52 protein-coding genes, 9 tRNA genes, 1 pseudogene and 1 riboswitch (1 of these 63 only partly in view) are annotated in these 55,547 nt (G+C 72.5%); of the genes and pseudogenes, 37 read left to right on the forward strand and 25 right to left on the reverse strand.

Going from position 1 to position 55,547, the window contains the following annotated elements; genetic code table 11:
- The 4 genes from ACVWWH_RS12730 to ACVWWH_RS12745 all read left to right on the forward strand — a co-directional run.
- A protein-coding gene (locus ACVWWH_RS12730; protein WP_457316824.1) for an ECF transporter S component crosses the window boundary here: on the forward strand, positions 1-708 show its 3' portion. It extends 111 nt beyond the left edge of the window; 708 of the gene's 819 nt are visible here — the last part of the coding sequence; its start codon lies off the left edge, out of view; its stop codon occupies positions 706-708.
- Positions 709-811: 103 nt separating this feature from the next.
- A complete protein-coding gene (locus ACVWWH_RS12735) occupies positions 812-1,501 on the forward strand; it encodes an energy-coupling factor transporter transmembrane component T (protein WP_457316825.1) in 690 nt (229 codons plus the stop codon).
- Positions 1,498-3,054, forward strand: coding sequence for an ATP-binding cassette domain-containing protein (locus ACVWWH_RS12740; RefSeq protein ID WP_457316826.1), 1,557 nt, complete (start codon positions 1,498-1,500; stop codon positions 3,052-3,054). Before ACVWWH_RS12735 ends, ACVWWH_RS12740 begins: the two co-directional genes overlap by 4 nt.
- Positions 3,055-3,141: 87 nt before the next feature.
- Entirely contained in the window at positions 3,142-3,756 is a 615-nt protein-coding gene (locus ACVWWH_RS12745) for a hypothetical protein (RefSeq protein WP_457316827.1), read from the forward strand.
- A 90-nt stretch (positions 3,757-3,846) separates the two neighbouring features.
- Here ACVWWH_RS12745 and ACVWWH_RS12750 read toward each other — a convergent pair whose 3' ends face one another.
- The 9 genes from ACVWWH_RS12750 to ACVWWH_RS12790 form a co-directional block, all read right to left on the reverse strand.
- The gene (locus ACVWWH_RS12750; RefSeq protein ID WP_457316828.1) at positions 3,847-5,994 is read right to left on the reverse strand and encodes a 3-hydroxyacyl-CoA dehydrogenase NAD-binding domain-containing protein; all 2,148 of its coding nucleotides are present in this window, start codon (positions 5,992-5,994) and stop codon (positions 3,847-3,849) included.
- A gap of 8 nt (positions 5,995-6,002) precedes the next feature.
- On the reverse strand, positions 6,003-7,217 hold the full coding sequence (locus ACVWWH_RS12755; protein WP_457316829.1) for a thiolase family protein: 1,215 nt from the start codon (positions 7,215-7,217) through the stop codon (positions 6,003-6,005).
- Between the two features lie 109 nt (positions 7,218-7,326).
- Positions 7,327-8,712: a ribonuclease D gene (locus ACVWWH_RS12760; RefSeq protein ID WP_457316830.1), complete on the reverse strand. Its 1,386-nt coding sequence runs from the start codon at positions 8,710-8,712 to the stop codon at positions 7,327-7,329.
- 85 nt (positions 8,713-8,797) lie between these two features.
- Positions 8,798-9,388, reverse strand: coding sequence for a DUF3000 domain-containing protein (locus ACVWWH_RS12765; RefSeq protein ID WP_457316831.1), 591 nt, complete (start codon positions 9,386-9,388; stop codon positions 8,798-8,800).
- Between the two features lie 369 nt (positions 9,389-9,757).
- Entirely contained in the window at positions 9,758-10,858 is a 1,101-nt protein-coding gene (locus ACVWWH_RS12770) for a threonine aldolase family protein (RefSeq protein WP_371829526.1), read from the reverse strand.
- Between the two features lie 99 nt (positions 10,859-10,957).
- Positions 10,958-11,716, reverse strand: a complete 759-nt coding sequence (locus ACVWWH_RS12775) for an SDR family NAD(P)-dependent oxidoreductase (RefSeq protein WP_457316832.1) — start codon at positions 11,714-11,716, stop codon at positions 10,958-10,960.
- Positions 11,713-13,119, reverse strand: a complete 1,407-nt coding sequence (locus ACVWWH_RS12780) for a DUF6421 family protein (RefSeq protein WP_066497550.1) — start codon at positions 13,117-13,119, stop codon at positions 11,713-11,715. The genes ACVWWH_RS12775 and ACVWWH_RS12780 overlap by 4 nt, the downstream gene beginning before the upstream one ends.
- A gap of 180 nt (positions 13,120-13,299) precedes the next feature.
- Positions 13,300-13,740, reverse strand: coding sequence for a peptide-methionine (R)-S-oxide reductase MsrB (gene msrB / locus ACVWWH_RS12785; protein WP_066497553.1), 441 nt, complete (start codon positions 13,738-13,740; stop codon positions 13,300-13,302).
- Positions 13,741-13,754: 14 nt separating this feature from the next.
- The gene (locus tag ACVWWH_RS12790; RefSeq protein ID WP_457316833.1) at positions 13,755-14,246 is read right to left on the reverse strand and encodes a hypothetical protein; all 492 of its coding nucleotides are present in this window, start codon (positions 14,244-14,246) and stop codon (positions 13,755-13,757) included.
- A gap of 140 nt (positions 14,247-14,386) precedes the next feature.
- Here ACVWWH_RS12790 and ACVWWH_RS12795 point away from each other — a divergent pair, with 140 nt between their 5' ends.
- On the forward strand, positions 14,387-15,631 hold the full coding sequence (locus tag ACVWWH_RS12795; protein WP_066497556.1) for an alpha/beta hydrolase family protein: 1,245 nt from the start codon (positions 14,387-14,389) through the stop codon (positions 15,629-15,631).
- A gap of 45 nt (positions 15,632-15,676) precedes the next feature.
- Here the strand turns inward: ACVWWH_RS12795 and ybaK are convergent, their stop codons facing one another.
- The 3 genes from ybaK to ACVWWH_RS12810 all read right to left on the reverse strand — a co-directional run bounded on the left by ybaK (position 15,677) and on the right by ACVWWH_RS12810 (position 17,698).
- Positions 15,677-16,186 carry a Cys-tRNA(Pro) deacylase gene (gene ybaK, locus ACVWWH_RS12800; RefSeq protein ID WP_457316834.1) on the reverse strand — a complete coding sequence of 170 codons (510 nt, stop codon included), beginning with the start codon at positions 16,184-16,186 and terminating at the stop codon, positions 15,677-15,679.
- Between the two features lies 1 nt (position 16,187).
- Positions 16,188-16,661 carry a SufE family protein gene (locus tag ACVWWH_RS12805; RefSeq protein WP_457316835.1) on the reverse strand — a complete coding sequence of 158 codons (474 nt, stop codon included), beginning with the start codon at positions 16,659-16,661 and terminating at the stop codon, positions 16,188-16,190.
- A 122-nt stretch (positions 16,662-16,783) separates the two neighbouring features.
- Positions 16,784-17,698, reverse strand: coding sequence for a sulfurtransferase (locus ACVWWH_RS12810; protein ID WP_066497560.1), 915 nt, complete (start codon positions 17,696-17,698; stop codon positions 16,784-16,786).
- A 264-nt stretch (positions 17,699-17,962) separates the two neighbouring features.
- Here ACVWWH_RS12810 and zapE point away from each other — a divergent pair, with 264 nt between their 5' ends.
- Positions 17,963-18,997 (forward strand): cell division protein ZapE, encoded by a 1,035-nt coding sequence (zapE, locus tag ACVWWH_RS12815; RefSeq protein ID WP_066497562.1) that lies wholly within the window; start codon positions 17,963-17,965, stop codon positions 18,995-18,997.
- 171 nt (positions 18,998-19,168) lie between these two features.
- On the opposite strand, the gene ACVWWH_RS12820 is transcribed toward zapE, so the two are convergent.
- From ACVWWH_RS12820 to ACVWWH_RS12855, 8 genes are all read right to left on the reverse strand, one after another.
- Positions 19,169-19,324, reverse strand: a complete 156-nt coding sequence (locus ACVWWH_RS12820) for a hypothetical protein (protein ID WP_457316836.1) — start codon at positions 19,322-19,324, stop codon at positions 19,169-19,171.
- Positions 19,325-19,447: 123 nt separating this feature from the next.
- Positions 19,448-19,519, reverse strand: a tRNA-Val gene (locus ACVWWH_RS12825).
- Positions 19,520-19,558: 39 nt separating this feature from the next.
- Positions 19,559-19,631: transfer RNA gene (locus ACVWWH_RS12830), tRNA-Gly, on the reverse strand.
- A gap of 22 nt (positions 19,632-19,653) precedes the next feature.
- Positions 19,654-19,725: transfer RNA gene (locus tag ACVWWH_RS12835), tRNA-Val, on the reverse strand.
- Between the two features lie 49 nt (positions 19,726-19,774).
- Positions 19,775-19,847: transfer RNA gene (locus ACVWWH_RS12840), tRNA-Gly, on the reverse strand.
- A gap of 23 nt (positions 19,848-19,870) precedes the next feature.
- Positions 19,871-19,942: transfer RNA gene (locus tag ACVWWH_RS12845), tRNA-Val, on the reverse strand.
- Positions 19,943-19,975: 33 nt separating this feature from the next.
- Positions 19,976-20,046, reverse strand: a tRNA-Cys gene (locus ACVWWH_RS12850).
- A gap of 38 nt (positions 20,047-20,084) precedes the next feature.
- Positions 20,085-20,157 (reverse strand) — tRNA-Gly (locus ACVWWH_RS12855).
- 227 nt (positions 20,158-20,384) lie between these two features.
- On the opposite strand from ACVWWH_RS12855, the gene ACVWWH_RS12860 reads away from it, so the two are divergent.
- The 15 genes and pseudogenes from ACVWWH_RS12860 (at position 20,385) to hisF (ending at position 31,717) form a co-directional block, all read left to right on the forward strand.
- Positions 20,385-20,459, forward strand: a tRNA-Val gene (locus tag ACVWWH_RS12860).
- Between the two features lie 102 nt (positions 20,460-20,561).
- Positions 20,562-21,518, forward strand: coding sequence for a cytochrome (locus tag ACVWWH_RS12865; protein WP_457316837.1), 957 nt, complete (start codon positions 20,562-20,564; stop codon positions 21,516-21,518).
- A gap of 72 nt (positions 21,519-21,590) precedes the next feature.
- Complete coding sequence (gene def / locus ACVWWH_RS12870) at positions 21,591-22,187, forward strand: peptide deformylase (RefSeq protein ID WP_066497566.1); 597 nt, start codon at positions 21,591-21,593, stop codon at positions 22,185-22,187.
- Positions 22,184-23,104 (forward strand): methionyl-tRNA formyltransferase, encoded by a 921-nt coding sequence (fmt, locus tag ACVWWH_RS12875; RefSeq protein WP_457316838.1) that lies wholly within the window; start codon positions 22,184-22,186, stop codon positions 23,102-23,104. Before def ends, fmt begins: the two co-directional genes overlap by 4 nt.
- Positions 23,101-24,729, forward strand: coding sequence for an RsmB/NOP family class I SAM-dependent RNA methyltransferase (locus ACVWWH_RS12880; protein ID WP_457316839.1), 1,629 nt, complete (start codon positions 23,101-23,103; stop codon positions 24,727-24,729). The genes fmt and ACVWWH_RS12880 overlap by 4 nt, the downstream gene beginning before the upstream one ends.
- Positions 24,730-25,395 (forward strand): ribulose-phosphate 3-epimerase, encoded by a 666-nt coding sequence (gene rpe, locus ACVWWH_RS12885; protein ID WP_457316840.1) that lies wholly within the window; start codon positions 24,730-24,732, stop codon positions 25,393-25,395. It abuts the gene before it with no gap.
- A 158-nt stretch (positions 25,396-25,553) separates the two neighbouring features.
- A riboswitch (FMN riboswitch) is annotated at positions 25,554-25,696 on the forward strand.
- 75 nt (positions 25,697-25,771) lie between these two features.
- A pseudogene (locus ACVWWH_RS12890) lies at positions 25,772-25,972 on the forward strand (nicotinamide mononucleotide transporter); the annotation flags it as partial.
- Positions 25,973-26,007: 35 nt separating this feature from the next.
- Positions 26,008-27,096 (forward strand): bifunctional diaminohydroxyphosphoribosylaminopyrimidine deaminase/5-amino-6-(5-phosphoribosylamino)uracil reductase RibD, encoded by a 1,089-nt coding sequence (ribD, locus tag ACVWWH_RS12895; protein ID WP_457316841.1) that lies wholly within the window; start codon positions 26,008-26,010, stop codon positions 27,094-27,096.
- Positions 27,096-27,749 (forward strand): riboflavin synthase, encoded by a 654-nt coding sequence (locus tag ACVWWH_RS12900; protein ID WP_457316842.1) that lies wholly within the window; start codon positions 27,096-27,098, stop codon positions 27,747-27,749. The genes ribD and ACVWWH_RS12900 overlap by 1 nt, the downstream gene beginning before the upstream one ends.
- Positions 27,746-28,399 carry a 3,4-dihydroxy-2-butanone-4-phosphate synthase gene (ribB, locus tag ACVWWH_RS12905; protein ID WP_457316843.1) on the forward strand — a complete coding sequence of 218 codons (654 nt, stop codon included), beginning with the start codon at positions 27,746-27,748 and terminating at the stop codon, positions 28,397-28,399. Before ACVWWH_RS12900 ends, ribB begins: the two co-directional genes overlap by 4 nt.
- Positions 28,396-29,082: a GTP cyclohydrolase II gene (gene ribA / locus ACVWWH_RS12910; protein ID WP_457316844.1), complete on the forward strand. Its 687-nt coding sequence runs from the start codon at positions 28,396-28,398 to the stop codon at positions 29,080-29,082. The genes ribB and ribA overlap by 4 nt, the downstream gene beginning before the upstream one ends.
- Positions 29,083-29,165: 83 nt before the next feature.
- Positions 29,166-29,639 (forward strand): 6,7-dimethyl-8-ribityllumazine synthase, encoded by a 474-nt coding sequence (gene ribH, locus ACVWWH_RS12915; RefSeq protein ID WP_066497577.1) that lies wholly within the window; start codon positions 29,166-29,168, stop codon positions 29,637-29,639.
- Between the two features lie 103 nt (positions 29,640-29,742).
- Complete coding sequence (locus ACVWWH_RS12920; RefSeq protein ID WP_066497578.1) at positions 29,743-30,006, forward strand: phosphoribosyl-ATP diphosphatase; 264 nt, start codon at positions 29,743-29,745, stop codon at positions 30,004-30,006.
- A 78-nt stretch (positions 30,007-30,084) separates the two neighbouring features.
- Positions 30,085-30,930: an ATP phosphoribosyltransferase gene (gene hisG / locus ACVWWH_RS12925; RefSeq protein WP_066497585.1), complete on the forward strand. Its 846-nt coding sequence runs from the start codon at positions 30,085-30,087 to the stop codon at positions 30,928-30,930.
- A gap of 13 nt (positions 30,931-30,943) precedes the next feature.
- A complete protein-coding gene (gene hisF / locus ACVWWH_RS12930; RefSeq protein ID WP_457316845.1) occupies positions 30,944-31,717 on the forward strand; it encodes an imidazole glycerol phosphate synthase subunit HisF in 774 nt (257 codons plus the stop codon).
- Here hisF and ACVWWH_RS12935 read toward each other — a convergent pair.
- Together ACVWWH_RS12935 and ACVWWH_RS12940 are read right to left on the reverse strand one after the other, a co-directional pair.
- A complete protein-coding gene (locus ACVWWH_RS12935) occupies positions 31,714-32,175 on the reverse strand; it encodes a hypothetical protein (RefSeq protein WP_457316846.1) in 462 nt (153 codons plus the stop codon). The genes hisF and ACVWWH_RS12935 overlap by 4 nt on opposite strands.
- A gap of 57 nt (positions 32,176-32,232) precedes the next feature.
- Positions 32,233-32,877 (reverse strand): TIGR03085 family metal-binding protein, encoded by a 645-nt coding sequence (locus ACVWWH_RS12940; protein ID WP_457316847.1) that lies wholly within the window; start codon positions 32,875-32,877, stop codon positions 32,233-32,235.
- Positions 32,878-32,978: 101 nt separating this feature from the next.
- On the opposite strand from ACVWWH_RS12940, the gene hisI reads away from it, so the two are divergent.
- The 10 genes from hisI to pyk all read left to right on the forward strand — a co-directional run bounded on the left by hisI (position 32,979) and on the right by pyk (position 47,258).
- On the forward strand, positions 32,979-33,374 hold the full coding sequence (gene hisI, locus ACVWWH_RS12945) for a phosphoribosyl-AMP cyclohydrolase (protein ID WP_066497590.1): 396 nt from the start codon (positions 32,979-32,981) through the stop codon (positions 33,372-33,374).
- 53 nt (positions 33,375-33,427) lie between these two features.
- The gene (locus ACVWWH_RS12950; protein ID WP_066497591.1) at positions 33,428-35,026 is read left to right on the forward strand and encodes an anthranilate synthase component I; all 1,599 of its coding nucleotides are present in this window, start codon (positions 33,428-33,430) and stop codon (positions 35,024-35,026) included.
- 52 nt (positions 35,027-35,078) lie between these two features.
- Complete coding sequence (locus tag ACVWWH_RS12955) at positions 35,079-35,681, forward strand: Trp biosynthesis-associated membrane protein (RefSeq protein WP_244932790.1); 603 nt, start codon at positions 35,079-35,081, stop codon at positions 35,679-35,681.
- Between the two features lie 69 nt (positions 35,682-35,750).
- Positions 35,751-36,014 (forward strand): HGxxPAAW family protein, encoded by a 264-nt coding sequence (locus tag ACVWWH_RS12960; protein WP_066497593.1) that lies wholly within the window; start codon positions 35,751-35,753, stop codon positions 36,012-36,014.
- Positions 36,014-36,856, forward strand: a complete 843-nt coding sequence (gene trpC, locus ACVWWH_RS12965; protein WP_457316848.1) for an indole-3-glycerol phosphate synthase TrpC — start codon at positions 36,014-36,016, stop codon at positions 36,854-36,856. Before ACVWWH_RS12960 ends, trpC begins: the two co-directional genes overlap by 1 nt.
- Before the next feature lie 118 nt (positions 36,857-36,974).
- Entirely contained in the window at positions 36,975-38,330 is a 1,356-nt protein-coding gene (trpB, locus tag ACVWWH_RS12970) for a tryptophan synthase subunit beta (protein ID WP_457316873.1), read from the forward strand.
- Positions 38,327-39,133: a tryptophan synthase subunit alpha gene (gene trpA, locus ACVWWH_RS12975; protein WP_457316849.1), complete on the forward strand. Its 807-nt coding sequence runs from the start codon at positions 38,327-38,329 to the stop codon at positions 39,131-39,133. Before trpB ends, trpA begins: the two co-directional genes overlap by 4 nt.
- A 444-nt stretch (positions 39,134-39,577) precedes the next feature.
- A complete protein-coding gene (gene gltB, locus ACVWWH_RS12980; RefSeq protein ID WP_457316850.1) occupies positions 39,578-44,197 on the forward strand; it encodes a glutamate synthase large subunit in 4,620 nt (1,539 codons plus the stop codon).
- On the forward strand, positions 44,190-45,650 hold the full coding sequence (locus ACVWWH_RS12985) for a glutamate synthase subunit beta (protein WP_457316851.1): 1,461 nt from the start codon (positions 44,190-44,192) through the stop codon (positions 45,648-45,650). Before gltB ends, ACVWWH_RS12985 begins: the two co-directional genes overlap by 8 nt.
- A gap of 99 nt (positions 45,651-45,749) precedes the next feature.
- The gene (gene pyk / locus ACVWWH_RS12990) at positions 45,750-47,258 is read left to right on the forward strand and encodes a pyruvate kinase (RefSeq protein ID WP_066497599.1); all 1,509 of its coding nucleotides are present in this window, start codon (positions 45,750-45,752) and stop codon (positions 47,256-47,258) included.
- Between the two features lie 85 nt (positions 47,259-47,343).
- Here the strand turns inward: pyk and ACVWWH_RS12995 are convergent, their stop codons facing one another.
- Entirely contained in the window at positions 47,344-47,970 is a 627-nt protein-coding gene (locus ACVWWH_RS12995; protein ID WP_457316852.1) for an ANTAR domain-containing response regulator, read from the reverse strand.
- A gap of 83 nt (positions 47,971-48,053) precedes the next feature.
- Here ACVWWH_RS12995 and ACVWWH_RS13000 point away from each other — a divergent pair.
- The 3 genes from ACVWWH_RS13000 to ACVWWH_RS13010 all read left to right on the forward strand — a co-directional run bounded on the left by ACVWWH_RS13000 (position 48,054) and on the right by ACVWWH_RS13010 (position 49,713).
- A tRNA-Leu gene (locus ACVWWH_RS13000) sits at positions 48,054-48,135 on the forward strand.
- Positions 48,136-48,298: 163 nt separating this feature from the next.
- Positions 48,299-49,492, forward strand: a complete 1,194-nt coding sequence (locus ACVWWH_RS13005) for an anion permease (RefSeq protein ID WP_457316853.1) — start codon at positions 48,299-48,301, stop codon at positions 49,490-49,492.
- Positions 49,489-49,713, forward strand: coding sequence for a hypothetical protein (locus ACVWWH_RS13010; protein WP_066497603.1), 225 nt, complete (start codon positions 49,489-49,491; stop codon positions 49,711-49,713). The genes ACVWWH_RS13005 and ACVWWH_RS13010 overlap by 4 nt, the downstream gene beginning before the upstream one ends.
- 46 nt (positions 49,714-49,759) lie before the next feature.
- Here the strand turns inward: ACVWWH_RS13010 and ACVWWH_RS13015 are convergent, their stop codons facing one another.
- Positions 49,760-50,122, reverse strand: coding sequence for a hypothetical protein (locus ACVWWH_RS13015; RefSeq protein WP_457316854.1), 363 nt, complete (start codon positions 50,120-50,122; stop codon positions 49,760-49,762).
- Positions 50,123-50,211: 89 nt separating this feature from the next.
- Here ACVWWH_RS13015 and ACVWWH_RS13020 point away from each other — a divergent pair, with 89 nt between their 5' ends.
- Complete coding sequence (locus tag ACVWWH_RS13020; protein ID WP_066497605.1) at positions 50,212-50,751, forward strand: dihydrofolate reductase family protein; 540 nt, start codon at positions 50,212-50,214, stop codon at positions 50,749-50,751.
- Between the two features lie 34 nt (positions 50,752-50,785).
- Here ACVWWH_RS13020 and ACVWWH_RS13025 read toward each other — a convergent pair whose 3' ends face one another.
- Positions 50,786-51,346: a hotdog fold thioesterase gene (locus ACVWWH_RS13025; protein WP_229710678.1), complete on the reverse strand. Its 561-nt coding sequence runs from the start codon at positions 51,344-51,346 to the stop codon at positions 50,786-50,788.
- Between ACVWWH_RS13025 and polA the strand changes: the two genes are divergently transcribed.
- Positions 51,345-54,128, forward strand: coding sequence for a DNA polymerase I (gene polA, locus ACVWWH_RS13030; RefSeq protein ID WP_457316855.1), 2,784 nt, complete (start codon positions 51,345-51,347; stop codon positions 54,126-54,128). The two genes, ACVWWH_RS13025 and polA, sit on opposite strands and share 2 nt — an antisense overlap.
- 77 nt (positions 54,129-54,205) lie before the next feature.
- Positions 54,206-55,534: a GNAT family N-acetyltransferase gene (locus ACVWWH_RS13035; protein WP_457316856.1), complete on the forward strand. Its 1,329-nt coding sequence runs from the start codon at positions 54,206-54,208 to the stop codon at positions 55,532-55,534.
- The last annotated feature ends 13 nt before the right edge of the window (positions 55,535-55,547 follow it).

Here is a 55,547-nt window from a genome sequence, read left to right on the forward strand (position 1 = left end):
TCTCCCGCAGAGCCGGTGGACACGCCCTCGGCCTCGGCCGCCCTCGTGGCGCTCACGGGCTACGGGATCGCCACGGTCCTCCTCTTCGCCGGCATCCTGCCCACCCTGCCCACCACGACCCTCGCCCTCATCCCGGTGGCCCTCGTGCTGAACATCGTGCTCGGCCAGTTCGTCGGCACCGTCATCGTGCCGATCTACCTCGATTCGATCGGCACCGTGCTCGTGGGCTTCCTCGCCGGGTCCGCGGCCGGCGCCGCGACGGGGCTGCTGAGCACCATCGTGTGGTCCTTCTTCAACCCGACCCTCATCCCGTTCGCCGCCGGGGCCGCCGCGATCGGCGCCCTCGCGGGCCTCGCCGCGCGGATCGGGGCCGTGCGGCGGTTCTGGTGGGTTCCCGTCGCCGGGCTCCTCACCGGCGCGGTCGCGGCGGTGATCGGCTCGACCGTCGCGATCGCGGTGTTCGGCGGGACCTCCACCGGGGCGACCGGGGCTGTCATCGCCGTCTTCCGGGCCGCGGGGGACAGCCTCGCCGAGTCCGTCGTCAAGGGTTCGATCGCGTCCGACCTGACGGACAAGCTCGTCACGTTCGTCGTGGCGGCCGCCCTGGCCTACGCCCTTCCGCAGCGGGCCACGGGCCGCTTCGAGTTCGTCCGGGCGCATCGCGTGCTCGCCCGGCGCCGCCGCGCCGAGGCGGCCCCCGCTGCCTGAGCATCCGCCGGCCCCCGCCGCCGCCCGCGCCCTCAACCCCCTGACGGGGCTCGCGCTGGCCGGGACGGGGGCCGTCGCGTGCCTCGCGGCCTCCCACTGGGCGGTGTGGACGGCGGCGATCCTCGCGGCGGCCGTCCTGTCCGCGCGCGCGGGGACGCTGCGGCGCGTCGCCGCCGCCGCGGCCCTCGTGGTCGCGCCGTTCGCCCTCTGGGCGTTCCTGATCCACGGGCTCTTCTTCCCCGAGGGGACGGCGGTGCTCGTGGCCTGGGGCCCGGCCCGCGTCACGGTTGAGGGACTCGCCTACGCTGCAGGGTTCGTGCTGCGCACCGCCGCGCTCGTCTGCACCATGCTCGCCTTCTCGGTCTGGGCCGACGTCGCCGTGCTGAGGGCAGCCCTCGTGCGGCGCGGCGTCCCTGCGCCGCTCGGCTACGTCCTCGCCTCGGCCCTGGGCCTCGTGGCCACGGTCGCCGACCGGATGCGCCGCATCCGCGAGGCCCAGGAGGCCCGCGGGCTCGTGGTCCGGCCCGGGCCGGGCGGGCGCATCCTCGCGGGCCGGCTCCAGGCCGTGCCGCTCGTGCTCGCCCTCGTGGACGAGGCCGGCGAGCGCGCCCTCGCGCTCGACGCGCGCGGACAGGCCCTTCCCGGCCCCCGCACCGCGTACGTCGACGAGCCCGACTCGGCCGCCCAGCGCGGCGTGCGGTGGGCGCTGGTCGTCGCCTCGGCCGCCATGGCGGCGGCCGCCGTCGTCCCCGGAGTGGCCCACGCTGTGGCCGTGGCGGGCGGCGGGCGATGAGCGCGGCCGCCCCGCCGGTCCTCTCGGCGCACGTGGAGCGCTTCGCGTACGACGCCGGGCCACCGGTCCTCGAGGACGTCCGCCTCGCGCTCGGGCCGGGCTCCCTCACCGCGGTGCTGGGGGCATCCGGCAGCGGGACGTCGACCCTGGCGAAGGTCCTCGCCGGCTGGGCCGTGGCCGGCGGCCAGAACACCCTCATCGGGTCCCTCGAGCTCGGCCGGGGCGCAGGCCCGGAGGGACGGGGCGCCCGGCTGGCGTTCCGCGGGCTGCCCCAGGACCCGCGGCTGCGCCTCGGCGCCTGGGGGCAGCACGTCGCCTACGTCCCGCAGCGGCCGGGGGACCTGCTCACGGGGGCGTCCGCCTCGGTCGGCGAGGAGATCGCGTTCGCCCTCGAGCAGCGCGGGATGCCGCGCGCCGCGATGCACGAGCGCACCGCGCGGGCCGCCCACTCCCTCGGCCTCGGGGACCTGCTCGGGAGGAACCCGTCCCAGCTGTCCGGGGGCGAGCAGCGCCGCCTAGCCCTCGCCTGTGCGATCGTCGGCGAGCCCGCCGTGCTCATCCTCGATGACCCCACCGCCTCGCTCGACGCGGCGGGTGCCGATGCCCTCTGGCGGCTCATCGCAGCGGAGCGGGCCCGGGGCGCCGCCGTCGTGGTCGTCGGCGCGTGCGCCGACCGCATTGCCCGCCGCGCCGACCACTGCATCCTCCTGGACGCCGGGTCGGCCGCGGCGGCCGGGAGGCCGGCCGAGGTGCTCGCCTCCGCCGCCTTCGCCCACTCGGGCGTCCTCGCCCGCGATCCGGGCGAGGAGGGACCGGCCACGCCCGGACCAGCTGGCCGCGGTGCCCATCTCGGCCCCCTCCCGCGCTCTGCAGCGGGAGGGCCGCTCGCGGCCCTCGAACGGGTCTGCTTCGCCTACCCGGGCTCGGGCAGGCGCGTCCTCGACGCGGCGGACCTCGCGGTCGCCCCGGGCGACGTGGTGGCCCTCACCGGGCCCAACGGTGCCGGCAAGTCGACGGCGCTGCGGCACCTCGCGGGGCTGCTGCGCCCGCAGGGGGGCCGCGTCCGGGTCGCCGGGACCGACATCGCGCGGACCCCGGCGGGCCGGGTCGCCGACCACGTGGGCACCCTCTTCCAGGAGCCCCGCGACCAGCTGTTCGAGCGCACCGCCCTGCGCGAGGTGTCCTTCGGGCTGCGCCTGCGGGCGCCCGGCCGCCGCCGTCCCGAGCCCGAGGCAGCGCGCGCCCGCGCCCTCGAGGCCCTCGAGGCGGTGGGCCTCGCCGCCCACGCCGAGGCGCATCCGTACGACCTGCCCGCCGCCGCCCAGCGCCTGCTGGCGCTCGCGACCGTCCTCGTGCGCCGGCCGGCCGTCCTCCTGCTCGACGAGCCGACCGTCGGGCTGGACGGGTCCTCGCTCGCGTGTCTCGAAGCGGTGGTGGCCCGGGCCGCGGAGGCGGGGGCCGGCGTCGTGCTCTCGACCCATGCCCTGCCGTGGGCGAGGCGCCACGCGCACCGCGTGCTGGCCCTCGAAGGAGGGCGCTTCGTGCCCTCCTGAGGAGCCGCACCCGGAAGCCGCCGTCCGGGTTCCGGTAGGGTCGATCCCGGGCCGCGCGGCGGCGGCCCGAGAGCAGGAGGAGGACGCGTGGGCGCAGCGTGGGAGCGCTGGGAGGGCTTCTGGGTGGCGGGCGTGCACCGCGGCGCCGTCTGCCGCACGTTCGACGGCGAGCTGCTCACCACCCGCGTCGCGTTCGAGGACGGTGCCGGAACCCTGTTCGCCTCCGAGTCCCTCCTGCGGCTGGCCCCGTCCGGGGAGACCTGGCACGCCTTCCGGTACCGGCAGGAACCGGGCGGCCTCGAGGAGGGCGCCCGCCGTGACGAGGCCGAGCTCGACGCCGACACGCTCCCCGCGAGCGGGGAGTACCTCCTCGTGTCGCAGCTGGCCGCGTCCGCCCGCGACGGCGCCGCGTACCGGCGGGTGGAGGAGGCGGCGCCGGACGGCCTGCCGGCGCCCGCGGAGATCCGCCGGCATCCGGCCGAGCCCATCGACCTCCCCGACGGCCGCTGCGTGGACGCCGAACGCTTCGAGGTGACGGCGGGCGGGCAGCGCGTCGCGTCCTACTGGACCCACGGCGGCGCCGTGGTCCGCAGCGCGTGGGCGGGCGCGCTCTGCTTCGCGGCCGGCTCGGCCCCGGACGCGCTCGTGGGCACCGACGAGCGCCTGGGGGCCTTCCTGGCCGAGGGCTTCCGCCGCGCCTGACCGGAGACCCCACCCGCAAGGCCAGAGACCCCGCAGCACCACGGTGGGGCTGCGGGGTCTCTGGCGGGCGGGGGCGCGGTACCCGAGTGGTCAGGATTCCGGGTGGAACGGCTTCCCGTTGACGCGCTCGGAGGCGCCCACCCGGTCCAGGTAGGGCGTAATGCCGCCGAGGTGCATCGGCCAGCCCGCGCCGAGGATCATGCACAGGTCCACGTCTTCGGGGCCGGCCACCACGCCTTCGGCGAGCAGGAGCCCGATCTCCTCGGCGAGGGCATCCTGGCAGCGCGCGAGGACCTGCTCGGACGTGGACGGCGCGTCCCCGAAGGACAGCACCGCGAGGGCCTCGGGCCGGATCTCGCGGCGGCCGTCCGGCCCCGTCCCCCAGAGGCCCTTCACCCCGGCGTCGATGAGTGCCTGCTGGTTGGCCGAGACGTGGAACCTGTCGCCGAACGCGGCGTGGAGGGACTCCGCGACGTGCTGGGCCACCGGCAGGCCCACCATCTCGGCGAGCACGAACGGCGTCATCGGCAGGCCCATGGGCGCCAGGGCGTTGTCGGCGACCTCGGCCGGCGTGCCCTCGTCGAACGCCGCCGTGACCTCGCCCATGAGCCGCAGCAGCACGCGGTTCACCACGAACGCCGCGGCGTCCTTGACGAGCACGGCCGTCTTCTTCAGTGCCTTGGCGAGGACGAAGGCGGTGGCGAGCACCGCGTCGTCAGTCGCGGGCGCGCGCACGATCTCGATGAGCGGCATGACCGCGACGGGGTTGAAGAAGTGAAACCCGACCACGCGCTCGGGGTGGGCGAGGTCCTCGGCCATGGCCGTGACGGAGAGCGAGGACGTGTTGGTCGCGAGGATGCACTCGGGCTTGACCACGGCCTCGACCTCGGCGAGGACCTGCTTCTTGACGGAGAGCTCCTCGAACACGGCCTCGATCACGAAGTCCGCGTCCGCGAACTCGGCCTTCGAGACGGAGCCGCTCACGAGGGCCTTGGTGCGGTTCGCGGCGTCGCGGGAGATCCGGCCCTTGGACAGGAGCTTGTCCACCTCGGCATGGACGTGGCCCACGCCCTTGTCCACGCGGGCCTGGTCCACGTCCGTCATGACCACCGGGACCTTGAGCTGGCGCGCGAACAGGAGGGCGAGCTGGCTGGCCATGAGGCCCGCGCCCACCACGCCGACCTTCGTGACCTCTCGCGCGAGCTTGGCGTTGGGGGCGCCGGCGGGCCGCTTGCCGCGCTTCTGGACGAGGTCGAGGAACGCGTACACGGTGTCACGGAACTGCGGGGTCTGCATGAGCGCGGTGAGGGCTGCGACCTCGAGCTCCGCCGACTCCTGCTGGGTCGCGGTGGCGCCCGCCTCGAAGACGTCCAGGACCTTGCCCGGTGCGGGCGCGGCATTGGAAGTCCTGGCGGCGACGAAGTCCCGACCCGCCTTCGCCGCTGCGGCCCAGCGCTCGGCGACGGCCGCATCGGTGCGGGGCTCGACCGCGTTCGGCCGCTCGACCGAGGTCTCCCCGGCGAGGACGGACGCGGCCCAGGCGAGTGAGCGCTCGAGGAAGTCGGCCGGCTCGAAGAGCGCGTCCGCGACACCGAGCCGGTAGGCCTCCGGGCCGCGGATGGTGCGGTTGTTGCTCAGGGGGTTCTCGATCATGACCTTCAGGGCAGCCTCCGGGCCCGTGAGACGGGGGAGGCGCCAGACCCCGCCCCACCCCGGGACGAGTCCGATGAAGGCCTCGGGCAGGCCGATGCCCTGCGCTCCGGTCGAGACGGTGCGGTAGGTGCAGGCGAGCGCGATCTCGAGCCCGCCGCCGAGGGCCACGCCGTTGATGAACGCGAACGTCGGGACGCCGAGGTCGGCGAGCAGATCGTAGGCGGCGTGGCCGAGGCGGGCCATCTGCTCGCCGGCGGCCGGATCGCGCAGCGTCTTGACGGTCGTCAGGTCGGCGCCGGCCACGAGGAAGTAGGGCTTGCCCGTGACGGCGACGGCCTGGATCTCGCCGGCCGCGGCCCGGTCGCGGAGGCCCTCGAGGGTGCGGCCGAGCTCGATCAGCGTCCCCGGCCCGAGGGTGGTCGGCTTGGTGTGGTCCAGGCCGTTGTCGAGGGTGACGAGGGCGATCCGGAAGGACCGGCCGCCCGCAGGGACCTCGACCTCGTTGACGAGCGCGTGCGTGACGATCTCATCGGGCACCTGGGCGGCGAGCGTGGCGAACGCGTCGAAGGTGGACTGGGCAGTCATGGCGGTGTTCACTCGCCCTTTCCGTAGTCGGCATGGTGGGGGTTCTCCCAGATGACCGTGCCCCCCATGCCGAGGCCGATGCACATCGTGGTGATGCCGTAGCGCACGCCGGGATCCTCGGCGAACTGGCGCGCGAGCTGGGTCATGAGGCGAACGCCCGAGGAGGCGAGGGGATGCCCGACGGCGATCGCGCCGCCGTAGCGGTTGACGCGGGGATCGTCGTCGGCGATGCCGAAGTGGTCGAGGAAGCTCAGGACCTGCACGGCGAAGGCCTCGTTGATCTCGAACAGGCCGATGTCCTCGATCGTCAGGCCGGCCTTGGCGAGGGCCTTCTCGGTGGCCGGCACCGGGCCGATGCCCATGACCTCGGGCTCGACCCCGGCGAACGCGTAGGAGACGAGCCGCATCTTCGGGGCGAGGCCGAGTTCCTCGGCCGTCTCGGCAGAGGTGAGGAGGCACGCCGTCGCGCCGTCGTTCAGCCCTGCGGCGTTGCCGGCCGTCACCCGCCCGTGCGGCCGGAACGGGGTGCGCAGCGCTGCGAGGTCCTCGACCGTCGTGCCCGGGCGCGGCGGCTCGTCGGCGGTCGCGAGCCCGAACCCCTCGCCGGGGCGATGGGTTGCGACGGGGACGAGATCGGGCTGGATCCTGCCGTCGGCATAGGCGGCGGCGAGCTTCGCCTGGGAGGCGGCGGCGTAGGCGTCGGCGCGCTCCTTGGTGATGTCCGGGAAGCGGTCATGCAGGTTCTCTGCCGTATTGCCCATGTTCAGGGCCGCCGGGTCGACGAGGCGCTCGGACATGAAGCGCGGGTTGGGGTCGGCGCCCTGTCCCATGGGGTGGTTGCCCATGTGCTCGACGCCGCCGGCGATCACGACGTCGTACGCCCCGACGCCGATTCCGCTCGCCGTCGCGGTGACGGCCGTCATCGCGCCGGCGCACATGCGGTCCACCGCAAAGCCGGGGACCGAGCGGGGCAGGCCCGCAAGGAGCGCGGCGGTGCGGCCGATCGTGAGGCCCTGGTCGCCGGTCTGGGTCGTCGCGGCGATCGAGACCTCGTCCACGCGCTCTGCGGGGAGGGACGGGTTGCGGCGCAGCAGCTCGCGGATCGTCTTCACGACGAGGTCGTCGGCGCGCGTGCCGTGGTAGATCCCCTTCTCTCCGGCCTTGCCGAAGGGGGTGCGGACGCCGTCGACGAAGACGACGTCCCGGATGTGCCTGCTGGACATGGGCAGCTCCTCGGATGTCTGGTGGGCGGTGACCGCCCTCACAGCCATGTTACTGAGCAGTAACTTGGTCCGCAACGGCGGCGGCCCGCCGACCCAGAGGAGAACGCCTTCAGCCCCGCCCGGAGGCCCCTGCCCTGGCCTCGTCCGCCGCCTTGAGGGGGCGCGGGTGCAGGAACGCGTCCAGCAGGAGCGGCACGGTCTCGGTGATCTGCCACGGCCGTGCGCCCAGACCCCGCAGGGCATCGGCGAGCGTGTCCGGGGTGAGCGGCTCCGGCGGCCGCCAGGCGACGCGGCGCAGGTGGTCGGGCGTGAGGAGGTTCTCGGTCGGCATCCCGAGTTCCTCGGCGCGGGCGGCGATACGCGGCCGCGCCGTCTTGAGCCGTGCCGCGGCCTCGGGGTCGCGGTCGTCCCACACCCTGGGCGGGGGCGGGCCGGAGCTCGGCAGGTGCAGGGGAGGCAGCTCACTGGTCTCGAGGTGGCGCGCGGCCGCGACGGCGCGGAGCCAGCGCGGGGCCTCGCGCTGGGCGGCCCGGCCGTGGAAGCCCTTGGTCGCGAGCAGCTGCGGCACGGTGGCGGGCATCGCCCGGGCCACGGCGACGAGGGCCGAGTCCGGGATCAGCTTGCCGGGCGCGATGTCCCGCTTCTCGGCCAGCGAATCGCGCTCGAGCCAGAGTTCGCGCACCGCGGCGAGCTGGCGTCGGTCCCGGATCTGGTGCAGCCCCGAGGTGCGCCGCCACGGATCGGCCTTGGGCTCGGCCACCCCCGCGGCGAGGATCGCGGCGAACTCCTCGGCCGCGTACCCCAGCTTGCCCTGGGATTCGAGCAGGTCGGCGAGCTCGTCCCGCAGCTCGACCAGGACCTCGACGTCGAGGGCCGCGTAGCGCAGCCAGGGCTCGGGGAGGGGCCGCGTCGACCAGTCGGCCGCCGAGTGCTCCTTGGCGAGGCTGAAGCCGAGGAGCTGTTCGACGACGGCGGCGAGCCCCACGCGCGGCAGGCCCGCGAGTCGGGCCGCGAGCTCGGTGTCGAAGAGCCGGTCGGGCCACATGCCGAGCTCGGAGAGGCACGGGAGGTCCTGCGTGGAGGCGTGGATGATCCATTCGACCCCGGCCAGGGCGTCGTTGAGGATGGCGAGGTTGTCGAACGGCTCGGGGTCGATGAGCCAGGTCCCTGATCCCTCGCGCCGGATCTGGACCAGGAAGGCGCGCTGGCCGTAGCGGAATCCGGAGGCGCGCTCGGCATCGACTCCGGCCGGCCCGGTGCCCTGCGCGAGGGAGGCGGCTGCCCGTTCGAGGCCTTCCTGCGTGGAGATCACGAGGGGGACGCCGTCACGGGGCTCGTCAAGCTGGATGACCGCGGGGACCGGGACCCCGAAGCCTTCCACCAGGATGTTCTCCGGCGTCGTCGTGGCGGGCGGGGGGACCTGGGTCGCTTCCGGGCCCTGGTCGGGTCCGCTGCCCGATCCCGTCCCTGTGGCGTCGTGGGGCTGTGCGGTCATGATGGCGCCAGTCTATCGCTGCCGCCCCTTCGGGCCCGTCCCCCTGGGAATCGGCGGCCTGGGAAGCGGCCCCCTGCGAAACGGCTCAGCGGGGGTCCGCCCTGCGCCGGCGCCGCGGCAGCACCGCCACGCCCTCGGGGAGCGGCGGGATTCCGGCGAAGGTGGAGACCATGTCGCACCAGGCCTCGAGGTGGTCCCGCAGGTCCGGGCCGTCGGGGGTCCACGAGGCCCGCAGCTCGATGTCGATCGTGTCATGGCGGTCGGCGAGCGTTCCGTAGCTCTCCGAGAGCACGCGGGTGGCCGTCCCGCCGGCGGCGGTGTAGTGGGCATGGTGCTTCTCGAGGGCCTCGACCAGCCACGTCCACGCGACGGAGCCGAGGAGGGCGTCGTTGCCCATCTCGGGTTCGAGCTGGGCCCTGATATAGGTCACCACGCGGAAGGTTCCGTCCCAGACAGCCGGGGGCTCCGGGTCGTGGAGGAGGATGAAGCGGCCGGTGGCGAGTTCCTCGTCTCCATCGCGGACGTCGGCCTCGAGGGCCACGGCATAGGGCGCAAGCCTCGCGGGTGCCGGGATCTCCTCGAGGCGGAAGTCTCCCTGGCGGAGCATGCCCGTGGCACTCCGCATGGAGCGGAGGGCTGTCAAGAAGTCCGCAGGCAGGTGTGCTAGTGCGGTCACGGTCCCAGAGTACGCTGGCGCCGTTTCCACGGCAGGAACGGCACGCCGGGAGGTCAGCGCGGCGGCAGCCCGAGGGAGGGGCGGACTCACCCCTCCGTCGCGGCCAGCTCGACCTTGATCCAGCCCGGCTCGCGCAGGTCGAAGGCCTCGTGGGCCCCGATAACAGAGTCCAGCGGCCCATGCTCGGTGATGAGGGCGGTCGGATCGAACTGCCCCGCGGCGCGGCGTCGGGGGCAATCTGCCGCACTTCGGCGTCGAACCCCTCCGCCTGCTCCGAGGACGCCGCGGCCGGCCCGCGCTGGGGACGCTCGGCGTCGACCCCGATCAGGCCGGCCCCCATGGATCAGCGCCGGGACGCGGGTGGCCGAGCTAGCGGGCGAGCTCCTCCCGGAGCGCCTCGGCGAAGCGGTCGACGTCCTCTTCGGTGGTGTCGAAGGAGCACATCCAGCGCACCTCGCGCCGTGCCGCGTCCCAGTCGTAGAAGCGGAACCGCTCACGCAGGCGGTCGGCCACTCCTTCGGGAAGGATCGCGAACACCCCGTTCGACTCGGTCGCCTGGGTGAGCTCGACGCCGTCGAGCCCCTCGACCGCCGCACGGAGACGGGCTGCCATAGCGTTCGCGTGCGCGGCCGAGCGCAGCCACAGGCCGTCCTCGAGCAGGGCGAGGAACTGGGCGGACACGAAGCGCATCTTCGAGGCGAGCTGCATGTCCATCTTGCGCAGATAGGTCAGCCCCTGGGCCGCCTCGGGGTCCAGCGCGACGACGCATTCGCCGAAGAGCATGCCGTTCTTCGTCCCGCCGAAGGAGAGGATGTCGATCCCGGCATCGGAGGTGAAGTCCCGCACCGGGACGCCGAGGCTGGCGGCCGCGTTCGCGAGCCGCGCCCCGTCCATGTGGACCTTCATCCCGCGGGAATGGGCGTGCTCGGTGATGGCGCGGAGCTCCTCGACCGAGTACCGCGTGCCCAGCTCGGTCGTCTGGGTGAGCGAGACGGCCAGCGGCTGGGCGCGGTGCTCGTCCCCCCAGCCCCACGCCTCGCGGTCGATCAGCTCGGGGGTGAGCTTGCCGTCCGACGTCGGGACGCCGAGGAGCTTGAGGCCGCCGACCCGTTCTGGGGCGCCGTTCTCATCGACGTTGATGTGGGCCGTGGTCGCGCACACCACGGCGCCCCAGCGGGGCACGAGCGACTGCAGCGAGACGACGTTCGCCCCCGTGCCGTTGAACACCGGGTACGCCTGGACGCCCTCGCCGAACAGCGCCTCCATCTCGGCCTGCAGCCTCGCGGTGTACTCGTCCTGCCCGTACGAGACCTGGTGGCCGCCGTTGGCCGAGGCCAGTGCGGCGAGCACCTCCGGGTGGGCCCCGGAATAGTTGTCGGACGCGAAGCCACGCACGGCGGAGTCATGGAGCGGCCAGCCCGCGGGGGCGGCGGGGGAGTGCAGGGAGGAAGAGGGGGATGTCACGGTCACAGTATTGCGCACTCGTTTCAGGTCTAGGTGGCGTTTCAGGTCTCGGCGGGTTCCGGTCTCGGTGGCGGTTCGGGTCTCGGTGGCGTCCGCTAGGGCTGCTCAGCCGGTCAGGTCGAGGCGGGCACCGTTGATCTCGGCGGCGTCCTCGGAGAAGAGGGCCACCGCCCGGGCGGCCAGGACGTCCACGTGGGTGTAGCCGGGGAACTTCCGGTCCGGCGCGGCGGCGCGCTGCGCGTCGTCGAGGAGGGCCTTCACGGCGAGCACGACGGCGGCGCTCGCCTGGGGGAGCGGATCCTCCTTGCGCACGGACTGCTGCAGCGCGAGTCCCTGCGCCATCGACCGGGTCCACGCCTCCGCGGCGGCCTTGGCGGCCTGGTAGTTGGCGTTGGCAGCGCTCGGGCGGTCGAGGGTCGTGGAGGAGACCATCGCGAACCGGCCCCGCGGGGACGCCGCGATGTCCTCGAAGAAGGCCCGCGAGGTGTTCCGGAGGGTCGTGATCGCTCCCCGGGCCAGGAAGTCCCAGTCGGCGTCGCTCTGCTCGGCGAACGTTCCGCCGCCGCGCCAGCCGCCCACGAGGTGGATCACGCCGTCCACGCTGCCGAACCGGGCCCGCAGGTCCTCCGCGAGCCGCTGGGTGGCCGCGAAGTCGGCGAGGTCGCACGCGTGCTGGGGGACGGCGCCGTCGGCCGCGGCCGGCGGCCCGAAGGCCTCGGCGAGGCGGCCGGCGTCGGACCCCACGGCGATCGCGGTGGCGCCTGCCGCGCGCAGGGCGCGGACCGTGGCCCGTCCGGAGGCCGAGGTGGCCCCCGCGACGACCACGGCCGCGCCCTGCGCGCCGGATGCCGGCGGGAGCGTCACTCGGCGGCCCCCGGGCCGGCCGGCAGGGCGGTCTCGCCCGTGATGCCGGCCGTGGAGGCGATGACGGAGCGCATCTTCTTCTCCAGTGCCTCGTAGAACATGGACAGCGGGAACTCGTCGTCGAGGACCTGGTCGGTGATCTCGCGCGGCGTGCCGGCCAGGGGCAGGGCGTCGGGGCCCTTGGCCCACACCGAGGCCGGGTGAGGGGTCACGGTCCCGGCGACGAGCTCGTACGCTGCGAGCCAGTGTGCCACCTTCGGGCGGTCGATGGAACGCCAGTAGAGCTCGTCGATCGCATCCCCGAGCGCGCTGACCACCTCGGGCACCTGGTCCCAGTCGATGGCGAGCTTCGTGTCCGTCCAGTGCAGGACATGGTGCTGGTGCATCCACGCGAAGAGCAGCTGGCCCCCGAGCCCGTCGTAGTTGCGCACGCGGCCGCCGGTGATCGCGAACCGGAAGATCCGGTCGAAGATCACGGCATACTGGACGAGCTTCGCGTGCCGCCGCGCCTCGGGCGCCGCCTTCTCGTCGCGCTCGATCTTCACCGACTCGCGGAAGGCCGTGAGGTCGCACCGGAGCTCCTCGAGCGAGTAGAGGAAGAACGGCATGCGCTGCTTGATCATGAACGGGTCGAACGGGAGGTCGCCGCGCATGTGGGTGCGGTCGTGGATGAGGTCCCACATCACGAACGTCTCCTGGGCGAGCTTCTGGTCCGCGACGAGCTCGGCGGCGTCCTCGGGCAGCTCGAGGTTGGTCACCTTCGCCGCGGCGTCGAGCACCCGGCGGAAGCGGGCCGCCTCGCGGTCGGCGAAGATCGCGCCCCACGTGAAGGTGGGGACCTCGCGCATGGCGACGGTCTCGGGGAAGAGCACGGCGGAGTTGGTCGCGTAGCCGGGCGTGAAGTCCAGGAAGCGGATCGGCACGAAGAGGCGGTTGCTGTACTGGCCGGCCTCGAGCTCGGCGACGAACTCGGGCCACACGACCTCGACGAGGACGGCCTCGACGTACCGGTTGCGGCTCCCGTTCTGCGTGTACATGGGGAAGACCACGAGGTGCGCCAGCCCGTCCACGCGGTGCTGCTGCGGCTGGAAGGCCTCGAGCGAATCGAGGAAGTCTGGAACGCCGAAGCCGCCCGCGGCCCACGCGCGGAAGTCGGCGCCGAGCAGGCGCAGGTACTCGGCGTCGTGCGGGAAGCGCGGCGCGAGTGCCGCCACGGCGGCCGTGATGGTCTCGACGAGTGCGGCCGCCCGCTCGTGGTGCGCCGCGTCGGGCACCGAGCCGTCCTGCGCCTGCAGCCCCTGGAACTCGATGGCCGCGGCCTTCAGGGCGTGCCACGCGGGGTCGTCCTGGACGGGAAGGTTCGGGGTGGACGCGACGGCGGTCGCGGCGGCGGTGGCGGACATGTCACTCTCGCTCTCTCTGAAGGGGGCCGGGTGTGATCCGAGCGTATCGAGGGACAGCGAAGCTGAGGTCTAAAAGCGGTGATGCATCAGAAACTCTTGGGCTCAGGCTGATCGGTCAGGACATGAGGCGGGCCGGCTGCTGGTCCTCGCCAGCAGCCGGCCCGCCATCGCCGGCCCGCGTCAGTCCCCGTCGGGCACGAGGGTCAGGGAGATGGAGTTGATGCAGAAGCGCTGGTCGGTCGGCGTGCCGTAGCCCTCGCCCTCGAACACGTGGCCGAGGTGGGAGTTGCAGGAGGCGCACCGGACCTCGATGCGGTCCATGCCCAGAGTGCGGTCGTGCAGGTACACGACCGCGTCCTCGGCGAGGGGCGCCCAGAAGGAGGGCCAGCCGCAGTGGGAGTCGAACTTCGTCCTGCTGGTGAAGAGCTCGGCGCCGCAGGCCCGGCACCGGTACGACCCCTGCGTATGGGTGTCCCAGTACTCCCCGGTGTAGGCGCGCTCGGTGCCCGCCTGCCTCAGGACGCGGTACTCCTCGTCAGTGAGGCGGGCGCGCCACTCGTCCTCGGTGAGGGCAGCAGGCGCCCGGCCTGGATCAGGGGTGGGGGTGGAGGTGGTGTCCATATCCACTCCAACGCTCAGGAGTCCCCGATGAATCCCGTCCCGGCATACAGGTGCAGGACGGGGATGCCGAGCTTGCGCTGGGCGAGGTTGGCCCAGTCGGTGTGGAACGTGTCCTCGATCGCGTGCGGGAGGGTCACCACGACGGCCTGCTCGGCACCCGCCGCAGCGGCGCGCTCGGCGAGGGCCTGCACGGGGTCGCCCTCGATGATACTCCCGGTGAGCTCGCCCCCGAGTCCTGCGAGCGCGGCGAGCGAGGCCTCCAGCGAGGCCTCCGCGGCGGACCTCTGCGCAGCAGGGTCGGCGGGCTGCTCGGAGAGCCCCTCGACGGCCTTGCTGAACTCGAGCATGGACAGATGGTCGAGGAAGTCCACCACGAGGCGGCGCTTGCGGCCTGCGGGGACGAGGACATCGATCGCCGCGGCCTCGCCGCTGAGGAGGCCCTCGACGGCCTTGCGCTCGCTCGGGCCCAGGGCGACTTCGGTCAGGATGAGGATCGGCGCGCTCATGGACCCAGAGTAGGGCAGCGGCTGCCGCGAGCGGGAGAGGCTCAGCGCGCGCCTGCGTCCGGGCGGCGGGGCAGGCCGCGGCGGCGTCCGCGCGGGCCTGCCTCACGGGTCCTCCCGGACCCTTTTGCGACAATGGGGACATGCCCGCCCGAGCCGCCCACGCGCCGTCGTCCGAGTCCGAGTCCGAGCCGCTGCCCCGCGCCGTGTGGGCCCTCGCAGGGGCCGGGGCGGCCCTGGGGCTCGCCTCGGCGGCCGCAGCGTCGAGCTCGGCGCTCGCGACGTACTTTGCCCGGCGCATCGTCACCCCGGAACGGACCAAGACCGAGGACCAGGAGGTCCTCGCCGTCCAGGGCGAGGGCTCCTCCCGGCGGGTGATCCTCCGGGCGACCTCCGAGACACGGGCCGAGGGGGAGTACAGCCTCTTCTTCGACGGCGGCGCCGGGCACGTGCGCCTGGGCGCGCCCATCGACTATGCGCCCGAGGAGACGACGGTGACGCGGCCGGTCCTGGCCGAATACTCCGGAGACATCACCAAGGCGGTCCGGGCGCGCTGGAGCGGCTACGTCTACGGCTCGCCCGCGGACCTCGGCCTCGCATACGAGGACGTGATACTGCCGCTCGACGTCGGCCGCGGCCCCGCCTGGTACGTCCCCGCGCCGGGGGCGACGTGGGCGATCCTGGTCCATGGCCGGGGGGCGACCCGCGGCGAAGGGCTGCGTGCGCTCCCCACCGTCCAGGCACTGGGCATGCCGGCGCTGCTGATCTCCTACCGCAACGACGGGGAGGCGCCCGCCGCTCCGGACGGGCGCTACGGGCTCGGCATGACCGAGTGGCGCGACGTCGAGATTGCCATCCAGTACGCCCTCGACGCGGGCGCCCGCGACGTCGTCCTCTTCGGCTGGTCCATGGGCGGGGCGATCAGCCTGCTCGCCGCCGACTCATCCCTGCTGCGTGAGCACGTGCGCGCGCTCGTGCTCGACGCGCCCGTCGTCGACTGGGTGGACGTGCTCGCCTACCAGGCCCGGCTCAACCGCATCCCCTCCCGGGTGGGACGCCTGGGCCAGCTGCTCCTCGGACGCTCCTGGGGACGGCGCCTGACGGGCCTGGCCGCGCCGCTGGACTTCAAGGCGATGGACTGGGTGACCCGTGCCGTTGAGCTGCGCACCCCGACCCTGATCCTGCACAGCGTGGACGACGACTTCGTCCCGGTCGGGCCCTCGCTCGAGCTCGCGAAGCGCAACCCCGAGATGGTCACGCTCGAGACGTTCCGGCACGCCCGCCACACGAAGGAATGGAATGTCGATCCTGAGCGGTGGATGTCCGTGGTGAGCGCCTGGCTCTCCGATGTGCTCGCCCCCCGCCGGGCGCCGGGCGGCGCCGCCTGACGCCGTGCGGGACCGCGATCCCGGTCCGCTCCGGGGCGCCGGGCCTCAGTCTGCTGTGCGGAGGCGGGCGACCACCGCGCCCGTGAGGCGGACCAGGTCCGCGGGGGAGAGCTCGACGTCGAAGCCCCGCCGTCCGCCGGAGACGAGGACGGTGGCGTGGGCGAGGGCGGAATCGTCCACCGCCGTGGGGGAGGACTGCCGCTGGCCGAGGGGGGAGATGCCCCCGCGCACGTAGCCCGTGCGCCGCTCCGCCGCGGCGGGATCGGCCATGGCTGCCTTCTTGGCCCCGAAGGCCGCGGCAGCGGCCTTGAGGTCGAGGCTCCCCGTCACCGGCACGACGGCCACGCAGAGGGTGCTCCCGCCGCCCGCCGTGACCTCCACCATCAGGGTCTTGAACACGCGCCCGGGATCGACGCCAAGGGCCTCCGCCGCCTCCGCCCCGTAGCTCGACACCGCGGGGTCGTGGCTGTAGGCACGCGCCGTGTACGGCACGCCGGCCGCATCGAGGGCCTTCGTGGCGGGGGTGCCGGGGCCGTCCTTCGCCTTCTTCGCCACGTCAGGCGCCCCGGGGGCACTCCCCGCGCACCTTGCGCTTGATCCGACCGAGCATGGCCGCCATGCCCCTCATCCGCAGCGGGCTCACCAGGCGGGTCAGGCCCAGCTCTTCGGGCATGTCGTCCGGCACCGCGAGGATCTCGGCGGCGGTCAGGCCGTCCAGGCCCTCATGGAGCACGGAAGCGAAGCCCCGGGTGGTGGGAGCCTCGGGCGGAGCCGAGAAGAACAGCCGGACCACGGGCCCCGAGGCGGACGGCGTGCCCTCGGGCGCCTGTTCGGTCTCGATCGAGATGAACAGCGGCGACTGGCACTCGACGACCTGCTCCAGCAGCTCGGGGTGGTCGTGGTACCGCTCCGGCAGCTCGGGCAGCGACTGCGAGAACTCGAGCAGCAGCTGGAGCCGCTCGCGCTCCTCGACGGCCTGGAAGTCTTCGACGATCTCCGCCAGCGCGGCGGGCAAGGTGTTGGTGCTCATCTCCTCCAGAGTAAGCCCAAGGCCCCGCCGGACGGCGCGCGTTCGCCGTCGGCGGGGCCCTGTGTGACACCCGGTTGCGTCAGCTCAGCGGCCAGGTGCTGTCCGTCCGCGGGCGCCGCGCCTCAGCTGAGCGGCCAGGTGCCCCGGTCCTCGCCCTTCACGATCGGCACCCGCACCGCGTTGCCCCACTCGGTCCACGAGCCGTCGTAGTTGCGCACGCTGTCGAAGCCGAGCAGGTACTTCAGCGCGAACCAGGTGTGGCTCGAGCGCTCGCCGATCCGGCAGTAGGCCACGACCTCGTCGCCCGCCGTGAGCCCCGCCTCGCCGAGGTACAGCGCCTCGAGCTCCTGCCGGGACCGGTACGTCCCGTCCTCGGCGGCCGCGCGGGCCCACGGGATGGATGCCGCGGTCGGGATGTGGCCGCCGCGCAGCGCGCCCTCCTCCGGGTAGGCCGGCATGTGCGTGCGCTTCCCGGAGTACTCCTCGGGGGAGCGGACGTCGATGAGGGGCTTGCCGAGGTGGGCGAGCACGTCCTCCTTGAAGGCGCGGATCGGCGCGTCGTTGCGCTCGACGACGGGGTACTCGGCCCGCTCCGGGGAGGGGACCTCCGTGGTCAGCTCGCGGCCCTCCGCGATCCACTTGTCCCGACCGCCGTCGAGCAGCCGCACATCCTCGTGTCCGAACAGGGTGAAGACCCAGAGCGCGTACGCGGCCCACCAGTTCGACTTGTCGCCGTAGATGACCACCGTGGTGTCACGGGAGATCCCCTTGGCAGCGAGCAGCTCGGCGAAGCCCGCGCCGTCCACATAGTCGCGCGTGACCTCGTCATTGAGGTCCGTGTGCCAGTCGATCTTGACGGCCCCCGGGATGTGCCCGGTCTCGTAGAGCAGCACGTCCTCGTCCGACTCGACGACGGCGAGCCTGCCGGTCCCCACGGCACCGGCGGCCAGCTGCTCGGCGAGCCACTCGGTGGACACGAGGCGCTCGGGGTGGGCGTATGCGGCGAACTTCTCGCTGCTGTCGGCGGGGTAGCTCATGGTGTGCCTTTCGCTCGGCTGAGCCAGGGCGCGCGGCGGATGGCCGGACGGCGGACGCCGCGCCCCTGAAGTGGTCCCCACCAGCGTAGCCACGCACGCGGGGAAGCGTGTGGGCCCGGGTGGCATGAGTCACGCGGAGCAACATGTCCGCGGCGGGGCCCTCGCAGGCCGTCCTGTGCGGTTGGGCACACTGTGGCCCCCACGCCCGCGCGCGGCGGTAAGCTGGCCGGTGGCCCACCGACCCCATGACCCCGGACGGAACCCTTGGCGACTGTCGAACACCTCACCACCCGCACGCCCAGAGTGTCCGTCGAGGAGCTCCTGACGGGCCTGCGGCCGTCCGCCCGGTTCGGGGAGGTGTCCTTCTCGAGCTACCGCCCTGACCCGGCGCAGCCCACCCAGGCCGCCGCGGTGAAGGAACTCGAGGCGTTCAGCGATGGGATCGGCGCCTCTGCCGGCGGGCTGCTCTCGCGGCTGTTCGGCTCCAAGCCGGCCACTCGCGCCGGGATCTACCTCGACGGCGGCTTCGGTGTCGGCAAGACCCACCTGCTCGCCTCCCTCTGGCACGCGGCCCCCGGTCCGAAGGCCTTCGGCACCTTCGTCGAGTACACGAACCTCGTCGGGGCGCTGTCCTTCCGCAAGACGGTCGATGCCCTGAGCTCGTACAAGCTCGTGTGCATCGACGAGTTCGAGCTCGACGACCCCGGCGACACCGTGCTCATGTCCCGGCTCATGCGCGAGCTGGCCGACGCCGGCGTGAAGCTCGCAGCCACGTCGAACACGCTTCCGGGCTCGCTCGGCGAGGGCAGGTTCGCTGCCGTCGACTTCCAGCGCGAGATCCAGGTGCTGGCCGACCAGTTCGACGTCGTGCGGATCGACGGCGAGGACTACCGCCACCGCGGACTCCCGGCGGCGCCGGCGCCGCTGGAGACCCACGAGCTCGATGCCCGGATGAACGCGGAGTTCGACGGCGGCCTGGTCGCCGTCGACGATTTCGGGGCCCTCCTGAAGCATCTCGCCGGGGTCCATCCCAGCCGGTACCGCCAGCTCATCGACGGGATCGACGGGGTCGTGTGGAAGGACGTCCACACGATCGAGTCGCAGGCGACCGCACTGCGCTTCGTGGTCCTCGCCGACCGGCTCTACGACAGGGACGTGCCCATCCTGGCCTCCGGCGTCCCGTTCGACCAGCTCTTCACCGAGGAGATGATGGCGGGCGGGTACATGAAGAAGTACTTCCGGGCCGTCTCCCGACTGACGGCCCTGGCCCGCGAGGGCCAGACGCACGAGCCGTCCTGACCCCAGAGACGCCAAGTGCCGGTCCCGCCTCGCGGCGGTACCGGCACCCAGTGACGATGATCGGGCTGATGAGGCTCAGGCCCTCAGCCGTAGGCCGATTGCTCGACCGGTGGACCAGCAGTGTTCCGGGACGAGGTCCCGATCCACGCCGTTCACAGGATCGAAAGCGGCCTACTGGACTCCGCAGACGCGGTCGGCGAGCCTGTCGCCGAGCCTGTCATGGGTGGGATCCTCAGCCTTGCCCTTCATCTCGTCGAGAAGAAACACGGCCACCTCCTTTCCTGCGTCCGGGGCCAGTTCGCCCCTGCTGTGCTCGATCGTAGCCACGGAGGAGTGGCTTTCCAACCGGTCGGTGCCGAAAGGGGTTCCGCTATCAGCGGACGGGAAGGCCGCGCCGCCGGCGGCACGGGGGAGAGACGCGAAAGGCGCCCCACGAGGGAGCGCCGAGAGTGGGCGATACTGGGATCGAACCAGTGACCTCTTCCGTGTCAGGGAAGCGCGCTACCGCTGCGCCAATCGCCCCGGGGGCTGTTCACGTCTGGTTCCCCAGGAGGGGAAGAGAGCGGACGACGAGACTCGAACTCGCGACATCCACCTTGGCAAGGTGGTGCTCTACCAACTGAGCTACGTCCGCGTGGGGAGCTGCTGCTCCTCCGTGGGCGATACTGGGATCGAACCAGTGACCTCTTCCGTGTCAGGGAAGCGCGCTACCGCTGCGCCAATCGCCCGGGTCCTTCAGGTGTCCTCCCGAGCCCAGGAGGGGCTTAACGGGAAGAGAGCGGACGACGAGACTCGAACTCGCGACATCCACCTTGGCAAGGTGGTGCTCTACCAACTGAGCTACGTCCGCGTGGGGGAGCTGCTGCTCCTCCGTGGGCGATACTGGGATCGAACCAGTGACCTCTTCCGTGTCAGGGAAGCGCGCTACCGCTGCGCCAATCGCCCTCACTCCCGTGCGGGAGCAGGTTGTGTCCACCGAGGTGGGGACGGGATTCGAACCCGCGTATACGGCTTTGCAGGCCGCTGCCTCGCCTCTCGGCCACCCCACCGTGTAGGCATCGAGATGATGCTTCGACAGTGTCCTGCGAGCGGACGACGAGACTCGAACTCGCGACATCCACCTTGGCAAGGTGGTGCTCTACCAACTGAGCTACGTCCGCGGGGGTTTTCCGCGAAGCCCATGCCCGGTGTGCCTTCCTCGCGGAGTGCAGTTCGCCGGTCTCGGGCCCGCTTCAACGAGTTACGACTCTATCGGACCGTGAGCTCATTGCACAAATCCGCCGGCGCCGTGTCCCGCCGGGCGGCTCGGGGGTGGATTTGGCAGTCGGGTGGCGTCTGGGCTAGAGTCGTAAAGCGCCCGGGCCGGGAAACCGGACGGGCAGGGAACGGGCGATTGGCGCAGTGGTAGCGCGCTTCGTTCACACCGAAGAGGTCACTGGTTCGAACCCAGTATCGCCCACCATGAGGACCCCCGGACTGTGTCCGGGGGTCCTTTGTTCTGTGCAGGCTCACCCGTGGTGATCCGTGCGCCGAGACTGTCGGACCCCCGTGAAAGGCTTTCACCATGACAGCCCCTGAACTCGCAGCAGCGTCTCCTGACGGGTTCGGACGCATGTACCGGCGTTCGTTCCGGGAACCGCCGACCGTCCCCTCGATCACGACCGTCATCTCCCAGCAGCCGGTGGAGCTGGACGGCTGGCGGAGCTACATGGCGGCCAAGCACGTGGCCGACCATCCGGAGCTGGGGCAGGTGGCAGCCGACCCGTCCAAGATGCGCAGGCTCGTCCGCACCGCCGTGGATGCCTCCGAGGCCTACGCGCGCTCGGCGGCCGAGCGCGGCGACCGGGTCCACAGCTATGCAGAGCAGCTGGCGCTCCAGGCCCTCGGCAGGCCCCATCGGGTCCAGGAAACGCTCGAGGCCCTGCGGGAGCGCGGGGAAGAGGGCTTCGCCCGCAGCGTGGACCACTGGTGGCAGGCCTTCGGGGTCGAACCCGTCGCCGCCGAGCTCACCGTCTGGAACCACTCCCTCGGGTACGCCGGCACGCTCGACCTCGTGGCGAGGATCAACGGACGCATCTGCCTCGTCGACTACAAGACGAAGGGCACCTCGCGGGACGGCCGGGTCAAGTCCCTTGATGACAAGGTGGCGATGCAGCTCGTGGCCGGGATGAAGGCCGAGGAGAGCCTCGTCGACGCCGAAGCAGGCACGTGGGAACCCTGGGCCCACGGCGAGGACCCGCTGCTGATCGCCGTCGCGGTGGGAGAGACCGAGCACGCCGCCGTCCGCGTCAATCCTGAGGTGCGTCGGCACCACTGGTCCACGTTCTGCCAGCTGCGCCGTGTCTGGGGTGCCCGGGTGGAGGCCGCCTCAGCCGGCCGTACCCTCCTGCCCCTGGCCCCACCGCCTCCGGCCGCCCTCGCGCCCCAGCCCGCGGTCGGCCAGCCCGCGGTCGGCGAGCCCATGGACCCTCAGCCCGCGGCCGCCCTTCCCGTCCCTGACCACGCCACGCCCGGCCACTAGACTTGAGGCGCCCCGCGCCGCGCCCCTTCCGGGTGTAAGAAACGCACCGGCTCTGACCAGAAAGGCCCGATCATGGCTGTCCTGCCCATCAGGATCATCGGCGACCCAGTGCTCCGCACGGTCGCCGAACCGGTGACGGACTTCGGTCCGGGCCTCAGGCGGCTCGTGGCGGACATGCTCGAGACGATGGAGGACGTCGACGGCGCAGGCCTCGCAGCACCGCAGGTCGGCGTCAGCCAGCGCGTCTTCACGTACCAGATGGACGGCGTACGCGGTCATGTCGTCAACCCCGTCCTGGAGCTCTCGGACGACTTCCAGGAGGACATGGTCGAGGGCTGCCTGAGCATCCCCGGGGTCGCCTTCCCCGTGCGCCGGCGCGCTCGCGCGGTGGTGCGGGGGTACGACGCCGACGGCTCTCCCGTCGAGTTCGCGGCCGAGGGCCTCCTCGCGCGGATCGCCCAGCACGAGACGGACCACCTCGATGGGGTGCTGTTCCCCGACCGGCTCGAGGGCGAGGACCGCAAGGCCGCGCTGCGTGCCATCCGCTCGATCGACTACCGCTCGCAGGTCGACGCGACGGTGGGCAAGCGCGCGGCCCGGATCGGCTCGGCCTTCGGGACCGGCAATGCGGCACCGGGAGCGGCCTTCGGGGTGGGGCCGCGCCGATGAGGGTGCTCTTCGCAGGGACCCCGCAGGTCGCGGTCCCGTCCCTCGACCGGATCATGGGCGCCGGGTTCGACGTCGTCGGCGTCCTGACCCGCCCCGACGCGCCGCTCGGCCGGAAGCGGGTCCTCGCCCCCTCGCCCGTGGCTGCCCGCGCCGAGGAGCTGGGGCTCCCGGTCATCAAGGCCGCCCGGATCACGGACGAGGTCGTCGCCCAGATCGCCGCCTGGTCTCCGGACGTGGCCGCCATCGTGGCCTACGGCGGGATCGTGCCTCCGCCGGCGCTCTGCGTCCCGGTCCACGGCTGGGTCAACCTGCACTTCTCGCTCCTGCCGGCCTGGCGCGGCGCCGCGCCGCTGCAGTACTCGGTCATCCACGGCGACGAGGTGGTCGGCGCCACCACGTTCCAGCTCGAGGAGGGCCTCGACACCGGACCCGTGTACGGGACGCTCGCGCTCACGCCGCCCCCGGAGGCCACGAGCGGAGACCTCTTCGCCGAGCTCGCCGCCAGCGGGGCCGAGCTGCTGTGCCAGACGCTCTCGGGCATCGACGCGGGCCGGCTCGAGCCGCGCCCGCAGGCCGGCGAACCGAGCTTCGCTCCCAAGCTCACCCTCGAGGACGGCCGGCTCGACTGGACCCTGCCCGCGCTCGCCCTGCACCGCAGGGCGCGGGGAGTCACTCCCGAGCCGGGGGCCTGGACGCTCCTCGACGGGCAGCGGCTCAAGCTCGACCCACCCCGCCTGCGTCCGGACGTGGAGGGCCTCGAACCGGGACGGCTGGGCTGGGCAGGCAAGGCCCTCGTGGTCGGCACGGGAACCCATGCGCTCGAACTGACGAGGGTCCAGCCCGCCGGGAAGAAGATGATGGCAGCCGCTGACTGGGCCCGCGGGGCCGGCGACATTGAAGGGACGGTGCTCGGATGAGCGACGGGCGAGGGCCGGGCGGATCCGGCCGCCGCGGAGAACCGGGGCGCCCCGAGCGCGAACCCGGCGGCCGCGGGCGCCCGGAGGGCGGGGGCCCAGGGCCCAGGCGTGACACCCATGGGCGCGAGCGCAATCGCGGCGGACGCGGCCCGCGGCAGTTCAGCGGCCAGGCACCGAGCCAGCGCTCCCGTGCCGCCGATCCTGCCCGGCTTGTGGCGTTCGAGGTCCTGCGCGCCGTCTCGCGCGACGACGCGTACGCGAACCTCGTCATGCCCCAGAGAATCCGCCGGCACCGGCTGGACCGCCGCGACGCGGCCTTCGCCACCGAGCTCGCGTACGGCGCGCTGCGGGGCCAGGGCACGTATGACGCGATCCTGGCCCTGAACGTCGACCGCCCCCTCTCCCAGCTCGATCCGGCGGTGCTCGACGTCCTCCGCCTCGGCGCCCACCAGCTGCTGGCCATGCGTGTCCCGCCGCACGCGGCGCTGAACCAGACTGTTGCCCTCACCCGCGCCGTCGTGGGCGCTGGGCCGTCCTCGCTCGTCAACGCCGTGCTGCGTCGGGTGAGCGCCAGGACCGCGGACGAGTGGCTCGCGGAGCTGACCGCCGCGCAGCCGGACGCCACGGAGCGCGACGCCCTGGCCTACGCCCACCCGTCGTGGATCGTGCGCGCCCTGCGGCAGTCGCTCGCCGCGCACGGGCGCCCGGTCGAGGAGATCACCGAGCTCCTCGACGCCGACAACGCCGCCCCCGTGGTGAACCTGGTCGCGCTGCCGGGCCTCGGCCGTCTGGAGGAGGCACTCGACGCGGGGGCCCAGCCCGGCGATCTCGTCGAGGATTCGGCCCTCTCAGGCGGCGGCGACCTCGGGCGCCTGCCCGCCGTCCGCGAAGGGACCCTCCGCGTCCAGGACGTGGGCTCGCAGCTCGTGGCCCGGGCCGTGGCCGCGGCACCCCTCCACCGCGCCGGGGACGTGCCCGCGGACGCCGCGGGCGCGGACCGGCGGCCCGAGCGATGGCTCGATGTCTGCGCCGGTCCCGGAGGCAAGGCCGCGCTGCTGGGGGCCCTCGCCGCGGAGCAGGGGGCGACCCTCCTCGCCAACGAGGTCGCACCGCACCGCGCCGAGCTCGTCCGCAAGGCCCTGGCGCCGGTTCCCGATTCCGTGTGGGAGGTGCGCACCGGCGACGGACGAGACCTCGGCCGCGAGTACCCGGGCCGCTTCGACCGGGTGGTCGTGGACGCACCCTGCACCGGGCTCGGAGCCCTCCGGCGGCGCCCCGAGTCACGGTGGCGCCGCTCACCCAGTGATCTCGCGGAGCTGGGCCCGCTGCAGCGCGCGCTCCTCGACGCCGCGATCGACGCGGCGGCGCCCGGCGGCGTCGTGGGCTACATCACCTGCTCGCCGCACCCGGCCGAGACCACGGTCGTGGTCGCCGATGCCCTGAAGCGGCGCCATGACATCGAGCTGCTCGACGCCGGTGCCGCGCTCGACGCCGTCGCCCTGCGCCCACTGGGGGCCGGCCACGACGGCACGGCGCAGCTCTGGCCGCACGTCCACTCGACGGACGCCATGTTCCTGGCACTGTTCCGCAAGCTGCCGGCCGCCACGCCATCGAAGGAGACCTGAGTGACCTGCCGCATCCACCCGAGCATCCTGTCCGCCGACTTCGTGAACCTGGAGGCGGAACTGGGCCGGATCGCCACCGCCGATGCCGTCCACGTCGACGTCATGGACAACCACTTCGTGCCGAACCTGACGCTCGGGTTGCCGGTGGTGGAGAGGATCCAGGCCGTGAGCCCGGTCCCGCTCGACGCCCATCTCATGATCTCCGACGCCGACCGCTGGGCGCCCCTCTACGCGGACCTGGGCCTCGCGTCCGTCACCTTCCATGCGGAGGCCGCGATCGCCCCGATCAAGCTCGCCCGCGAGCTGAGGGCCCGAGGTTCGCGTGCCGGCATGGCCCTGCGTCCGGCGACGGCGGTGGAGCCTTACCTTGACATGCTGGCGGAGCTGGACACGCTGCTCATCATGACCGTGGAACCCGGCTTCGGCGGCCAGGCGTTCCTCGACGTCACGCTGCCCAAGATCCGCCGCGCGCGCGAGGCGGTGGACGGGGCGGGGACCAACCTGGCGATCCAGGTCGACGGAGGCATCTCCGTCTCCACCATCGAGCGCGCGGCCGAGGCCGGAGCGGACGTCTTCGTGGCGGGCTCCGCGGTCTACGGCGCGGACGACGCCGCCGCTGCCGTCGAGAAGCTCAGGGCCCTCGCCGACGGCGCGGCGCGCGCCTGATCCACCGGCCGCCAGGGCCGTGTGACGCGCGCCGCGCACCACGGCTGATCCATGTGGCACAATGGGCACTGGCCGTTTGGTTGAACTGTCATCAATGACCGGGTCCCCGTGGACCCGAGACGTCACTGAGGCAGCACCTCCGGCGGCCGAACCAACGAAAACGTGCTCCGGGGTCGGTGAAAGTCCGAACCGGCGGTGATAGTCCGCGACCCGGCGGTCCGCTCGCATCAGAGCGGAGTGCCGGTTGAGCCGGTGGAATTCCGGCACCGACAGTCAAAGTCTGGATGGGAGAAGCACGTACAGTTCCGCGGTGCGCTGCGCGCACCGCTTCTGTCGCAACCCCGGAGCCGCTGCGGTGAAGGGAAGGATGGTTGCGATGGACTTCATGCAGTGGCTCTTGTCGGCGCAGATCCCGGTGGCGGGATCCGCGCTCCTCCTCCGCGAGGTGGTCGGCAATGCGTTCGGCCTCGCGAGCGCCCTCGGCGGCATGGGCCGCCGGGTGTGGGCGTGGCCCGTGGGAATCGCGGGCAATCTCATTCTCCTGACGGTCTTCGCCGGGGCGGCCGTGGGGCTGGCCCCCGGATCCGCCGACGCGCCCGTGGCGGTGGCCGCATGAGCGCCCCCGGCACGGCCCGCGCAGCACGGCCGACCGACCTGGACATCATGGACGAGGCCCTCGCCCTGGCCGCCCGCGGCGTGCGCGGAGCCAACCCGCTCGTGGGCGCCATCGCCATCGGACCGGACGGCGACGTCCTCGCCAGGGGCTGGCACCGCGGTGCGGGAACCGCCCACGCCGAGGGGGATGCCATCGTCCAGGCGGCCCAGCGCGGCGTCGACCTCACGGGCTCGACGATGTACGTCACGCTCGAGCCGTGCAACCACACCGGACGGACCGGGCCCTGCGCCCAGGCGCTCATCGCGGCCGGCGTCGCACGCGTCGTCTACGCGATCGACGACCCCCACGACGTGGCGAGCGGTGGAGCCGCCACCCTCAGGGCGGCGGGCATCGACGTCGTCTCCGGGGTCAGGGCCGCTCAGGCCGCACAGCTCAACCGCAGGTGGCTGACCGCGGTGGCGGCGCGGCGGCCCTTCGTGACGCTCCACATGGCCCAGACGCTCGACTCCCGCATCGCGGCCGAGGACGGAACAAGCCAGTGGATCACGTGCGCCGAGTCCCTCGCTGACAACCACGCCCTCCGGGCGCGGATCGACGCCATCCTCGTCGGGAGCCAGACCGTCGCCGTCGACAATCCGCGCCTCACCGCCCGGGGCGAGGACGGATCGCCCTTGGCGCACCAGCCCCTCCGCGCCGTCATGGGGCTGACCCCGGTCCCCGAGGACGCCGCGGTCCGCGGCACCGACGGGCGGTTCGTCCACCTGCCCACCCAGGACCCCGCCGAGGCGCTCTCCGCCCTGTTCGCCCGCGGAGTCCGCCATCTGATGGTGGAGGGCGGCGCGCGCATCATCGCCGCCTTCCTCGCCGCCGGCCTCGTCGACGAGCTCATCGTCTACCAGGCCCCGACCATCCTCGGCTCGGGGAAGAACGCGGTCGCGGACCTCGGAATCCGCACCCTCGCCGATGCCCAGCACTGGGACTGGGACGAGTCCGACGGCGGGGCTGTCCGGCGCCTCGGCGCCGACCTCAGGCTCCATCTGGTCCCCGCCGCGACCGCCCCCGCACCCGAGAAGGAGATCCACTGATGTTCACAGGAATCATCGCCGAACGCGGCACCGTCGAGGACGTCCGCCGCTCGGGCGACAGCGCGGTCCTGACCCTCACCGCGCCCACCCTGGCCCGGGACCTGCCCCTCGGCGGCTCGATCGCCGTCGACGGATGCTGCCTCACGGCGGTCACGAACGACGGCACCCGCTTCGCGGTCGACGTCATGGGGGAGTCCCTCGCCCGCACCACGATCGGCGCCCTCGCCCCCGGGGACACGGTCAACCTCGAACGCTGCGTCCCCGCCGGCGGACGGCTCGACGGCCACGTCGTGCAGGGCCACGTGGACGGCGTCGGAACACTGCTCGAGCGCGAGCCGCTCGAGAACTGGAACCGGCTGCGGTTCGCCGTCCCCGCCGACCTCGCGCGGTATATCGCCGAGAAGGGCTCCATCGCCGTCGACGGCGTCTCCCTCACCGTGACCGCGGTGAGCGGCGCCGCGGAGCCCGACCCCTGGTTCGAGGTCGGGCTCATCCCGGCGACCCTCGCCGAGACAGGCCTCGGCGACAAGGCGGTCGGGGCGTCCGTGAACCTCGAGGTCGACGTCCTCGCCAAGTACACCGCGCGGCTCCTCGCCTTCGGGCACGCCGCCGCGGAGCAGCCCCGCACTACCGCAGAGGAGGCGCGGCCGTGACCCGCACCGTCAACGAGATCAAGCTCGAGCCCGTCCAGGCCGCCGTCGACGCGCTCCGCGCCGGCCGCCCCGTGCTCGTGGTCGACGACGAGAGCCGGGAGAACGAGGGCGACATCGTCTTCGCCGCCGAGCTTGCCACACCGGCGCTCATGGGCTGGACCATCCGCCATTCCTCCGGGGTCATCTGCGTTCCGCTCCCGGGAGAGACCGCGGACCGGCTGGCCCTGCCGCCCATGGTGGAGGACAACCAGGACGCCAAGGGCACCGCCTACACCGTCTCGTGCGACGTCCGGGCCGGGGTCGCCACGGGGATCAGCGCCACGGACCGGGCCCACACTGCCCTGGCACTTGCCGACCCGGCCGCCGGGCCGGCCGACTTCGCCCGCCCCGGGCATATATTCCCGCTCCGTGCAGTTGACGGTGGTGTACTGGTCCGTCCGGGCCACACGGAGGCGGCCGTCGACCTGTGCCGCCTCGCAGGCCTCGCCCCCGTCGGGGTGATCGCCGAGGTGGTCCACGACGATGGCGAAATGATGCGGCTGCCCGCCCTGCGGGCCTTCGCCGACGAACACGGGTGCCCGCTCATCTCGATCGAGGACCTTGCAGCCCACGTCGCCGCCCTCCGGGGCGCTCGAGGAGGAGACGGATGAGCAAGAACGCGTCGCACCACCCCGCGCAGCACGACGGCACCCCTCCCGTCACCGTGTCCGGGGGGCCCATCGTGAATCTGCCGACCGCGTTCGGCGAGTTCATCGCGCAGGCCTGGATTGACGAGGCGACCGGCGCCGAGCACCTCGCCGTCAGCTCCCCCGAGCCGCCGGCCCTTGGGTCGGCCCCGCTGGTGCGGCTCCACTCCGAGTGCCTCACGGGGGACGTGTTCGGGTCCTACCGCTGCGACTGCGGCGAGCAGCTGGCCTATGCCCTCGGCCTCATCAGGGCCCAGGGCGGCACGCTGCTCTACCTGCGTGGCCACGAGGGGCGTGGGATCGGCCTCGCCAACAAGATCAAGGCCTACGCGCTGCAGGAGGCCGGCTTCGACACTGTCGAGGCCAACGAGCAGCTCGGGCTGCCCGTGGACGCGCGTTCCTACACCGCGGCGGCGATGATCCTGGCCGAGATGGGCCTGACGAGCATCCGCCTGCTCAGCAACAACCCGGACAAGAAGAACCGCCTCGCCAAGGCGGGGGTGCACGTGGTGGAGATGGTGCCCACCGAGGTGCCCTCCCGTGCCGAGAACCTGCGCTACCTCAGGACCAAGAAGGAGCGCATGGACCACCTGCTCAGGCTCGACCTCGAGCACACGGGACTGCGCGTCAGCGGCGAGACCGACTGACCCGCGTCCGACCCCGCGGCCCCACGGGGCCACCACCGAACGCTTCGGCCACCGAAGCACCACCGACGAAGGAAGACCATCGCATGAGCGGCCACGGCGCCCCCACACTGTCCCTCGACAACCCCGACCTCGCCAGCCTCCGGCTCGCGGTCGTCGCTGCCAGCTGGCACACCCAGATCATGGACGGGCTCGTCGACGGCGCCCTGCGCGCCGCGGCCGAGGCGGGCATCACGGATCCCACCCTCGTGCGGGTTCCCGGAAGCTTCGAGCTCCCGGTCGCCGCGGCACGGCTCGCCGAGACGCACGACGCCGTCGTGGCCCTCGGCGTCGTGATCCGGGGCGGCACCCCGCACTTCGAGTACGTGTGCGAGGCGGCCACGGTCGGCCTGACGGACGTGAGCGTCCGCACCGGCGTCCCGGTCGGCTTCGGGGTGCTCACGTGCGACACCGAGGAGCAGGGCATCGCCCGCGCTGGCCTTCCGGGCTCGAGCGAGGACAAGGGCCACGAGGCCACGACCGCGGCGCTGCTGACCGCGGCCACGCTCCGCGCGCTCTAGGCGGATGCGCGGTCCTGCCGGCGTGTCGGATTCGTCACAGGCCGGCAGTCACAGACCCGGTGCCGGTGCGGGCGTCCTCCAGCTCTCCAGTAGGCTTGAGGCCGTGAAGGATTTCGAGACACTGTTCGCCGAGCTCAGCGAGAAGGCCGAGAAGCGCCCGGCCGGATCGCGCACCGTCGCCGAACTGGAGTCCGGAGTGCACGGCATCGGCAAGAAGATCGTCGAAGAGGCCGCCGAGGTGTGGATGGCCGCCGAGTACGAGACGGACGAGGAAGCCGCCGAGGAGATCTCGCAGCTGCTCTACCACCTCCAGGTGCTCATGCTGGCCAAGGGCCTGTCGCTGCAGGACGTCTACCGTCATCTGTAGCCGCGGCGCCTGCCCCCACGGCAGGCCGCCGCGGCTCCGGCCGCCCCGACACAAGCCCCACCTCCAGAAAGCCCTCCCATGCTCCGTGTAGCCGTCCCGAACAAGGGATCACTGTCCGAAGCCGCCTCGTCGATGCTCGCCGAGGCCGGCTACCGCCAGCGCCGCGAAGGCCGCGAACTGGTCATGGTCGACCCCGACAACGACATCGAGTTCTTCTTCCTGCGCCCGCGGGACATCGCGGTGTACGTGGGCCATGGCACCCTCGATGTCGGCATCACCGGGCGCGACCTGCTGCTGGACGCCGAGGTGGAGGCCGAGGAGCTGCTCGCCCTCGGCTTCGCCGCCTCGACGTTCCGGTTCGCCGGCCCCGTGGGCACGTTCTCGAGCCTCGCGGACCTCGAGGGCAAGCGCATCGCCACCAGCTACGACGGCCTCGTCCGCCGCTACCTCGGTGAGCGCGGCATTGCCGCAGCCCACGTGGTCCGCCTCGACGGCGCCGTCGAGTCCTCCGTCCGCCTCGGCGTCGCCGACGCGATCGCGGATGTCGTGGAGACGGGCAACACGCTCAAGGCCGCCGGGATGGAGGTCTTCGGCGAGCCCCTGCTGCAGTCTGAGGCGGTCCTGATCGGCCGCCCGGGGCGCAGCCTGCCGGCGATCGACGTGCTCATCCGCCGCCTCCAGGGGGTCCTCGTGGCGCGCCAGTACGTGCTCATGGACTACGACATCCGCAAGGACCTCGTCGAGAAGGCCGCCGCGCTCACCCCGGGGCTCGAGTCGCCGACCGTCTCACCGCTGCGCGACTCCGAATGGGTGGCCGTCCGCTCGATGGTGCCCAAGCGCGAGACGAACCGGATCATGGACGAGCTGTACGACCTGGGCGCCCGTGCCATCCTGGTCAGCAGCATCCACGCCTGCCGCATCTAGGGGAGGGACCGCCATGAGTGTTGCCGTCCGCGTCATCCCGTGCCTCGACGTCGACGCCGGCCGCGTCGTCAAGGGCGTGAACTTCCTCAACCTGCGCGACGCCGGTGACCCGGTCGAGCTCGCCCACCGCTACGACACCGCCGGCGCCGACGAGCTCACGTTCCTCGACGTCACGGCCTCCTCCGCCGACCGCCAGACGACGTTCGACGTCGTGCGGCGCACCGCGGAGGAAGTCTTCATCCCGCTCACCGTCGGGGGCGGCGTCAGGGGAGTGGCCGACGTCGACCGCCTCCTCCGCGAGGGAGCGGACAAGGCATCGATCAACACCGCGGCGATTGCCCGCCCCGACGTGATCGACGAGATCACCCGCCACTTCGGCTCCCAGGTCCTCGTGCTCTCGGTCGACGCCCGGCGCCTCCAGGGCGGCACCGTGACCCCGTCCGGCTTCGAGGTCACCACCCACGGCGGCCGGCGCGGCACGGGCATCGACGCGGTCGCCTGGGCCAAGGAGGCCGCGGACCGGGGCGTGGGGGAGATCCTGCTGAACTCGATCGACGCCGACGGCACCAAGGAGGGCTTCGACCTCGAGCTCATCCGCCTCATCCGGGCGGCCGTCAGGGTCCCGATCATCGCCTCCGGCGGGGCCGGCGCCCCGGAGCACTTCCCGCCGGCCATCGCCGCGGGCGCCGACGCGGTCCTGGCCGCGTCGATGTTCCACTTCGGCCCCGCGGACATGATCGGCCAGGTCAAGGCCGCGATCCGCGAGGCCGGCTACCCGGTCCGCTAGGAGGCGCTGACCTTCGCGGCCTCGCGCCACCCCTCCGCGAGGTATGCGGGAACCTCGGCCGGGTCGCCGTCGACGAGGGTCACGAGCCACTCCGCGCCCTCCAGGAAGGCCTCCTCGGCGAGGGCCGAGACCACCGCCGCGCCGAGCGCGCCATCGGCGTCGCCGGCAGCGAACTCGAACCCGCCGATGGCCGCCACGCCCTCGCCGAAGGCGATCAGCCCCTTCGCCGCCGGCCGGCCCCAGATGGTGAGCTCGACGGCGTCGTACTCGCCCAACGGCGCCTCGGAGAGGCCTCCTCCCTCCGGCAGCCTGGGCGGCTGCGGCACGTCTCCGGTGGCAATCGCCAGCAGTGTCGCGTCCGCGGGCCCGGCACCGCCGTGCGGCGCGAGCGCGCGGTCGTCGCCGAGCGCGGCAAACAGCGGTGCGACGGTGTCCCAGCGGAGCTCGAAGTCAGTCATGGCTCCATCCTGCCACCCAGCGGCGGCTCGCCGCCGAGGAGGGCCGGCGGAGGAGGATCAGTGGCCGATGTCGGCGCTGTCCAGCAGCGCGATCGCGTCCGGCTGGCCCTCGAAGGTCACCAGGGCCTGGGCGCGGCGCCCGAAGGCGTGCAGCAGCAGCTCGCCGGGGTCGCCGACGATCGCGACGGAGACGGGGGCACGCTTGGCCACGTGCCGCGGCCCCAGGGTGCTCACGAGCACGACCCCGAGGTCGACGCCGCGGTAGAGGAACGCGGCGCGCCGGACCACCTCGTCCCAGAGCGCGTCGGCGTACGCGCTGTCGAGCGAACGGGGCGCCCAGCGGTCCGTGGCGCGGCGCACGTCCTCGGTGTGCACGAAGAACTCGGCGAGGTTGGCGGCCTCGTCGAGCGGTGCGAGGCGCAGCGGCGAGAGGGCCGGGGGGCCGGCGCGGAAGTCCTCGACCAGGCGGGAGTAGGGGGCCGGGGAGGACAGGGTGGCGGCCAGCTTCTCCGTGACCAGGTCGGAGATCCTGGCCCGGGAGGTCAGGAGCAGGCCCAGGGCCACGCGGGGGCTGTGCTCCCGCAGGTACAGGTGGGCGGCGAGGTGGCGCGTTTTCCAGCCCTCGCAGAGCGTGGGCGCGTCGGGGCCGGCCGCGAGCAGTGTCTCGGCCAGGACTTCACGCGACGGGTCTACGAAGTGCATCACTGGCGAAACTAGCATGCGCGGGCGCGATGCGCCCGGCCGCGGGCGGGCGCGGGGCACCGCGGCGCCGGGCCGCCGTGCAGCCGACTAGACTTGAGAGGATGTCTGAAGAGAAGCCCCTGCCCGCCGACGCCCCTGCCAGCGCGCTTCCCGCGGCCGTCGCCGCCCGCCTGAAGAGGGACGACGCCGGCCTGGTCGCCGCCGTCATCCAGCAGCACGACACGCACGAGGTGCTCATGGTCGGCTGGATGGACGACGAGGCCCTGCACCGCACCCTCACCTCCGGCCGCGTGACCTTCTGGTCCCGTTCCCGGCAGGAATACTGGCGCAAGGGCGACACGTCCGGGCACGTCCAGTGGGTCAAGTCGGTCGACCTCGACTGCGACGGCGACGCACTCCTCGTCCGCGTCGACCAGGTGGGGGCGGCCTGCCACACGGGCACCCGCACCTGCTTCGACGGGCGGCGGCTCGACGCCGTCGTCGGCCCCGCCGCCTGACAGGCACCCCGGATCCCCTCGACCCCACGTTCCGAAAGCGAAGCCCGCACCCCATGAACGACCTCGGAGTGATCAGCCCCACGCTCGAAGAGTTCCGCGCCGTGGCGGCCCACCGCAGGGTGGTGCCCGTCCACCTGCGCGTCCTCGCCGACGCGGAGACCCCCATCAGCCTCTACCGCAAGCTCGCAGCCGGGCGTCCCGGGACGTTCCTGCTCGAGTCGGCGTCGGTGGGCGGCTCGTGGTCGCGCTACTCCTTCATCGGGGCGGCATCCCGGGCCACCCTCACGAGCCGGGGCGGCCAGGCGCACTGGATCGGTGAGCCCCCGGTCGGGGTCCCGACCACGGGGAATCCGCTCGAGGCCCTGCGCGAGACGGTCGCCGCGCTGCAGACCGAGCGCTTCGAGGGCCTGCCTCCGCTGACCTCCGGCATGGTCGGCTTCGTCGGCTGGGAGGCCGTGCGCCGCTGGGAGCGGCTCGTCTCCCCGCCCGAGGACGATCTCGACCTTCCCGAGCTCGCCATGAACCTCGTGACCGACCTCGTCGCGCACGACAACGTCGACGGGACCCTGACGATCGTGGCCAACGCGATCAACTTCGACAACAGCGACGAGCGCGTGGACGAGGCGTGGCACGACGCCGTCGCCCGGCTGCGGCGGATGCTCGCCGCCCTCGCCGAGCCGGCCGCTCCGGCCCTGAGCATCCTCGGCCCCAACGGCGACTACCAGGACAAGGTCATCCACCAGTGGGCCGAGCAGGGCTACCTGGACGCGATCGAGCGCGGCAAGCGGGCCATCTACGACGGCGAGGTCTTCCAGGTCGTCATCTCGCGCCGGTTCGAGCTCGAGTGCGACGCGGATCCCCTGGACGTCTACCGCGTGCTGCGCGCCACGAACCCGAGCCCGTACATGTACCTGCTCAGCCTCGAGGACGCCGAGGGTCGGGAGTACTCGATCGTCGGATCCTCGCCCGAGGCGCTCGTGACCGTCACGGGGGAGCAGGTCGTCACCCACCCGATCGCGGGATCCCGACCGCGCGGCGCCACGGTGGAGGCGGACAAGGCCCTCGCCGAGGAACTGCTCGCCGACGAGAAGGAGCGCGCCGAGCATCTCATGCTCGTCGACCTCGCGCGCAACGACCTCTCGAAGGTGTGCCGACCGGGGACCGTCGAGGTCAGCGAGTTCATGGAGGTCGAGCGGTTCAGCCACATCATGCACCTCGTCTCGACCGTGGACGGCAAGCTCCGCCCGGACGCCAGCGCGTACGACGTGCTGGCGGCGACCTTCCCTGCGGGAACCCTCTCCGGGGCGCCCAAGCCCCGCGCCCTGCGGCTCCTCGATGAGGTCGAGCCGGTGCGCCGCGGCGTCTACGGAGGGGTCGTGGGGTACTTCGACTTCGCGGGCGATCTGGACATGGCCATCGCGATCCGCACCGCGCTGCTGCGCGGCGGCCGGGCCTACGTGCAATCCGGCGGCGGGATCGTGGCCGACTCCGACCCCGCCGCCGAGGCCCAGGAATCGGTGAACAAGGCGGCCGCCCCGCTGCGCGCCGTCCACACCGCCTCAGCCCTGCGCCCCGCCCAGACGGCGGCCGGCGTCCCGGACGCCCGCCAGGCCTCCGCAGCGGCCGCCCAGGCGGGTGCCGCCCGTGGCTGAGACACCGGCGGCACCGCCCACGTCAGCGCCCCGGTGGGCGAGGAAGCCCATCGTGGTCGTCGTGGCACTCGCCTTCGCGCTCCTCGCCTTCGGCGCGACCACCCAGACGTGGGTCGACGCCGAGGTGCAGGGCTCGGCGGTGCGCACCGCACACCTGAGCGTGCAGGGAAGCAAGGCGGCGACGTCGGTGTCCGCCCTGGCCCTCGTGGGCCTCGCGGGAACGCTCGCGGCCGCCGTTGCGGGGCGGGTCGGCCGCGCGGTGGCGAGCGTCGTCGTGGTGCTCGCGGGGGTGGGCGTCGCCGCGGCCTGCGCTGCGGTCCTCGCCGATCCGCGGGGCGCCGCCGAGGGCTCGATCGCCCAGGCCACGGGCCTGGCCGGGTCCCAGGCCTCCGTGGCGCTCACCCCGTACCCGGCCCTCGCCGCGGCCGCCGGGACGCTCCTGGCGCTGTCCGGGGTGCTGCTCATCGTCGCGTCCCGCCACTGGGCGCTGCGCACACGATACGACGCCGGCCGGGCCGCCGCCGCGGGCACCGCGCCAGACGCCGGCGGCGCGGGCGCGGGACAGGCCGGGACCGACGGCGAAGGGCCGGCCGGAGCCGTCGACGGCATCGACGGATGGGACAGCCTCTCGCGCGGCGAGGACCCGACCGGCTGAGCCGCCCGTGGCGCCCGGGCGACGCCGAAGATGGCAGAATGGCCGTAGTACCGCAATGGAGGAGAAGAGATGAGCAACACGCACAGTTCGCAGGCCCGCGCCAACGAGGCCACGCCCAGCGAGGATCTCGGGCACGGCAACAGCCCCGCGGCCTGGACGTGCGTCTTCGTCATGATGATCGGGTCGATCATCTCGTGCATCGGCTTCGTCATCGCGAGCAACCCGGTGTTCTGGGGCGGCGTCGTGGTCATCGCGATCGGCCTCATCGTCGGCTGGGCCATGCGCAAGGCGGGCTACGGGGTCGGCGGCAGCAAGCTCAAGAACCAGCACTGATGCCCACGGTCCTCGACGACATCATCGTCGGCGTCCGCGAGGACCTCGCCGAGCGGGTCCGGCAGGTCCCGGGCGCCCAGATCGAGGCGGCCGCCGCCGCGCGCCCTGCGGCGCTCGACGCGTGGGCCGCGCTCGGCGGCGGGCTGCCGGCGGGGGAGCTGCGCGTCATCGCCGAGGTGAAGCGCAAGAGCCCGTCCAAGGGCGCCCTCGCGGAGATCGCCGACCCTGCGGCCCTCGCGGTCCAGTACGAGCACGGCGGCGCCTCGGTGATCAGCGTCCTGACCGAGCAGCGCCGTTTCAACGGCAGCCTCGCTGACCTCGACGCAGTCCGGGCCGCAGTCACGATCCCCGTGCTCCGCAAGGACTTCACGGTCGACGAGTACCAGATCCACGAGGCCCGCGCCCACGGGGCCGACCTCGTGCTCCTCATCGTCGCGGCGCTCGACGACGCGCGCCTGCGCGGCCTGCTCGAGCTCACCCATGACCTCGGCATGAATGCCCTCGTGGAGACCCACACCGAAGAGGAGATCGACCGCGCGGCGGCCGTGGGGGCCCGCATCGTGGGCGTCAACGTCCGCAACCTCAAGACCCTCGACGTCGACCGGGCCGTCTTCGGACGGCTCGCCGGCCGGCTCCCGGAGGGCGCGATCGCGGTCGCCGAGTCCGGGGTGCAGGGTCCGGAGGACATCGCGTACTACGCGGGCCTGGGCGCCGGGGCCGTGCTCGTGGGCGAGGCCCTCGTGACGCACGGCGACCCCCTGACGCGGATCCGGGACTTCAAGCGGGCCGGGGCGGAGGCCATCGCCGGACGCCACGCGGCGCAGCAGGAGACAGCGCACTAGGAGACACGGCGCAGCCACGGCGGGCGCCGGAAGGAAGGTAGGACTGGTGGGCGAGACCATGCCAGCAGGCAGCCCCGGCAGCGGGGACCACACGACGAGTACCGGGGCCGAGGCGGCCATGGCAGAGGAATTCCTCTCCGGCAGCCTGCGCCACGCCCCGGGGCCGTACTTCGGATCCTACGGCGGCCGATGGATGCCCGAATCGCTCATCGCCGCGCTCGACGAGCTGGACGACACGTTCGAGAAGGCGAAGGCGGACCCGGAGTTCCTGGCCCAGATCGCCGACCTGAACCGCAACTACTCGGGCCGCCCGTCCCTCCTGACGGAGGCCAAGCGGTTCTCCGAGCACGCCGGTGGGGTCCGGATCTTCCTCAAGCGGGAGGACCTGAACCACACCGGCTCGCACAAGATCAACAACGTCCTCGGGCAGGCCCTCCTGGCCAAGCGCATGGGCAAGACCCGCCTCATCGCCGAGACGGGCGCCGGCCAGCACGGCGTTGCGAGCGCCACCGCGGCGGCCCTGCTGGGCATGGAGTGCGTCGTGTACATGGGCGCCGAGGACTGCCGGCGCCAGGCCCTCAATGTGGCCAGGATGCAGCTCCTGGGTGCCGAGGTCGTGCCCGTCACGAACGGCTCGCAGACGCTCAAGGACGCCATCAATGACGCCCTGCGCGACTGGGTGGCCAACGTCCAGACCACCCATTACCTCCTCGGCACCGCCGCGGGCGCCCACCCGTTCCCGGCCATGGTGCGCTTCTTCCACGAGGTGATCGGCGAGGAGGCCCGCGAGCAGATCCTCGCGCAGACCGGACGGCTCCCGGACGCCGTCTGCGCGTGCGTGGGCGGCGGATCGAACGCGATCGGCATCTTCCATGGGTTCCTCGATGACCCCTCGGTGAGGCTGTACGGCCTCGAGGCCGGCGGCCGCGGCGTCCAGACCGGACACCACGCGGCCACCATCACGCTCGGGCGCCCCGGCGTGCTCCACGGCGCCCGCACGTACCTCATGCAGGACGAGGACGGCCAGACGGTCGAGTCGGAGTCGATCTCGGCGGGCCTCGACTACCCCGGCGTCGGCCCTGAGCACTCCTACCTGCACGACATCGGACGGGTCACCTACGAGCCGATCACGGACGCGGAGGCGATGGACGCCTTCAGGCTCCTGTGCCGCACGGAGGGCATCATCCCCGCGATCGAGTCCTCCCACGCCCTCGCGGGGGCCATCAAGGTCGGGCAGCGCCTGGCCGAGGAAGGCGGCGACCCGCACGAGCGGATCGTGATCGTCAACCTGTCCGGCCGCGGCGACAAGGACGTGCAGACGGCCGCCGAGTGGTTCGGCATGCTCGACGAGAACGGGCAGGTCAAGGGCACCACCCTGTCGACGCGTCGGCCCAAGGGGACCGTCGCGCACGCAGGAGAGGACGCCGTCGGCGACACCGACGACCAGGACGAGACCGAGGAGGGCATCGCGTGAGCAAGGTCGCCGACGCCATCGACAAGGCCAAGGCCGAGGGCCGTGCCGCGCTCGTCGGGTACCTCCCCGCCGGGTATCCGACCGTCCAGGGGAGCATCGACGCGGCGATTGCCCTCGCCCGCAACGGCGCGGACATCATCGAGATCGGCATCCCCTACTCGGATCCGGTCATGGACGGCAGCGTGATCCAGGCCGCCACCACCGAGGCGCTGGCCAACGGCTTCCACGTCTCGAGCGTCTTCGAGGTGGTGAAGGCCGTCACGGACGCCACCGCGGACCTGGGGACCGCCGTCCTCGTGATGACCTACTGGAACCCGGTCATGCGCCTGGGCGTCGCCGAGTTCGCCCGCCGGCTGGCCGAGGCCGGGGGATCGGGCCTCATCACGCCCGACCTCGTCCCCGACGAGGCCGCCGAGTGGTTCGAGGCCTCCGACGAGTACGGCCTCGACCGGGTCTTCCTCGTGGCGCCGTCCACGAGCCCCGAGCGCATGGCCAAGACCGTCGCCGCAACGCGCGGCTTCACCTACGCCGTCTCCCTCATGGGAGTCACGGGTGCCCGCACCGCCGTCGACTCGGCCGCGCGCGCCGTGGTCGACGCGGCCCGGGCCGCCGGGGCTCCCCGGGTGTGCGTCGGCCTGGGCGTCTCCACCGCGGAGCACGTGCGGGAGATCGGCGCGTACGCCGACGGCGTCATCGTCGGCACCGCGATCGTCAGCGCCCTGCGCGAGGGCGGCCCGGACGCCGTCGGCCGCCTCGCCGCAGAACTGAGCCAAGGCCTGGCCCGCACGGCGGCCCAGGCCTGAGCGGACGCGGCCGGCCCCGTAACGCGGGCCGGCCGCGCGCGTCATCTTCCGTCCGGCATCCGGACGATCCCGTCTCGGCATACGGCAGCGTGGTAGTCTTGCGGCTAGTCGAGACGGCTCCAACGCTCGGCGGCCCGCACCTGAGGCCGCCCGCGAGTCCTGCGGCAGCCGACCGGCCGACTGGCAGGGGGTGCCGCGGCCGCTCCATACCGGGCCACCGCCCGGGCGGCTCGTCCCCCACAATGACGTGGGCCAACCGATCCTCCCGCCACGCGCAGGGGGGACGCCAGCGTATTGCCGTGCGACCGGCGGGCCGTTTCGCCCCGTACGGGCCGGCCATACAATTCCAGTAATCAGCGCCTTGCTGTGCCCTCAACGCGGCCAGCATTGCGGGGCCAACGTTGTCCCCTGTCGCGAATCGACCAGGAGGAAGGACGTTACGTCATGACTCACCCGACCCACGGCGCCGCAGCGCAGGAGTCCGAGAGGGTTCTCTCGCCCTTCGACCGCTTCGCTGCAATGCCTCCCTCCTCGGGGCTGTACAGCGCCGATGCCGAGAAGGACGCCTGCGGCCTCGCGATCGTCGCGACGCTGCGCGGGGAGGCCGGCCATGACATCGTCGACGCCGCCCTGCACGCGCTGCGCGCGCTCGAGCACCGCGGCGCCGTCGGAGCCGACGAGGGCACGGGCGACGGCGCAGGCCTCCTGAGCCAGATTCCCGACGAGTTCTTCCGGGCCGTCGTCGACTTCGAGCTGCCGGCTGCCGGCCAGTACGCCGTCGGCATCGCCTTCCTCCCGACCGAGGACCGCGAGGCGGCGACCGCGCGCGCCGGCATCGAGTCGCTCGCGGAGGCCGAGGGCCTCACCGTCCTCGGCTGGCGCAGCGTCCCCGTGGTCGGCGAGCTGGTCGGCGCCATGGCCCGTGCGTGCATGCCGCGGTTCGAGCAGCCGTTCCTCGCCTCGGCCACCGGCGAGCAGCTCGGCCGCAACGACCTCGACGCCCGCGCCTGGCGCATCCGCAAGCGGGCCCAGAACAAGTACGGGGTGTACTTCCCTTCGCTGTCCTCGCGCACCATCGTGTACAAGGGCATGCTTACCACCGCGCAGCTCGAGCCGTTCTACCCGGATCTGTCCGACCAGCGCTTCGCGACCAAGCTCGCGATCGTGCACTCGCGGTTCTCCACCAACACGTTCCCCTCCTGGCCGCTCGCCCAGCCCTTCCGCACGATCGCGCACAACGGCGAGATCAACACGGTCAAGGGCAACCGGAACTGGATGCGCGCGCGCCAGTCCCAGCTCAGCAGCCCCCTGCTGGGCGACGTGCCCGAGGAGCTGTTCCCGATCTGCACCCCGGGAGCCTCCGACTCGGCGTCGTTCGACGAGGTCGCGGAGCTCCTGTGGCTCTCCGGCCGGCCGATCACGCACTCGATCATGATGATGATCCCCGAGGCGTGGGAGAACCACGTCTCCATGGATCCCGCCCGCCGCGCGTTCTACGAGTACCACTCGCTCCTCATGGAGCCGTGGGACGGACCCGCCGCGGTGTCCTTCACCGACGGCACCCTCGTGGGCGCCACCCTCGACCGCAACGGCCTGCGCCCGTGCCGCTACTGGGTCACCGAGGACGGCCTCGTCGTCTTCGCCTCGGAGGTCGGCGTGGTCGACGTCGAGCCTGCCAACGTGGTCAAGAAGGGCCGCGTCTCGCCGGGCAAGATGTTCGTGGTCGACACGGAGGCCGGGCGGATCATCGACGACGAGGAGGTCAAGGCCGAGATCGCCGGGACCAACCCGTGGGCGGAGTGGCTCAAGGGCAACGTGATCCGCCTCGACGAGCTCCCCGAGCGCGAGCACGTGGTCCACACCCCGCAGTCGGTCAACGTCCGCCAGCGCACCTTCGGCTACACCCAGGAGGAGCTGCGCATCCTCGTCGGGCCGATGGCCCGCACGGGCGCCGAGCCGATCGGCGCCATGGGCACCGACACCCCGGTGGCCGTCCTCTCGAAGCGGCCCCGCCTCCTGTTCGACTACTTCGTGCAGTCGTTCGCCCAGGTGACGAACCCGCCGCTGGACGCCATCCGCGAGGAACTCGTGACGAGCCTCAACGGGGCCATCGGCCCCAATGGCAACCTTCTGGGCACCGGCCGCGTCAAGGAGCGGCAGGTGGTCCTGCCGTTCCCCGTGATCAACAACGACCAGCTCGCGAAGATCGCCAACATGGTCTCCGAGACCGGCGAGAACGCGGGGGACCGCATCGCGATCAAGATCCGCGGGCTGTACCGGCCCGACGGCGGCGAGGCCGCGCTGCGCGCCCGCCTCACCGAGATCTGCGAGCAGGTCTCCGGCGCGATCAACCGCGGCGTGCAGTACGTGGTCCTCTCGGACCGGGACTCGAACGCGCAGTGGGCCCCGATCCCGTCGCTCCTGCTCCTCTCCGCGGTCCACCATCACCTGCTCCGCAGCGCCAACCGCACCAAGACGGCCCTCGTGGTCGAGGCGGGCGACGTCCGCGAGGTGCACCACGTCGCGGTCCTCCTCGGCTACGGCGCGTCCGCGGTCAACCCCTACCTCGCGATGGAGAGCGTAGAGGAGCTCATCCGCTGCGGCGAGCTCCCGGGCGTGAGCGCCGAGGACGGCGTCTACAACCTCATCAAGGGCCTCGGCAAGGGCGTCCTGAAGATCATGTCCAAGATGGGCATCTCGACGGTCGCCTCGTACTGCGGCGCCCAGACGTTCGAGGCGCTGGGCCTGTCCCAGGACCTCGTCGACGAGTTCTTCGCAGGCACCCACAGCCAGCTGGGCGGCGTCGGCCTCGACGTCATCGCCGCCGAGGTCGCGGCGCGCCACGAGATGGCCTACCCGTCCTCCGGCATCGAGCAGCCGCACCGGCCGCTCCTGGGCGGCGGCGAGTACCAGTGGCGCCGTGACGGCGAGCCGCACCTGTTCAACCCCGAGACCGTCTTCCGGCTCCAGCACTCGACCCGCGAACGCCGCTACGACGTGTTCAAGGCCTACACCGAGGGCGTCGACGACCAGTCGCGCAACCTCATGACCCTGCGCGGCCTCATGCGGTTCAAGGAGGGCCTGCGCCCGCCGGTGCCGATCGAGGAGGTCGAGGCGGTCTCTTCGATCGTGAAGCGGTTCTCCACGGGCGCGATGAGCTACGGCTCGATCTCCAAGGAGGCCCACGAGACGCTCGCGATCGCGATGAACCGGCTGGGCGGCAAGTCCAACACCGGCGAGGGCGGCGAGGACGTCGACCGCCTGCTCGACCCCGAGCGCCGGTCGGCCATCAAGCAGGTCGCGTCGGGCCGCTTCGGCGTGACGAGCCTCTACCTCACCAACGCCGACGACATCCAGATCAAGATGGCCCAGGGCGCCAAGCCCGGCGAGGGCGGCCAGCTCATGGCGCAGAAGGTCTACCCGTGGGTGGCCCGCACGCGCCACTCGACCCCGGGCGTGGCCCTCATCTCGCCGCCGCCGCACCACGACATCTACTCGATCGAGGACCTCGCCCAGCTCATCTACGACTGCAAGCGCGCCAACCCGGGCGCCCGCGTGCACGTCAAGCTCGTCTCCGAGGTGGGCATCGGCACGGTTGCCGCGGGCGTGACCAAGGCGAAGGCCGACGTAGTGCTCGTCTCCGGGCACGACGGCGGGACCGGCGCCTCGCCGCTGAACTCGCTCAAGCACGCGGGCGTCCCGTGGGAGCTCGGCCTCGCCGAGACCCAGCAGACGCTCATGCTCAACGGGCTCCGGGACCGGGTCGTCGTCCAGGTCGACGGGCAGCTCAAGACCGGCCGCGACGTCGTCATCGCCGCCCTCCTGGGCGCCGAGGAGTTCGGCTTCGCGACCACCGCGCTGGTGGTCTCCGGCTGCGTCATGATGCGCGTCTGCCACCTGGACACCTGCCCGGTGGGCGTCGCGACCCAGAACCCCGAGCTGCGCGCGCGCTTCACCGGCAAGCCGGAGTTCGTGGTCAACTTCTTCGAGTTCATCGCCGAGGAGATCCGCGAGATCCTCGCCCGCCTGGGCTTCCGCTCGATCGAGGAGGCCATCGGCCACTCCGAGTTCCTCGAGGCGAAGGACGCGATCGACCACTGGAAGGCCGAGGGCCTCGACCTGACGCCGATCCTTGCCGGGCTCGACTTCGACGAGGACGCGCCGCTGCGGAACACGACCGGCCAGAACCACGAGCTCGAGAAGCACTTCGACGTGAGGCTCATCGAGCTCGCGGGCGAGGCGCTCTCGGACCGGACTCCGGTCAAGATCAGCCTGCCCGTGGTCAACACGGACCGGTCGGTCGGGACCATGCTCGGCCACCGCGTCACGAAGACGTTCGGCATCGAGACCCTCGGTACCGACACGATCGACATCACGCTCACGGGCACGGCGGGCCAGTCCCTCGGCGCGTTCCTGCCGGCGGGCATCACGCTGCGCCTCTTCGGCGACTCGAACGACTACGTCGGCAAGGGCCTCTCCGGGGGCCGGATCATCGTCCGCCCCGATCGCACCAACGTGTTCCCCGCGGAGCACAACGTGATCGCGGGCAACGTGATCGGGTACGGCGCCACGGGCGGCGAGCTGTTCCTGCGCGGACAGGTCGGCGAGCGGTTCCTCGTGCGCAACTCGGGCGCGACGGCGGTCGTCGAGGGCATCGGCGACCACGGCTGCGAGTACATGACCGGAGGCCAGGCGCTCATCCTCGGCCGCACGGGGCGGAACTTCGGCGCCGGCATGTCCGGCGGCACGGCCTTCGTGCTCGACCTCAAGCCGAGCCGCGTGAACAAGCAGGCCCTGGACTCGGGCGACCTGCAGCTGATCGAGCTCGACGACGAGGACCGCGACATCGTGCGCAACCTGCTCGTCAAGCACATCGAGGAGACCGACTCCGCCCACGCCCAGCGGCTCCTCGACAATTTCGACGACACCGCGGCCAGGATCACCAAGGTCCTCCCGCGCGACTATGCAGCGGTGCTGCAGACCCGTCTGGCCGCCCTCGAAGAGGGCCTGGACCCGGACGGCGAAGAAGTTTGGTCTCGCATCCTGGAGGTGACCGGTGGCTGACCCACGCGGATTCATGAAAGTGCGCCAGCGTGAAACGCAGCAGCGGCGCCCCGTCCCGGTCCGCATCATGGACTGGAAGGAAGTGTACGAGGCCCGGCAGGAGGGCCCTGTCCTCCGCCGCCAGGCGTCGCGCTGCATGGACTGCGGCGTGCCGTTCTGCCACCACGGCTGCCCGCTCGGGAACCTCATCCCCGAGTGGAACGATCTCACCCGCCGCGGCGAGGGCCAGGACGCCTCGGAGCGGCTGCACGCGACGAACAACTTCCCCGAGTTCACCGGCAGGCTGTGCCCCGCCCCCTGCGAGAGCGCCTGCGTGCTCGGCATCAACCAGCCGGCGGTGACCATCAAGCAGATCGAGGTCTCGATCGCCGAGGAGGCGTTCGACGCCGGCTGGGTCGAGCCGCTCCCGCCGGCGCGCCTCACGGGCAAGACCGTCGCGGTCGTCGGCTCCGGGCCGGCCGGCCTCGCCGCCGCGCAGCAGCTCACCCGGATCGGCCACACGGTCGCCGTCTACGAGCGGGACGACCGGATCGGCGGCCTCCTGCGCTACGGCATCCCGGACTTCAAGATGGAGAAGGACGTGATCGACCGCCGCCTTGCACAGATGCAGGCGGAGGGGACCCGTTTCCGGACGGGCGTGGAAGTGGGCAAGGACGTCAGCTGGGACCAGCTGCGCAGGCGGTACGACGCGGTCGTCATCGCGACCGGCGCGACCGTGCCGCGCGACCTGCCGATCCCCGGGCGCCACCTCGACGGTGTCCACTACGCGATGGACTACCTCGTGCAGTCCAACCGCGCTGTCGCCGGGGACACCGTGCCGGGCCAGATCGACGCGCGCGGGAAGCACGTGGTCATCCTCGGCGGCGGCGACACCGGCGCCGACTGCATCGGCACGGCCCACCGCCAGCAGGCCGCCTCGGTGACGACGCTCGCCATCGGCAAGCAGCCCCCGGCCGAGCGCCCCGCGCACCAGCCCTGGCCGATGTTCCCGACCCTTTTCGAGGTCGCCACGGCCCACGAGGAAGGCGGCGAGCGGACCTACCTCGCCTCGACCGTCGAGTTCGTGGGGGAGAACGGCCGGCTCGCCGGCATCAAGGTCGCTGAGACCGAGTACGTCGACGGCCGGCGCCTGCCCAAGGCCGGGACCGAGCGGATCATCCCCGCCGATCTCGTCCTCCTCGCGCTCGGCTTCACCGGCGCCGAGCCTGCCGGCATCGCCGAGCAGGTCGAGGCCGGCTTCGACGACCGTGGGAACGTCTCCCGTGACGCCGACTACATGACGGAGGTGCCCGGCATCTTCGTGGCGGGCGACGCCGGCCGCGGCCAGTCGCTCATCGTCTGGGCCATCGCGGAGGGCCGCGCCGCCGCGGCCGCCGTGGACCGCCACCTCATGGGCTCGACCATCCTGCCGGCGCCCGTCGCGCCGTCCGATCGGGCCATCACGGTCCTGTGAGGTGCGGGGCTCCCGGCCCCCGGCCGGGAACCCCGCACCTCCCCAGCTGTTCACATCCCCAGCAACCGCTGTCCACCGGACAAGACCTAGGGTAGGTATATGAGACGCGCGAAGATCGTGGCCACGTTCGGACCGGCCATCTCCAGCTACGAGAACACCGTCGCCGTGATCAGGGCGGGCGTGGACGTGGCCCGCATGAACATGAGCCACGGCGACCACTCGGTCCACGACAAGACCTACGAGACGGTGCGCAAGGCCGCGGCGGACCTCGGCAAGGCCGTGGGCATCATGGCGGACCTCCAGGGCCCCAAGATCCGACTGGGCCGCTTCGTGGACGGCCCGCACGAGCTGGCCGTGGGCGACGTCTTCACCATCACGACCGAGGACGTGCCGGGCACCAAGGACATCTGCTCGACGACGCTGAAGAGCCTGACGGAGGACGTGAAGGTCGGCGATGCCCTCCTGATCGACGACGGCAAGGTCGCCCTGCGCGCCACGGCGGTCGACGACGTCAAGGTCGTCACCGAGGTGACAGTCGGGGGGACGGTGTCCAACAACAAGGGCATCAACCTCCCCGGCGTGGCCGTGAACGTGCCGGCGCTGAGCGAGAAGGACGAGACCGACCTGCGGTGGGCGCTCAAGCGGGGCGTTGACTTCGTGGCGCTCTCGTTCGTGCGGGACGCCCGCGACGTCGAGCGCGTGCACGCGATCATGGACGAGGAGGGCCGCAGGGTCCCGGTCATCGCCAAGATCGAGAAGCCCCAGGCCGTCGAGCAGCTGCACGAGATCATCGACGCGTTCGACGCGATCATGGTGGCCCGCGGCGACCTGGGCGTCGAGCTCCCGCTCGAGCAGGTCCCGCTCGTGCAGAAGCGCGCGATCGAGCTGGCCCGCCGTTGGGCCAAGCCCGTCATCGTCGCGACCCAGGTCCTCGAGTCCATGATCGAGAACCCGCGCCCGACCCGGGCCGAGGCCTCGGACTGCGCCAACGCCGTCCTCGACGGTGCCGACGCGGTCATGCTCTCGGGCGAGACCAGCGTGGGCGCCTACCCGGTCGAGACCGTCCAGACGATGGCGAAGATCATCGAATCGACCGAGGAGCACGGCCTCGAGCGGGTTCCCCCGCTGGGCTCGCAGCCCAAGACGCGCGGCGGTGCGATCACGCGGGCCGCGGTGGCGATCGCTGACCAGCTGGACGCGAGGTACATCTGCACCTTCACGCAGACGGGCGACTCCGCCCGACGCCTCAGCCGCCTGCGCCCGCAGAAGCCCGTCTTCGCGTTCACGCCGCTGACCTCGACGCTGAACACCCTCAGCCTGTGCTGGGGCATCCAGCCCCGCATGGTCGACTTCGCCGCGCACACGGACCAGATGATCGCCCAGGTCGACGAGTACCTCCTCCGGGCGGGCCTCGCCGAGCTCAACGACATCGTGGTGGTCGCGGCCGGCTCCCCGCCCGGGGTGGCCGGCTCGACCAATATGCTCCGGGTGCACAAGGTGGGCGACGTCGCCGACGCCGGCCAGGCCTTCGACGGCACTCCGGCGCCTGTCCGGGAGCAGGTCGGCCCCTGGCCGCTGCCCACCGAGCCCCGCCGCGAGAAGCTCTAGGCGCGCAGGCTCCAGACGCCACGAGGGCGGCACCCGGAACGGGTGCCGCCCTCGTGCTGTGCCGGCCGCCGGTAGCCGGCGCGGGTCAGCTGACCTGGTTGATGATGGTCTCCGAGACCTCGCGCATGCTCAGGCGGCGGTCCATGGAGGTCTTCTGGATCCACCGGAACGCCTCGGGCTCCGTCAGGCCCATCTTCGTGATGAGGAGGCTCTTGGCCCGCTCCACGAGCTTGCGCGTGGCGAACTGCTCCTTGAGGTCGGTGACCTCGGACTCGAGCGCCTTGATCTCCTCGTGGCGCGAGAGGGCAATCTCCAGGGCCGGCACGAGGTCGTTGGGCGTGAACGGCTTGACGACGTAGGCCATGGCGCCCGCGTCCCGCGCGCGCTCCACGAGTTCCTTCTGGCTGAACGCCGTCAGCAGCACCACGGGGGCGATGCGGGCCGTCACGATCTTCTCCGCGGCGGTGATCCCGTCCATGACCGGCATCTTCACGTCCATGAGGACGAGATCGGGCTTGAGCTCCTCGGCAAGCTCCACGGCGCGCTCCCCGTTGTCGGCCTCGGCGACCACGTCGTAGCCCTCCCCGCGGAGGATCTCGATGATGTCGAGGCGGATGAGCGTCTCATCCTCGGCCACGACGACACGGCGGGCGGGGGCTGCGGCGGTCGCCTTCTCGGCGGCCGGTGCCGGCTGGGGGGTCTTGTCTGACACGCTGGCTCCTTGGGGGCAGACGGATGTTCCTGCCTCAGATCCTACCGGGTACAGTGGACGGGCAGGCCATGGGGAGGCCTTGGGCCCGAGTGGCGGAATTGGCAGACGCGCCGCCCTCAAAATGCGGTATCGGAAGGTGTGTGGGTTCGAGTCCCACCTCGGGCACCCGGGCGCCGGGCGCCCCGGCACAGTCGGGGCGCCCGGCGCTGTATAGGATGGTCCGGAGCGATTCCCGCCGCCCGTCAACAGACCTGTGCCGAACTTCGGATGAACAGCTGGTGGCCGGGGGATCGCGCATCAGCCTCACCACAACCTGAGGGGACGACGGGTGGACATCACCACCATGATCGTGCTGGTCATCGCACTGGCGCTCTTCTTCGACTTCACGAACGGCTTCCACGACACCGCCAATGCGATGGCGACCCCCATTGCGACCGGGGCGATCACCCCGCGCAAGGCGGTTGCCCTCGCCGCGGTGCTGAACCTCGTGGGGGCCTTCCTGTCCACCGAGGTCGCCAAGACCATCTCCGGCGGCCTCATCCGCGAGGGCGCCGACGGCGTGCACATCACCCCGGAGATCATCTTCGCCGGCCTGATCGGCGCGGTGCTCTGGAACATGTTCACGTGGCTGCGCGGCCTGCCCTCGAGCTCGTCGCACGCGCTCTTCGGCGGCCTGATCGGCGCCGCCGTCGTGGGCATCGGGCTCTACTCCGTGAACTTCGGCACGGTGTTCTCCAAGGTGATCCTCCCCGCCGTCGCCGCGCCGCTGATCGCCGGCGCCTCGGCGTGGCTGTGCACCCGCATCGCCTACGCGGTGACGGCAAGACGGGACAGCGAGACGGGGGAGAAGCTCAAGCAGGGCCGGGGAGGCTTCCGCGTCGGCCAGATCTTCACCTCGAGCCTCGTCGCCCTCTCGCACGGCACCAACGACGCCCAGAAGACCATGGGCATCCTCACGCTCGTCCTCATCGCCGGCGGGCTGCAGAAGCCGGGGACCGGCCCGCAGGCGTGGGTGATCGTGGCCTGCGCCGCGGCCATCGCCATCGGGACCTACGCGGGCGGCTGGCGCATCATCAGGACGGTCGGAACCGGCCTGACGGAGGTGCGCCCGGCCCAGGGGTTCTCGTCCGAGTCCAGCACGGCCGCCGCCATCATGGCCTCGTCGCACCTCGGATTCGCGCTGTCCACGACCCAGGTGACGAGCGGAGCGGTCATCGGGTCCGGGCTCGGGCGCCGGGGAACCTCCGTGAAGTGGGGCACCGCAGGCCGGATCGCCCTCGGCTGGGTCCTCACGCTCCCCGCCGCCGCCGTGGTCGGTGCAGCCGCCGCGCTGCTCATGGGCCTCGGGGCGCCAGGCGTGATCCTCGTCGTCGTGGTGGGCATCGCCGCGATCGCCTGGATGTTCTACCTCAACAACCGCCAGCGTGTGGGCCACCACAACGTCGTCGAGGTCGAGGAGGCGGGCGACGCCGTGAACTTCCCGCGCAAGCGCAAGCGCCGTCAGAAGGGGGAAGCCCGGTGATCGACTGGGGAGCCTTCATCGTGGTCGCGATCGCGACCATCCTCGGCGCGGGCAGCATCGTGCTGTTCTTCTCGCTCGCGATCCGCCTCGGGAGCGAGGCGCGGGACCCCGAGCGGCAGCGGATCAGGGCCCTGCTCCGGACCGGATCGGGCGTGAGCTACGCGCTGGCCGGAGCCGCGGTGGTCTACGGCGTGTACCTCGTCATCCCATACTTCCACTAGGTCCCCTGGGGCGGCGGGCCCGCCCCAGGGGCGCCCGTGGGGGGCATCAGGCCGAGTCGCCGCCCTCGGGCAGGCCGGAGGCGTCCGCGTCGGACTCCGAGGAGAACGACTCGCGGTTCCCATGGTCCTCGGTGTTGCCCTCGTCGAGGTCGGCGTCCGTGGAGGGGGCCTCCTCCGGCTCCGCCAGGTCCGCCTGCGGCTCCTCGCGGGGCTCGGAGCCGCCCTGATCCTGGGCGTCCCTGACTGCGGTGTCCTGCTCCTGCTCGTTCGGGGCCGACCCCTGCGTGGCGGCGCCCCCGGTCGGGGCTCCCTGGGGCATCTCCTCCTCGGCGGTCGGGCTGCCGTAGCCCCCCTCCTGCGGGGCGCGGTCGGCGGACGGGCTGCTGGCGTTCTGGTTCTCGGCATCCATGGCCCCGACGCTAGCGCCGCCCGCAGGCCACGTCCACGCGCCGCGGCGGGTTCTGGGAAAGCCGCCGCCCCGTGGCTAGGCTGGGCGCCATGGCTGACTTCGTCTACTTCGTGGGGAGCAGCCTCGACGGCTACATCGCCCAGGACAACGGCGGGCTCGACTGGCTCGAGAGGTTCAACGACGTCGAGGGCCTGGGGGAGTCGTACAAGGCGTTCGAGGCCGGCGTCGGCTGCGTCGTGATGGGCGGCGAGACGTACGAGTGGATCCGGGCGCACCAGCCGGGCGCGTGGCCGTACACCGTGCCCTGCTGGGTCTTCACGCACCACGAGCTCGGCACGGACGACGGCGCCGACGTGGTCCTCGTGCGCGGGGACGTAGTCACCTTCGAGGACGAGCTCCGCCGGGATGCCGGCGAGAAGGACGTCTACATCGTCGGCGGAGGCGCCCTCGCCGGGGAGTTCCTCGCGGCCGAGCTCATCGACCGGATCGTCCTCACGATCGTCCCCGTGGCCCTCGGCGGCGGAGTGCCCCTGTTCGGCGGCACCCCCCTCGGCGTGCCCGCAGGGTTCACGCTCGAGGGCCTGACCGAACGGAGCGGGACCGTCGAGCTGCGCTACGCGCGGGCCTGACCGGCTGCGCTACGGGCGGGACCGTCGGGCTGCGCTACGCGCCGGCCTGGGCATCCTCGCCAGGCCCCGTCGGGTCGTCCCGGAGGAGGTTCGTGATGCGCGCGGTGCACAGCCGGCGGCCGTCCTCGCCGGTGATGACGATCTCGTGCGTCGCGAGCGTACGGCCGAGGTGGAGCGCGGTGCACGTGCCCCGCACCCTGCCGCTGACGGCTGCGCGGTGATGGGTGGCGTTGAGGTCCACACCCACCGCATGCCGGCCCGCGCCGGCGTGGAGCGAGGCGGCGAACGATCCCAGCGTCTCGGCCAGCACCGCGTGGGCGCCGCCATGCAGGATCCCGGCGATCTGGGTGTTGCCCTCGACCGGCATGGTCGCGACCGCGCGCTCCGCCGTCAGCTCCTCGAACACGATCCCCATCTTGACCACGAGCGCGCCCACGCCGCGGGCGGCGAGCCAGGGCCGCAGCCGCTCGGGGATCCCGGCGGCCTCGAGTTCCGCCGCCGCGTCGCGCTCGGCAGCCGCCCCGGCTCCGCCCCCTGCGCCGGCATCCTCGCGGGCCGCGGGGCCCCCGTCCATCGCGGTGAAATTGTCCTGCATGCCCACTAGGCTGGCACCCGTGACTGAAACCAGCAAAACCCTCGCCCCTCCTGCACCCACGGCCGCCCCGACGGCAGCAGCCGGGGCCCCCGCGGGACGGCAGGGGCGGCTGCTGGTCCTGGACGGCCACTCAATGGCGTTCCGCGCCTTCTTCGCCCTGCCGGCGGACAGCTTCGTCAACGCCGCGGGCCAGCACACGAACGCCGTGCACGGCTTCACGTCGATGCTCATCAACCTCGTGCGCGACCAGCAGCCCACCCACGTCGCCGTCGCGTTCGACGTCAGCGACGAGACCACGCAGCGCAAGGTGATCTACAGCGAGTACAAGGGCGGGCGCAACGCGACGCCGCCCGAGTTCGCCGGCCAGATCGACTACATCAAGAAGGTCATGGGCGCCCTCGGCGTCCGCACGATGGAACTGCCCGGGCACGAGGCCGACGACATCCTCGCGACCCTCGCCGCCCAGGGCGCGGCGGCCGGCTTCGAGGTGCTGCTCGTCTCCGGCGACCGCGACACCTTCCAGCTCGTCGACGACCACGTGGCCGTGCTCTACCCGCGCAAGGGCGTGAGCGACATCCCGCGCATGGACGCGGCGGCGATCGAGGAGAAGTACTTCGTCCCGCCGGCCCGCTATCCCGACCTCGCCGCCCTGGTGGGCGAGTCCGCGGACAACCTGCCCGGCGTCCCCGGCGTGGGCCCCAAGACGGCCGCGAAGTGGATCACCCAGTACGGCGGACTCGAGGGCGTGCTCGAGCACGCGGACGAGATCAAGGGCAAGGCAGGGGAGAGCCTGCGGGCAAACATCGAGGCAGTGCGGCGCAACCGGCAGCTGAACCGGCTCCTGACCGACCTCGAGCTGCCGCTCGCCCTCGACGACCTCGCCGACCCGCGCCCCGAGCGCGCGGCCGTCGAGGCACTCTTCGACGAGCTCGAGTTCAAGGCGCTGCGGGCGCGCGTCTACGACGTCTTCGGCACGGAGGGCCCCGAGGAGACCCCGGACGCCTTCCACGTGCCGCCGCATTCCGTTCCGGCGGACGACGCCGGGCTGGCCGCCGCCCTCGCGGACCTCACCGCGGGCGCGGGCGGGCGGCCCGTCGCGGTCGTGGTCCGCACCGACGGGGCAGGGCCCCGGCCCCGCGCCGAGGCGGTCGCGCTCGCGACGGCGGGAGCCGCCGTCGTGGTCCCGCTCGACGGCGGCGACGGCGGCGTCCCCGCGCCCCTCGCGGCCTGGCTCGAAGATGCCTCGGTGACGAAGGCCACGGCCGAGTTCAAGGAGACCGGGAAGGCCCTCCGAGGGCGCGGGACGGAGCTCGCCGGCGTCGTCGACGACGTCTCGATCTCCGGCTACCTCGCGGAGCCGGACCGCCGCTCCTACGCGCTCGGCGACCTCGCCCAGCACCATCTCGGCATCGAGCTCGCGGCCGGCGCTCCGGCCACCGGCCAGCTCGCGCTGGACCTCGACGGCGCGGAAGCCGCGGCCACGGCGCTCGCCCGGAAGGCCGCCGTCGTGCACGCCCTCCACGAAGCCCTCGCCCCCAAACTCGAGGAGGTCGGGGCGAGCGGGCTCCTGCAGGATATGGAGCTGCCGCTCTCGCGGGTCCTGCTCGACATGGAGTGGGCCGGCATCACCGTGGACCAGCAGCAGATCGACGCGCTGATGGCGGAGCTGGGCGCCGCGAGCGAGCAGGCCGCCGCCGCGGCCTACGAGGCGATCGGCCACCAGGTCAACCTCGGCTCGCCCAAGCAGCTGCAGACGGTGCTCTTCGAGGAGCTCGCGCTGCCCAAGACGAAGAAGATCAAGACGGGCTACACGACGGACGCCGCCTCGCTCAAGGAACTCCTCGACAAGACGGGGCACCCCTTCCTCGAGGCGCTCATGGCCCACCGCGAGTCGAGCAAGCTGCGGCAGATGGTCGAGACCCTCAAGAAGGCGGTCACGGCCGACGGCCGCATCCACACGACCTACGCCCAGACGATCGCCGCGACGGGCCGCCTGTCCTCGAACAACCCGAACCTGCAGAACATCCCGATCCGCTCCGAGGAGGGCCGACGGGTGCGCGACGTGTTCGTCGCGGGGGAGGGCTACGAGTCCCTGCTGTCGGCCGACTACTCGCAGATCGAGATGCGCATCATGGCGCACCTGTCCGGCGACGAGGGCCTCATCGAGGCGTACCGGCAGGGGGAGGACCTGCACCGCTTCGTCGGCTCGCGCATCTTCCACGTCGCCCCCGCGGACGTGACGAGCGAGATGCGCTCGAAGGTCAAGGCGATGAGCTACGGGCTCGCCTACGGGCTGTCCTCCTTCGGGCTGTCCAAGCAGCTCGAGATCTCCGTGGACGAGGCCCGCACCCTCATGAAGGACTACTTCGACCGCTTCGGGGCCGTGAGGGACTACCTCCGGGGCGTCGTGGAGCAGGCCCGGCAGGACGGCTACACCCAGACGATCTTCGGGCGTCGCCGCTACCTCCCGGACCTGACGAGCACCAACCGGGTGCACCGCGAGCTGGCCGAGCGGATTGCGCTCAACTCGCCGATCCAGGGCTCGGCGGCGGACATCATCAAGCGGGCGATGATCGGCGTCGAAGGGCGCCTGCGCGAGAGCGGCCTCGGATCCCGGCTCCTCCTGCAGATCCACGACGAGCTCGTGGTCGAGGTCGCGCCCGGCGAGGAGGCGGCCGTGCGGAGCATCGTCGAGCACGAGATGGGCTCGGCCGCCGAGCTGAGCGTCCCGCTCGACGTCCAGATCGGCGTGGGCCGCACCTGGAACGACGCCGGGCACTGACACGACGCGCTGGCCCCGGGCACTGGGACGCCACAGCACCGCTACGACACAGCACCGACACGAGGGGGAATCGGGGAATGGGCGCGGACACGGGAACGCCGGGCGGTACCGACTACGAGATCCGCCGGTTCCGGCCGCGGCCGGTGTCGTCGCCCGACTACGCGGACACCAAGCGGTGGATCGAGGCAGTGCACTACGGCTTCTACCAGAAGCCCGGGCGGGACGAGCTCAGCGCACGGATCGCCGAGTCGTCGGTGGCCGACGACCGTGAGCTCACCGGTGCGTATGCGACGGCTCCCGCCGCAGCCCCGGCGCTGGATGCCGGGCGCCCGGTGGCCACCTTCGCCACGTTCCGCAAGACCCTCAACGTGGGCCACGGGGTGCTCGTCCCCGCCCACATGGTCACGGCCGTCACCGTCCGGACGGACCACCGGCGCCGCGGACTCCTCCGCCGCCTCATGTCCGAGGACCTCGCCCGGGCGAAGGCCGACGGCGTGCCGGTCGCCGCGCTGACGGCCTCCGAGGCCTCGATCTACCGGCGCTTCGGCTACGGCGTCGCGACGCACGAGCGGAGCGTGAGCGTCGAGACGGGGCCGCGGTTCCGGCTCGCGGCATCCGTGCGCGGCCGGGTGGTCGCGGCCGAGCCGGCGGCGATGCTGGACCTCGCCCCGGAGATCTTCGCCCGTGCCCACCGCGCGATCCCCGGCTCACTGGGTCGGCAGGAGCGCTATCGACTGCGGGCGGCGGGCCAGTGGAACGAGGAGACCGGGGGAGAGGACCACGGCGTGCGCGTCGCGGTGCACCTCGACGAGCAGGGCACCCCCGACGGCTACGCCGCGTACGCGTTCCGCGGCTGGGAGACGGAACCGCCCACCATGGAGCTGCGCGACGTCGTCGCGGCGACCCCGGAGGCCTACCTCGGGCTGTGGGACTTCCTCGGTTCGCTCGACCTGATCGAGCGCATCGAGTGGGAGGACGCCCCCGTGGACGACCCGCTCGTGTGGGCCCTCGAGGACCCGCGGGTGGTGCGCACCGGCTCGGTGCGGGACATGCTGTGGCTGCGGATCCTCGACGTCGAGGCCGCCCTGTCGGCGCGGAAGCTGGCGCACGACGGCGAGCTGGTCCTGCGCATCCAGGACCCGCTCGGGTTCACCGACGGCAGGTACCGCCTGTCCTCCTCGGCGGGCACCGCGCAGGTTTCCCGCCTCGCCCACGACGACCCCGCTCAGGACGACCTCGTCATGGACATCGCGGAGCTCTCCTCGGCCTACGTCGGCGGGGTGAGCCCGGTGACGCTCGCCGAGGCGGGCCGCATCCGCGTCGGCGCCGGGCGTCCGGCGGCGGCAACTGAGCTTGCCCGGATGCTCGCCGTGGAGCGCCCCGCCCACTGCCTCACGCACTTCTAGGCCGTCCTGGCCC

The organism is Sinomonas sp. RB5, assembly GCF_054063535.1.

Excerpts from the sequence above, each read along its gene's own strand:
- ACVWWH_RS12740 (WP_457316826.1), top strand. The coding sequence starts at position 1,498 with ATGAGCGCGGCCGCCCCGCCGGTCCTCTCGGCGCACGTGGAGCGCTTC.
- ACVWWH_RS12750 (WP_457316828.1), bottom strand. The coding sequence starts at position 5,994 with ATGACTGCCCAGTCCACCTTCGACGCGTTCGCCACGCTCGCCGCCCAG.
- ACVWWH_RS12755 (WP_457316829.1), bottom strand. The coding sequence starts at position 7,217 with ATGTCCAGCAGGCACATCCGGGACGTCGTCTTCGTCGACGGCGTCCGC.
- ACVWWH_RS12760 (WP_457316830.1), bottom strand. The coding sequence starts at position 8,712 with ATGACCGCACAGCCCCACGACGCCACAGGGACGGGATCGGGCAGCGGA.
- ACVWWH_RS12780 (WP_066497550.1), bottom strand. The coding sequence starts at position 13,119 with ATGTCCGCCACCGCCGCCGCGACCGCCGTCGCGTCCACCCCGAACCTT.
- msrB (WP_066497553.1), bottom strand. The coding sequence starts at position 13,740 with ATGGACACCACCTCCACCCCCACCCCTGATCCAGGCCGGGCGCCTGCT.
- ACVWWH_RS12790 (WP_457316833.1), bottom strand. The coding sequence starts at position 14,246 with ATGAGCGCGCCGATCCTCATCCTGACCGAAGTCGCCCTGGGCCCGAGC.
- ACVWWH_RS12795 (WP_066497556.1), top strand. The coding sequence starts at position 14,387 with ATGCCCGCCCGAGCCGCCCACGCGCCGTCGTCCGAGTCCGAGTCCGAG.
- ACVWWH_RS12805 (WP_457316835.1), bottom strand. The coding sequence starts at position 16,661 with ATGAGCACCAACACCTTGCCCGCCGCGCTGGCGGAGATCGTCGAAGAC.
- ACVWWH_RS12810 (WP_066497560.1), bottom strand. The coding sequence starts at position 17,698 with ATGAGCTACCCCGCCGACAGCAGCGAGAAGTTCGCCGCATACGCCCAC.
- ACVWWH_RS12865 (WP_457316837.1), top strand. The coding sequence starts at position 20,562 with ATGACAGCCCCTGAACTCGCAGCAGCGTCTCCTGACGGGTTCGGACGC.
- def (WP_066497566.1), top strand. The coding sequence starts at position 21,591 with ATGGCTGTCCTGCCCATCAGGATCATCGGCGACCCAGTGCTCCGCACG.
- fmt (WP_457316838.1), top strand. The coding sequence starts at position 22,184 with ATGAGGGTGCTCTTCGCAGGGACCCCGCAGGTCGCGGTCCCGTCCCTC.
- ACVWWH_RS12880 (WP_457316839.1), top strand. The coding sequence starts at position 23,101 with ATGAGCGACGGGCGAGGGCCGGGCGGATCCGGCCGCCGCGGAGAACCG.
- ribD (WP_457316841.1), top strand. The coding sequence starts at position 26,008 with ATGAGCGCCCCCGGCACGGCCCGCGCAGCACGGCCGACCGACCTGGAC.
- ACVWWH_RS12900 (WP_457316842.1), top strand. The coding sequence starts at position 27,096 with ATGTTCACAGGAATCATCGCCGAACGCGGCACCGTCGAGGACGTCCGC.
- ribA (WP_457316844.1), top strand. The coding sequence starts at position 28,396 with ATGAGCAAGAACGCGTCGCACCACCCCGCGCAGCACGACGGCACCCCT.
- ribH (WP_066497577.1), top strand. The coding sequence starts at position 29,166 with ATGAGCGGCCACGGCGCCCCCACACTGTCCCTCGACAACCCCGACCTC.
- hisG (WP_066497585.1), top strand. The coding sequence starts at position 30,085 with ATGCTCCGTGTAGCCGTCCCGAACAAGGGATCACTGTCCGAAGCCGCC.
- hisF (WP_457316845.1), top strand. The coding sequence starts at position 30,944 with ATGAGTGTTGCCGTCCGCGTCATCCCGTGCCTCGACGTCGACGCCGGC.
- ACVWWH_RS12935 (WP_457316846.1), bottom strand. The coding sequence starts at position 32,175 with ATGACTGACTTCGAGCTCCGCTGGGACACCGTCGCACCGCTGTTTGCC.
- ACVWWH_RS12940 (WP_457316847.1), bottom strand. The coding sequence starts at position 32,877 with ATGCACTTCGTAGACCCGTCGCGTGAAGTCCTGGCCGAGACACTGCTC.
- hisI (WP_066497590.1), top strand. The coding sequence starts at position 32,979 with ATGTCTGAAGAGAAGCCCCTGCCCGCCGACGCCCCTGCCAGCGCGCTT.
- ACVWWH_RS12950 (WP_066497591.1), top strand. The coding sequence starts at position 33,428 with ATGAACGACCTCGGAGTGATCAGCCCCACGCTCGAAGAGTTCCGCGCC.
- ACVWWH_RS12960 (WP_066497593.1), top strand. The coding sequence starts at position 35,751 with ATGAGCAACACGCACAGTTCGCAGGCCCGCGCCAACGAGGCCACGCCC.
- trpC (WP_457316848.1), top strand. The coding sequence starts at position 36,014 with ATGCCCACGGTCCTCGACGACATCATCGTCGGCGTCCGCGAGGACCTC.
- trpB (WP_457316873.1), top strand. The coding sequence starts at position 36,975 with ATGGCAGAGGAATTCCTCTCCGGCAGCCTGCGCCACGCCCCGGGGCCG.
- gltB (WP_457316850.1), top strand. The coding sequence starts at position 39,578 with ATGACTCACCCGACCCACGGCGCCGCAGCGCAGGAGTCCGAGAGGGTT.
- pyk (WP_066497599.1), top strand. The coding sequence starts at position 45,750 with ATGAGACGCGCGAAGATCGTGGCCACGTTCGGACCGGCCATCTCCAGC.
- ACVWWH_RS13015 (WP_457316854.1), bottom strand. The coding sequence starts at position 50,122 with ATGGATGCCGAGAACCAGAACGCCAGCAGCCCGTCCGCCGACCGCGCC.
- ACVWWH_RS13020 (WP_066497605.1), top strand. The coding sequence starts at position 50,212 with ATGGCTGACTTCGTCTACTTCGTGGGGAGCAGCCTCGACGGCTACATC.
- polA (WP_457316855.1), top strand. The coding sequence starts at position 51,345 with ATGCCCACTAGGCTGGCACCCGTGACTGAAACCAGCAAAACCCTCGCC.
- ACVWWH_RS13025 (WP_229710678.1), bottom strand. The coding sequence starts at position 51,346 with ATGCAGGACAATTTCACCGCGATGGACGGGGGCCCCGCGGCCCGCGAG.
- ACVWWH_RS13035 (WP_457316856.1), top strand. The coding sequence starts at position 54,206 with ATGGGCGCGGACACGGGAACGCCGGGCGGTACCGACTACGAGATCCGC.